Below are 54,790 nucleotides of genomic sequence, written 5' to 3'. Positions count from 1 at the left end.
ACCCCGGTGTCAGCCGCCCAGCCCGGCGTCCTCGCGGAAGAGTTCCTGGTCGAGCCAGACCGCGGCACGGGCGCCGTCGGCGGCACCGGTGATCACGAAGGTGAGGGCGTCCGGCAGGGCCTCCAGCCGGGCGGTGTCGCCGGCCGCGTACACACCGGGCACGGACGTGCGCTGGAACTCGTCCACCCGCACGCAACCGTCCGGCAGCATCCGGCACCCCAACCGCTCGGCCAGCGGGGAGTGCTGGCGGGTGGGCGCCCGATGGTAGACGCCCTGCCGCTCGAGCACCCGCCCGTCGGCGAGGACCAGGCGGACGGCGCCCTCCTCGCCCTCGACGCGGGCCACGGCTGCCTCCTCCACGGCGATCCCGGCGTCGGAGAGCCTGCCCGCGGCCTGCTCGGGCACCGGATGCCCGTTGGTGCACACGATCACGTCGGGACTGAAACGGTCGGCGAGGTACAGGGCCTGCATGACCTGCGGCAGTTCGTGCCCCAGGACGGCCAGGCTCATCCCGCCGGTCTCCCAGCCGTGGCAGAACGGGCAGTGGTACACCCCCCGGCCGAACAACGCGGACAGCCCCTCCACCTGCTCGTCGAGCACGTCGACCTGCCCCGTGGCGAGGACCAGTTTCCGGGTCCGCTCCACGGTGCCGTCGGCCAGCGTCAGGGCGAACCCCTGCGGCTCGGGCGCGGCGGCGGTGACGGTGGCCTCCCGTACGGCCACGTTCGGGTAGGCGGTGAGCTGCTCCCGGCCTATGCGGCGCAGCTCGGCGGGCGGGAAGCCGTCACGGCTGAGGAACATGTGCATCCGCGCCGCGGGCGCGTTACGGGGGCGGCCCGAGTCCAGCAGGAGGACCCGCCTGCGCTGACGCCCGGACACCAGCGCCGCGTTGAGGCCGGCGGGCCCTCCGCCCACCACGATCACGTCGAACATCGTCGTCACTTCCTTCTCGGCCCAGCAAATAATGACTACGATAATAATTATCATTTTCATCAACCGGATCAGTGAGAAATGGTGGGAGTACCGGTGCAACACCTGGCAGCCATCGGCGTCATAGGCGGGTACGGAGCAGTCGGCAGCGCGGTCGTACGACGGCTCCACCGGGCGGGTGTCCACCCGCTGCTGGTGGCCGGCCGCGATCGGGGCCGGGCGGAAGCGCTGATCGCCGGCCTCCCGGAGGGCGGCCCGGACGTGAGCGCCCTGGCCGTCGACCTGACCGACCCCCGTTCACTGGATCGCTTCGCGGCGAACTGCCGACTCGTCGTCAACTGCGCGGGTCCCTCGTACCGTGTCCTCGACACGGTGGCGCGGGCCGCGCTGCGCAATGGCGCGGACTACGTCGACGCGGCCGGTGACGACCCGGTCCACACCCTGTTGTCGGCCGACGGGGGCGCCGGGCGATGGGCGGCGGCCGGACGCGCGGCCGTGCTGTCCGCCGGCGCGCTGCCGGGTCTGTCGTCGCTGCTGCCCCGCGCACTGGCCGCCCGCGCCGCCGGTGCCGTCGCGCTGGACGCCTACGTCGGGGGTGTCGCGCCGCTCACCCCGGCCGCCGCCGGTGACGTGCTGCTCGGCCGGGGACCGGAGCACGGCACGCCGGCGGCCGCCTGGCAGGAGGGCCGGATGCGGGAGCGCGCGCTGGCCCCTCGCCGAGGGGTGCGGCTCGACGCCTTCCCCGCACCCGTCGACGCCTTCCCCTTCCTGTCCACCGAGGCCGTCCGGCTGGCCCGCGCCACGGGCATCGGCCGGGTGCGCTGGTACACCGTCTTCGGCGGCGGGCGCCTGGCGGAGGAACTGGCCATGGCATGGGCGCTGGACAGCACGGAGACCGCCGACCTGGTCGCGGCGACCGACGAGGACGTGCGGCGCCACGGGGCCTGGTACGGGCAGGAGTTCCACCTCTGGGACGGAGCGGCGGACGGCCCGCCCACCGCGAGGCTCGTCCTGCGGGCCGCGGACTCCTACGAGCTGAGCGGGTTCCTCGCTGCCGCCGCCGCTCTCGGGGCGTTCCACGGGGCGATCGCTCCCGGTGTGCACTTCGCCGCGGACGTGCTCGATCCCCTGCGCGTCACCGAGGACCTGGCGGCCGATGACGCGGCGGAGCTCACGACACTGTGAACGCCCGTCGGCGCGCCCCCCGACCGGTGGGCGGCTCGGCACATCATCCGTGCAGCACCGTCCGGTCAGGAGTCCGTCCGGCGGTCGAGATCGCATCCTCCCTCCGCGCCGCGGTGACCGGTCTGCCGAACCGTCGCGCGCTCGACCCGGTGAACGGGGCTGTTCAGGACGGTCCGACGCGGTGGTCACACCCGCCATGGCGAGATCACCTCAGCCGGGGCCGGCTACGACGGAACGGCCCTCGGGCTGACGCCGCCCGTGGGCGGCCACCTCGCTGACGGCTCACGGCTCACGACCGGTGGCCGACGGGCCATGGCCCAGGGCTTTCGGAGGGTTCCGCTGTCCCGCCGGCTGTGGCCCCTGCCGGCACGGGATGAACCCGGTTCCCGGCAGGCGAAGGTCACGCGCCGGCCGATACCTGCCCCCGCCGGGCACCTGGCGGTCGCGCCCCGCGAGGTGCCATCGACGGTCGGCGTCCGGGCGCCGTACGGTCGGCGATGGTCACACCAGGTCGGCCGGGCGTGCAACCCGGTCACAGGAAAGGGGACGGGGAGCGCCGATGGAGGACAAGGACCCCTGGATCAGGCCGCTGCGCGGTGCCGTGCCACCTCGTGCGCGCGTGCTCTTCTTTCCGCACGCCGGCGGCGCCGCCTCGTTCTACGCGCCGTTCGCGCGGTGGTTCCCCGAGGGGTACGACGTCGCGGCCGTCCAGTACCCGGGGCGGCAGGAGCGCTTGGGCGAGCCGTTCGTGGCGACCGTCGAAGGACTCGCCGACCGGCTGATGCCGTCCTTGCGGCGCTGGGCGGCGGAGCCCGTGCCGCTCGTGCTCGTCGGCCACAGCATGGGGGCGTCCGTCGCCTTCGAGTCGGTACTCCGGCTCGGGCGCGACCGGTTGACCGCACACTGCCGTCTCGTCGTTTCCGGCCGGACCGCCCCGTCGGTGCCGCGCGAGATCCCCGCTTTCGACTCCGACCGGGAGATCCTCGACCACCTTGCCGGTCTCGGCGGCACCGCTCCGGAGATCGTCCGCAGCCCGGAACTCATGGACCTGTTCCTGCCCGTCCTGCGCAATGACTACCGGGCGGTCACCCGGTACCGGCCGGTTCCCGACGCCGTGGTGGACACGCCCGTCCTCTGCCTGACCGGGGACCGGGACCCTCAGGTCTCGCCGGAGCGGGCCGCAGCCTGGAAAAGTCACACCACGGCCGGTTTCCGGCTGGAAATCCTCCCCGGGGAACACTTTTTCCTGGCGGACCATCCGGACACCGTCGTGCGGCTCGTCGCCGAGTGCGCCGACACCGGCGGACGATGACGGGCTGAGCGTTCGCGGCTCGCGGGGGCTCGCGGTACTGCCGCGACCTCGTTGGTGTACGCCCGCGCACAGGTGGTGACCGTGAGCGCCGGTGACTCCTTCCACGCGCCGGGTCGTTCCCTCGTGCCGGGCGGCCGCCGAAAGGCCCGGGGCTGGGCGGCGTTCAGGCACGCCGGTGCCGAATCTGGCCGAAATCCACGGGGCGAGAGTCCATGCGTCCGAGGCGGACGGTGCAGGTGGTGGCGGTCATGGGCAAGTTGTTGAAATGAAGTCAATTCTCCTTGGGGGCAAGGGGTTTGAGCGTGGAGGGACGGGATACGCGCACCTGGCGGTGGTTCACTGACCGGCCATCTCCCCTCCAGTTTCGGGGGGTTGCCATCCTGTGACCCAACGTGAAAACTGTGAGCGCATTCGGCCGGGATGGATCGCGCCGAAGTGCCTTTTCGGCACGCAAAGCACTAAATCGTGGGACAGGAGAGTCCTGCGCGGGGCCGCTGCGCGGGAAGAGTCGCTGGGGGATGTAGTGATGTCTGCTTTGTGCCCGAGGCACGTGTCACCAGGCTGCGGGCGTGCGGGCCTGCCGGCCGCACGGCGGACGTCCGGACCGCTCAAAACCGCCGCCCCGGCGTACGAAACCTGTCCCCGGGTCTGCTGACGCCCCCCGGCGGCCACGGGCATTCCGTGAGAGGGCGGGCGGGCCGCTCCCGAGCGGCTGCCGGCCCGGCCCGGCCACGAGTCGGCCACCTGGCGCGGAGCGAGGGCTGCCGTGCGGTGCCACACCCGCTGACCAGGCCCGTGACGGCCACGGCTTCCCGCCCGGCGAACCCGCACCACCGTTGATGGCCCATGCCGGGCCCGCGCGTCCCCACCCAAGGAGAACCGGTGACAAGCACTCGACCGACCGGGGCCGAATCGCCCCTGGACGCGTTACCCGACCGGCGGCGGTCCTTGCGCGAGGCGGGCCCCGTGGCCTACGACGAGACGCAGGGCCAGCGGCGTGTCGTGGGCCACCAGGAGGTCTTCGCCGTCCTCGCCGACCCGGCGACGCACTCCTCCGGCCTCACGTCGATCGCCCCCACCCGGCAGGACTCCGAAACCTTCCGGCAGGGCGACCTCGTCGGCATGGACCCGCCGGAGCACCGCACACTCCGCACCCTGGTGAGCCAGGCCTTCACCCTCGGAACGGTCCACGGGCCCGCGCCGCGCGTCGAGGCCGTGTGCGCGCGCCTGCCCGACGGTGTCGCCCGCTCCACCGCTCCGGACGTCTTCGACGCGGCCCGCAGCCCGAATCCCCGTCCGACCTTCGGCCACGGCATCCACTTCCGCTTCGGCGCGCCGCCGGCCCGGCTGGAGGCAGGGGTCGTGCCGCATATGCTGATGGAACGTTTCCCCGCCCTCGCGGTCCCCTCCTACGACGACGTCGCGTACCAGAACCCGGCCGTCACCGTCGGCGTACGCCACCTGCCGGTCGCCGTCACCAGGGCGTGACGCGCGTCGACGCGCGCGGGTCCCGCACCGCTCACCCGCGGACCGGCCGCGTTCCCTCCCCGCACCCGCTCTCACCAGGAGTCCCCTTCTCATGCCGTACCCCACCGCCGCTCCGGCCGCCGACCGGCCGCCGTCCCCGCTGCGCCAGGAGTTGCAGAGCCGCCTCGGCTCCCTCGCGCACGCCCACCGCGTGCCCGGCGCCCAACTGGCCGTCCACACCGGCACGCACACCCTCAGCGTGCACACCGGCACGGCCGACGCCCTGACGGGCACCCCGTTCACCGCGGACACGGCCGTACCCCTGGGCTCCGTCACCAAGCTCGCCACGGCCGCCGCCGTGCTGCTCCTCGCCGACGACGGGGACCTCGACCTCGACGATCCCGTCGCCGAACTGCTGCCCGAGTTAAGGCCGTTATCCAAGGTGACCGTGCGCCACCTGCTAGGTCACACCGCCGGCCTGCCCACCGGACCCGACTCCGACAGCGCCGCCGGCACCACCGCCACGCGCTACCTCTCGGCGGTCTGCACCGCGCGGAGCGCCCTGTTCCCGCCGGGAACCGGTTTCTCCTACTCCAACGCCGGTTACGTCGCCGCCGGCCGGCTCGTGTCCGAAGTGACGGGCATGACCTGGCAGGAAGCGCTGCGAGCGCTCCTCCTCGAACCCCTGGGCATCGTCCCCGCCTTCCTCGGCGACGCCACCCCCGAGCGGCCGGTCGCCACCGGCCACGCCCTCAACACGGCCACGGGCCTGGTGCGCCCGGCCCACCAGAACCTCGCCCCGGTGGAGGCTCCGGCCGGAGCCCTGCTGGCGAGCGCCGAGGACCTGGTGGCCCTGGGAAGGGCCGTCATCGGCCGGTCCACCGTCCTGCCCGCGTCCGCCGCCGCCCGGATGCGCCGTCCCGAACCGGCCGCCGACCCCGGTGCCCTGGCGGACTCCTGGGGCCTGGGCCTCGCCCTCTTCCAGCAGGACGGCCACGTGTGGTGCGGCCACGACGGGAACGCCCAGGGCACCTCCTGCCATCTGCGGGCCGAGCCGGACAGCGGCGTCGTCGTCGCCTTCACCGGCAACGCCGGCGGCGCCACCGCCCTGTGGCGGGACCTCGCCGCCGACCTCGCCCGGCTCACCGGCATACGGGTGCCGGCCGCCCCGTCCACCGCCCGCCGCGGCCTTGCCGTACCGCTGCCGGAATGCGCCGGCACCTACCGCAACGGCGGCACCGAGTACGCGGTCAAGCTCGACGGGGACGGCACACCGACCCTGTCCGTCGACGGTGACTACCCCCTCCCGCTGGTGTGCTATCCGGACCTGTCCTGCGATCTGGTCGACCCGGCCACCGGCCGGCACGAGCCCGGCGGCCGCTTCCACCGCGACCCCGCCACCGGGACCATCGACCGCCTGCAGATATCCGGACGCACCGCGCGCCGCACCGGCGCCGTCTGACCGCGCCCGCGTCACGCACCCGCCCCGTACGCATGGACCCCCGCGCCGCTCAGGTGTGCCCGCAGGCTGCCCGAGACCGGCGCGCCGGGTCCGCGCGCCGCCCCGCGCCCGAAGGACTTCGCCCCGATGACGGACCTGCACGCCCAGCACCCCGCCACGCCCGACTCCGCACCTGGCGGCACGACCCCGCCGACCGGCGCGGACCATGCCACCCGGCACGTCCCGCTCGGTGAGCTGTTCGCCCGGTGGGTGACGCGAGACCCGCACGCCCCCGCGGTGACCGACGGCCGGCACACCTGGTCGTACGGGGAACTCGCGCGGCGGGCCGGCCGACTCGCCGCCCACCTCGCCGGCAGCGGCGCCGGACCGGAGCGGACGGTGGCGCTGGTCCTGCCGCGCTCGATGGAACTGATCGCCGCCGAACTGGCCGTGGCCCTGGCCGGTGCCGCCTTCCTCCCCGTGGACCCCGCCTATCCGGCCGAACGGCGTGCGCTGATGCTCGCCGACGCCGCGCCGGCCGTCGTCCTGGACGACCCGGACCGGGTCCGCGCGCTGATGGACGCCGGGGACCGGGAGGTGAATCCGCCCGAGAGCCGCGTGCTCCCCGACCACGCGGCATACGTCATCTTCACGTCCGGCTCCACCGGCACCCCCAAGGGCGTCACCGTCACCCACCGCGGCATCGGTGCCTTCGCCGCCGCCGCCGCCGAGCGGTACGCCGTCGGCCCGGGCGACCGCGTACTGCAGTTCTCCTCACCCAGCTTCGACGCCTCCGTACTGGAGCTGTGCGTCTCCGTCCTGTCCGGCGCCCTGCTGGTCGTACCGCCGGGCGGGCCCTGGCTGGGCGACGAACTGGCCGCCGTCCTGGACGAGCACCGCATCACCCACGCACTCATACCGCCCGCCGCCCTCGCCACCCTGCCCGACCCGGCGGACACCGGCGGCGCGCCGCACCTGCGCACCCTGATCGTCGGAGCAGAGGCGTGCCCGGCCGCGCTCGTCGACCGGTGGGCACCCGGCCGCCGCATGATCAACTCCTACGGGCCGACCGAGGCCACCGTCGTCGCCACCTGGACCGGACCGCTGACCGCCGGCACCGGAACACCGGCCATCGGCAGCCCGCTGCCCGGCACCGGGACCCACCTCCTGGACGCGTCGATGCGCCCGGTGCCGCCCGGCGCCGAGGGTGAGCTGTACGTGGGCGGCGACGGGCTGGCCCGCGGCTACCTCGGCCGCCCCGGCCTGACCTCGACCCGGTTCGTCGCCCACCCCTCGGGACCGTCCGGCGCCCGCCTCTACCGCACCGGCGACCGGGCGCGCCGCAGGGCGGACGGCGAGCTGGAGTTCCTCGGCCGGGTCGACCGGCAGGTCAAGGTGCGCGGCTTCCGCATCGAGCCCGGCGAGATCGAGGCCGCCCTGACCCGTGACCCCGGCGTCCGTGAGGCCGTCGTCGTGGTCCGCGACGAGGAACCCGCCCGCGGCCGGCTCGTCGGCTACGTCACGCCCGCCGACCCGGCCCGCATACCCGAGCCGGCCCGGCTGCGAGCCGCCCTCGCGGCCACCCTGCCGGCCCACATGGTGCCCTCCGCCGTCGTCGTCCTGGACACGCTGCCGCTCACCCCGCAGCACAAGATCGACCTGCGGGCCCTGCCCGCCCCCGGCGGCACGCGGACCGAGGAGCACGTCGAGCCGCGCACCGACGACGAGCGGGCCCTGGCCGAGATCTGGGCCGACGTCCTCGGCGTCGACGCCGTCGGAGTCACCGACGACTTCCTCGACCTGGGCGGCGATTCGATCCTCGCCGCCCGCACCCTGACGCGGATCCGGGAAGCCCTCGGCGTCCGGCTCTCCCTGCGCGACGTGTTCACCGCGCGGACCGTCGCCGCGCTCGCCCCGCTGGCCGCCGAGCCGTCCGCCGCCGCGCCGCCGGACCCGATCCCCTCCGCCCCGCGCGAAGAGCCCGTCCTGCTCTCCAGCGCCCAGCGACGCCTGTGGTTCCTCGACGACCTCACCGACGGCGGAACCGAGTACAACACCGGCGTGGCGCTGCGGCTGCGCGGCCCGCTCGACACGCCGGCCCTGCGACGCGCCCTGGACCGGCTCGCCGCCCGCCACGACTCCCTGCGCACCACCTTCGCCACCGTCGACGGCCAGGGCGTCCAGCTGATCGCCCCCGAGGCGGTACTGCCCCTGCGCACCGCCGACGTCGCCCACCTGTCCGCCGACCGGCGGGGCGACGCCGTCGAGCGCCTGCTGACCGAGGAACTGCGCCGCCCCCACGACCTGACGACCGGGCCCCTGACCCGGGCGCTGCTCGTCCGCCGCGCACCCGAGGACCACGTCCTGCTGCTGGCCCAGCACCACATCGTCACCGACGGCTGGTCGGTCGGCGTCCTGACCCGGGACCTGGCGGCGCTCTACCGCGCGGAGGCCCGGGGCGAACCGGCCGGCCTTCCCCGGCCGGGCGTGCAGTACCCGGACTTCGCGCTGTGGGAGCGCGAGCGGCGCACCGGCGACGCGGACGCCGACGACCTCGCCTACTGGAAGCGCCACCTGGCCGGCCTGCAGCAACTCGAACTGCCCACCGACCGGCCCCGGCCGGCGGTGCGCACCACCGCGGGCGCGGCACACCGCCACGACCTCCCGAAGCACCTGGTGGACCGGCTGCGGCAGCTGGCCCAGGGCCGCGGCACGACCGTCTTCACGCTGTTCGCCGGGGCGGCGGCCGTGCTGTTCTCCCGCTACTCCGGGCAGCGGGACGTGGCGTTCGGGACCGTCACCAACGGGCGGGGCCGCCGCGAACTGGAGGACGTGACGGGCTTCTTCGCCAACACCGTCGTGCTGCGCGGCGAGGTCGACGGAGCCGTCACGGTCGACCGGTTCGTGGAGTCCGTGCGCGCGGGAGTGCTGGACGCCTTCGCGCACGACGGCGTGCCGTTCGACCGGGTGGTCGAGGAACTGGCCCCGCAGAGAGACCCCAGCCGCACTCCGCTGGTGCAGGTGCTGGTGGTGCAGCAGGCGGCGCCCGCCCGGCCGCCGCTGGCGGCCGGGGTGCGGATCGAGGAGCATCCGCTGCCCCGCCCGGCGGCCCGCTTCGACCTCGTGCTGGAGTTCGCGCCGCGCGCCGACGGCGGCTGCGAGCTGACGGTCGAGTACAACACCGACCTGTTCGAGGCGGCGACCGTGGCCCGGATGAGCCGGCAGCTGCACCGTCTGCTGGAAGGCATGGCGGACGGCCCGCACCGGACGCTGGCCGAACTGCCGCTGCTGTCGGACGACGAGCGGCGCACGCTCCTCGACTCCTGGAACCCGCCCGCGCAGGCCGGCGAGCACGCCGACGGCGCCACGCTCCCGGCGCTGTTCGAGGCGCAGGCGGCCCGAACCCCCGACCGGACCGCCGTGACCTGTGGCGGGGCCCGGCTGGACTACGCCGGGCTGAACCGGCGTGCCAACCGGCTCGCCCGGCTGCTGACGGCACACGGAGCGGGCCCGGAGTCCCTGGTGGCGCTGTGCCTGCCGCGCTCCGCCGACCTGCTGCCGGTGCTGTGGGCCGTCCTGAAGTCGGGCGCCGGATACCTGCCCGTCGACCCCGGCTACCCGGCCGAGCGGATCCGCTTCATGCTCGCCGACGCGGCCCCCGCCCTCGTCGTCGCCACCCGTGAGACCGCCCACACGCTCCCCGACGACTGCGAAGCGCTGTTCCTGGAGGACGCCGAGCCGTCCGACGCCGGTGCCCCGGACCTGGCCGACACCGACCTGGCCGACACCGACCTGGCCGACGCCGACCGGACCCAACCGCTCGACCCGTCCCACCCCGCCTACGTCATCTACACCTCCGGATCCACCGGCCGTCCCAAGGGCGTGATCGTCACCCACCGCAGCGTGGCCGCGCTGGCCGCCTGGGCCAAGGAGACGTTCGGCCCGCGCGGGCTGGCGCACGTCGTCGCGTCCACCTCCCTCAACTTCGACGTGTCCGTCTTCGAACTGCTGTGCCCCCTGCTGGCCGGCGGCGGCGTCGAGGTGGTCGCCGACCTCCCGGCCCTCGCCGACGGCGACGGCCCGCGCCGGGCCGGACTCCTCAGCGGCGTCCCGTCCGTGCTCTCCCGCGTGCTCGGCGGCGACAGCGCCGTCGAGGCGGACACCGTCGTCCTGGCGGGCGAGGCCCTGCCCGCCCGGACCGTGCGGGACATCAGGGACGCCATGCCCTCGGCCGAGGTGGCGAACCTCTACGGCCCGACCGAGGCCACCGTCTACGCCACCGCCTGGTTCGCCGGCGGCGCCGTCCCCGACCAGGCCCCGCCCATCGGCCGTCCCGTCGCCCGCACCCGCGCCTACGTGCTGGACCACCTGCTGCGCCCCCAGCCTCCGGGTGTCACGGGTGAGTTGTACCTCGGTGGCGGTGGGCTGGCCCGCGGCTACCTGCGACGCCCCGGTCTGACCGCCGCGCGCTTCGTCGCCGACCCCTTCGGCGTCCCCGGCGGCCGCATGTACCGCACGGGCGACCTGGCGCGCTGGAGCGCCGACGGCCGGCTCGAGTACCTCGGCCGCATCGACCAGCAGGTCAAGGTGCGCGGCTTCCGCATCGAACTGGGCGAGGTCGAGGAGGCCCTGCGCCGCTGCACGGGCGTCGCCGAGGCCGCCGCGACCGTCCGCGACGGCGACGGCGACGGCCACCGCCGCCTGGCCGGATACGTCGTCCCCGCCCCCGGCGCCCGCGTGGAACCGGAGGCGGTACGCCGCGAACTCGGGCGCACCCTGCCCGACTACATGGTCCCCTCGGCCGTCGTGGTGCTGCCCGCCCTGCCGCTCAACCCCAACGGCAAACTGGACCGCGGCCGGCTCCCCGACCCGGCGCCGGCCGCACCCGCCACACGCCACGTCACCCCCCGCACCCCCACCGAACGGACCCTCGCCGCCATCTGGGCCGACGTCCTGCACGTGGAGCGGGTCGGAGCGGACGACAACTTCTTCGCGCTGGGCGGCGACTCCATCCTCAGCATCCAGGTCGTCGCCCGGGCCCGGCAGGCGGGCCTCACCGTCACCTCGCGGGACGTCTACCGGCACCAGACGGTCGCCGCCCTGGCCCGCTGCGCCGACGAGGCGGCAAGCCGGCGGCCCGCCGCAGCGACCGCACCCGTCGAGGCCACGGGCACCGCGCCGCTGACACCCATCCAGCGCTGGCTCTTCGACAGCGCGGGCGAGCGCGCCGGGCACTTCGCCCAGACACTCTCGGTGGAACTGCACGCCGGCGTCGACGCGACCGCACTCGAGGACGCCCTCAACGACGTGATCGCCCACCACGACGCCCTGCGCTCCCGCTTCCTCACCGACGACGCGGACGTACGGTGGCTGATCGACGGACCGGCCGCCCGCTGCCGCCTCGCGCGCCACACCGGCCCGGACACCGACACCCCGCACCTCGGCCCCCACGACCCGCGCCACGGCCCGATGCTGCGTGCCGTACTGCACGAGCGGGGCCCCGGACGGCCGCACGTGCTGCACCTGGCCGTCCACCACCTCGTCGTCGACGGAGTCTCCTGGCACCTGCTGCTCGAGGACCTCGACCGGGCCTACCGCGCCCGCCGCGCCGGCCGGGACGGAGCGGCGGCGCTGCCCCGGAAGTCGTCCCCGCTGCGGCAGTGGGCCGAGCGCCTCGCCGCGCACGCCGACGCCGGAGGTTTCGACGACGAGAGGGCCTACTGGGCGCGGGCGGCCGAGGGAGCCCGGGCCGCCCTGCCGTCGGACCGGACGGGCACCAACACCTACGCCTCGCAACGCTCGGTGACGGTACGCCTCGGCCCCCAGGACACCGAAGTGCTTCTGCGGACCCTGCCCGAGACCTACCGGACCCGGGCCAACGACGTCCTGCTCGCCGCCCTCGGCCGGGTGCTGTGCGGCTGGACCGGGCACGACCGGGTGCTGGTGGACGTCGAGGGCCACGGCCGCGAGGAACTGTTCGCCGACATCGACACCAGCCGCACCGTCGGCTGGTTCACCACCCGCCACCCCGTCGCCCTCGCCGTCCCGCCCGAGGCGCCCTGGGACACCGTGCTCAAGCAGGTCAAGGAGCAGCTGCGCGCGGTGCCCCGGCACGGCCTCGGCCACGGCCTCCTGACCCTGCCGGGCCGCGACGGCGCACCGCTCCCGGCGGCCACCGCGCAGATCAGCTTCAACTACCTGGGCCGCTTCGGGCTCTCCGAGACCTCCGAGGGGCTGTACGGCGGACCGTTCCGTCCGCTGGAGCTGGACGCCGACCCCTCGGCACCGCGCCCGCACGCCCTGGAGGTCGTGGGGCGGCTGGACGGTGACAGCCTGGAGTTCACCTGGTTCCACTCGGACGAGCTGCACCGGCGGGAGACCGTCGCGGACCTCGCCGGACGGTTCGCCGACGCGCTGGCCGGCCTCGCCCGCCACGCGGCCCGGCCCGGCGCCGCCGGACGCACCCCCTCGGACTTCCCGCTGGCCCGGCTCGACCAGACGCACGTCGACCGCATCGTGGGGGAGGACCCCGCCGGCGTGGAGGACGTCCACCCTCTCACGCCCACCCAGGCCGGCATGCTCTTCCACCGGCTCTCGCAGGACGACCGCGGCGTGTACTTCCAGCAGCTGACGTTCGTCCTGGACGGCGTGCCGGACCCGGCCGTGCTGGCGGACGCCTGGCAGCGGGTCACGGACCGTACGCCGGTGCTGCGCGCCCGCGTGGTGTGGCAGGACGTGCCCGAACCGCTTCTCGTGGTGCAGCGCGGGGCAGCCGTGCCGGTGGAGCAGCTGGACTGGCGCGGCCTGTCCGACGCCGAGCGGGACGAGCGGCTGCGCGCACTGCTCGACGGCGACCGCGCCCGCGGGGTCGACCTGACACACGCGCCGCTCCAGCGCCTGATGCTGGCCCGGGTCGGTGACCGCGCGGTCCGCGTCGTGTGGTCCTTCGACCACCTGATCCTGGACGGCTGGAGCCTGTTCCAGGTCCTCTCCGACGTCTTCGCGTGCCACGCCGGCCTGTCGGGCGCCGCGGACGTCCCGCTGCCCGACCGCCGCCCCTTCCGCGACTACGTCGCCTGGCTGCTCGGCCGCGCCGACCGGGCCGAGGCCGAAGGGCACTGGCGGACCCGCCTGAACGGCCTGGACGAGGCCACCGCGCTGCCCTTCGACCGCGAACCGCGCGAGAGCCACCGCGCGGAGTCGACGCGGGCGGTACGCGTCACGGTGCCCGAGACCACCACCCGGGCACTGGAAGGCCTGGCCAGGACGGCGGGCCTGACCATGAACACCCTCGTGCAGGGCGCCTGGGCGCTGCTGCTGAGCCGCCAGGCGGCCGGCGACGAGGTGGTCTTCGGCACCACCGTCTCCGGACGGCCGCCCGAGCTGCCCGGGGCCGACGCCATGACCGGCCTGTTCATCGCGACCCTGCCCACCCGCGTGACCGTGCCGCGGGACGAGACGCTGCTCACCTGGCTGAGCCGGCTCCAGCAGGAGCAGAGCGAGGACCGCCGCCACGACCACGTGCCGCTGCACCGGATGAAGGCGTTCACCGAACTGCCCGAACGCGCCCCCCTGTTCGACAGCATCGTGGTGTTCGAGAACTACCCGGTCGACGACGGTCCCGCCGCCGCGCACGGGCTGCGGCTCAGCGGCCTGGACGGCATCGAGACCACCAACTACCCGCTCGGCCTGGTCGCCTACCCCGGTACGGAACTCGCCCTGCGCCTCGGCTACGACCCGGACCTCTTCGACGCCGCCACCGTCGAACGGATGGCCGAGTACCTCACCGTCCTGCTGGAGGGCTTCGCCACCGCACCGCAGAGCGCGCCCGCCCGCCTGCCCCTGCTGACGGCCGCCCGGCGCGAGCAGGTGCTCCACGCGTGGAACGACACCGCCACCCACGTCCCCGCGGCGACCACCGCGGACCTGTTCGCCGCGCAGGTGCGACGCACCCCCGACGCCGTCGCGCTGCTGGCAGGCGACGAGCGGCTCACCTACCGCGAACTCGACGGCCGGGCCGCGGCACTGGCCGGCCGGCTGGCCGCGCTCGGGGTCCGCCCGGAGGTCCCCGTCGGCGTCCTGATGGACCGCTCCGTCGGCCTCGTCGTCACCCAGGTCGCCCTCGCCCGCCTCGGCGGCGTGTACGTACCGCTCGACGGCAGGGCGCCGAAGGAGCGGCTGCGCACGATGCTCGGGGAAGCCGGTACCGACCTGCTGCTCACGGACGGGGCCTGGGAGGAGACGGCCGCGGCCCTCCTTCCGGAAGGCCGCCTGCTGCGGCCGGACGACGACACCGCCGCGGCCCCGCAGCCCACGGCCGTGCCGCGCGTGCACCCGGACAACGTCCAGTACCTCATGTTCACGTCCGGCTCCACCGGCAACCCCAAGGGCGTGGCGGCGCGGCAGCGGGACGTCGCGGCGCTCGCCCTCGACCGCGCCTTCGCCGGCCACGACCGCGTCCTCGTGCACTCCCCGCACGCCTTCGACGCCTCCACCTACGAGCTGTGGGTGCCGCTGCTGCGCGGCGGCACGGCCGTGCTCGCCCCGCCGGGGGACCTCGAAGCCGCCGCCGTGCGTCACGCGATCACCGGACAGGGGGTGACCTGCCTGTTCCTGACCATAGGTCTGTTCCGTCTCCTCGCCCAGGAGGACCCCGCCTGCCTGCGCGGCGCGCGGGAGGTGTGGACCGGCGGCGAGGCCGTTCCCGGCTCCGCCGTACGGCGCGTGCTGGACGCCTGCCCGGACCTCACCGTCGTCGACGTGTACGGCCCGACCGAGACCACCACCTTCGCCACCCGGCGGGTCTTCCGCGCCGGTGACGCGCTGCCCGCGACCCTGCCCATCGGCCGCCCCCTGGACGACACCCGCGTGTACGTCCTGGACGGCGCGCTCCAGCCGCAACCGCCCGGCATCCCGGGAGAGCTGTATCTCGCGGGCGCCGGACTAGCCCGTGGCTACACCGGGCGCCCCGGCGCGACGGCGGCCCGCTACCCGGCCGACCCGTTCGGCCCGCCCGGCGGACGCATGTACCGCACCGGCGACATCGTGCGCTGGAGCGCCGACGGCGACCTGCACTTCGTGGGACGCGCCGACGACCAGATCAAGATCCGCGGCTTCCGCGTCGAACCCGCCGAGATCGAGGCCCGGCTCACCGCGCACCCGGCGGTCGCCGAGGCGGTGGTGTCGGTGTCGCGGCACGCGGGACGCACACGCCTGGTCGCCCACCTGGTACCCGCCCCCGACGCGGCCGTGCCGCCGGCGGCCGAGCTGCGCGAGAGCCTGTCCGGCGAACTGCCCGACTACATGGTCCCGGCCGCGTTCGTCACCGTGACGGAGCTGCCCCTGACCGCGAACGGCAAGGTCGACCGGCGACGTCTGCCCGAACCCGACCTGTCGGTGGCGGCCGACACCGCCCACCGCGCGCCGCGCACCGGGGCCGAGCGGGTGCTCGCCGGCATCTGGGCCGAACTCCTCGGCGTGGAACGGGTCGGCGTCGACGACAACTTCTTCATGCTGGGCGGCGACTCGATCGTCAGCATCCAGGTCGTCTCCCGCGCCCGCACCGCGGGGCTCGCGCTGACCCCGAGGGACCTGTTCCGGCACCCCACGCTCGCCGCCCTGGCCACCGCCGCGACCGGCGCCGCCGCGACCGTCGCGGGCACCGGTGAGGTGACCGGCGAGGTCGGGCTCACCCCGATCCAGCACTGGTTCCTCGACACCGAGCCGCCGCGCCCGGAGTACTTCAACCAGTCCGTGGTCGTCGAGACGGCCGAGGACGTCGACGCCGACGCGCTGAGCGCCGCCCTGGCCGCGCTGTGGGCCCACCACGACGCCCTGCGCGCCCGCTTCACCCGCGCGGCGGACGGAACCTGGCACCAGGAGTACGCCGCCCCGGACACCGGGACCCCCCGGCTGCTGCGGGCGCACGACCTGAACGGTCTGGACGCGCAGGCCGCCGCGGAGGCCGAGGCCCGCTTCTCGCAGGAGGCGCACACCGGATTCCGGCTGGACACCGGCCCGCTGATCGCCGCCCGCCTGTTCACCGGCGAGGACCGGGCCGCACGCCTGCTGCTGACCGCCCATCACCTGATCGTCGACGGCGTCTCCTGGCGCGTCCTCCTGGAGGACCTGGAGACCGCCTACCGGCAGGCCCGGGACGGCGAGCGGATACGGCTGCCGCAGCGCACGACGTCCGTACGGGAATGGGTGCGACGGCTCACCGGGCGCGCCGGCGAGGGAGACTTCGCCACGCGGCGCGCCCACTGGGAGACCGTGTCGCGGCACTGTGCCGACCCGCTGCCGGTGGACCTCGACGGCGGCAACACCGTCGCCGACCTGCGCGCGGTGACCGTACGCCTCGACCGCCACCGGACCGACGACCTCCTGCGCAGGGTTCCCGGCGTCTACCGCACCCGCATCGACGACGTCCTGCTGACCGCCCTCGGCCGCGTGCTGGCCGACTGGACCGGCCGCGGCACCGTCGCCGTGGGACTGGAGGGACACGGCCGTGAGGACCAGCTCTTCGACGACCTCGACCTGTCCCGCACGGTCGGCTGGTTCACCAGCCTCTTCCCGGTCGCCCTCGAACTGCCCGAGAGGGGCTGGGGCGCCGCGCTGAAGTCCGTGAAGGAACAGTTGCGGGCCGTACCCGACCGGGGCGTCGACTACGGTGTCCTGCGCCATCTGGCGGGCGACGAGCCGCTCGCGGCCGCGCCGCTGCCCGGCATCAGCTTCAACTACCTGGGCCGGTTCGACTGGTCGGCCGACGGCGGCGCGCTGGTCCGGGCCGTTCCCGGCGGCCTGGGCGGCGCCGAGGACCCCGGGGCGCCGCGTCCGCACCTGCTGGACGTGGTGGCCCGCGTCGAGGACGACGAGCTAGAGATCACCTGGCACTACAGCGGCGGACGGCACCGCGAGGAGACGGTCGCCTCGCTCGCCGGGGGCATGCTGCGGTCGCTGGAGGAGATCGTCGCGCACTGCGCCGCCCCGGACGCCGGCGGCCGCACGCCCTCGGACTTCCCGCTGGCCCGCCTCGACCAGACCGCCGTCGACCGGGTCGTGGGGGACGGGGGCACGGTCGAGGACGTGTACCCGCTGACGCCGATGCAGGCGGGCATGCTGTTCCACAGCCTCATGGACCCCCGGAGCAGCACCTACCTGAACCAGGTGCAGGTGGTGCTGCACGGTGTCCGCGACCCGCGGGCGCTCGCCGAGGCGTGGCAGCGCACGGCGGACGCGAACCCGATCCTGCGCACCCGCCTGGTGTGGCAGGAGACCGCCGAACCCCTCCAGGTGGTGGAGCGGCGGGCCGCCGTGCCCGTCACCCACCACGACTGGTGCGGACGGCCCGCCGAAGAGTGCGCGCGGGACATGGAGTCGCTGCTCGACACGGACCGGCGGGCCGGGACCGACCTCGGCGCGGCCCCGCTCATGCGGCTCGCGCTGATCCGCCTGGCACCGGACCGGGTGCGCATGGTGTGGACGTTCCACCACGTCCTGCTCGACGGCTGGAGCGCGGCCCAGGTGTTCGACGAGGTGTGCGAACGGTACGCGGCGCTGACCGCCGGACACCGCCCGCAGGTGCCCGACCGGGCGCCCTTCGCCGGCTACCTGCGGTGGCTGGCCGCCCAGGACACCGGCCGTGCGGAGCGCCACTGGCGCGAGACCCTCGCCGGGTTCACCGTCCCCACCGCACTGCCGCGCGACCGGCGCCCCGCCGAGGCCCACCGCACGTCCTCGTCGGGAACGGTCCGGGTGGCCCTCGGCAAGGAGGTGTCGGCGCGGCTGAAGGAGACCGCGCAGCGGGCCGGGCTGACCGTCAACACGGTGCTCCAGGGCGCCTGGGGGCTGCTGCTGCACCACTACGGCGGCGGTGACGACGTCGTCTTCGGCACGACCGTCTCCGGCCGCCCGGCCGAACTGCCCGGCGTGACCTCCATGGTGGGCCTGTTCATCAACACCCTGCCCACCCGGCTGCGGATCGACGGCCGCCGCCCCCTGCTGGAGTGGCTGCGCGAGGTGCAGGCCGCCCAGTCGGAGGCCCGGCGCCACGACTTCGTCTCCCTCGCCCAGTTGCAGACCTGGAGCGAGGTGCCCGGCGGCACCAACCTGTTCGACAGCATCGTCGTCTTCGAGAACTACCCGTTCGACGAAGGCGCCCTGGCCCGGCACGGGATCGCGGTCGAGCAGGAACGCGACCTGGAGCCGACCAACTACCCGCTCAGCGTGGTCGTCGCCCCCGGCGACGACGTGACGGTGTCCCTGGACTACGACCCGGCGGCCTTCGACGCCGACACCGTCGAAGGCCTCGGCGCGAGCCTGCGCACGCTGCTGACGCGGATCGCCGCCGACGCCGACCGCCGCCTGGCCGACCTGCCGCCGCTCGAACCGGCCGACGGACGCCGGCTGCTGGACCGGCTCGCGGGACCGGTGGCGAGGCTGCCGCACCGCACCCTCCCGGACGCCTTCGCGGCACAGGCCGCCCGCACCCCCGACGCCCCGGCCGTGACCGCCGGCGCCGAGCACCTCACGTACCGGCAGCTCGACGAGCGCGCCGACCGGCTGGCCCGCCTCCTGATCGAGGCAGGGGCCGGGCCGGAGCGGTTCGTCGCGCTGGCCCTGCCCCGCACCGCCGACCTGATCGTGGCGCTCCTCGCGGTCCTCAAGAGCGGTGCCGCCTACCTTCCGGTCGACCCCGGCCATCCGGCCGAACGCATCGCGTTCCTCTTCGACGACGTGCGGCCCGACGCGGTGATCACCTGTGCGCAGACCTCCGCGCGGCTGCCGGACGGCCCGTACACGCGGATCGTCCTGGACGACCCGGCCTGCGCCGGGCGGCTGGCCGCCGCGTCCACCGCAGGCGTCGGTGACGGCGAGCGGCGCGGCGGGCTGCTGCCGGAGCACCCCGCCTACGTCATCCACACCTCCGGCTCCACCGGCCGGCCCAAGGGCGTCGTCGTCCCCCACGCCTCGGTGGTGGCGCTGACCGACTGGGCCGCCGCCGAGTTCACCGGCCGCGGGCTCGCCCACGTGGTGGCCTCCACGTCGCTCACCTTCGACGTGTCGGTGTTCGAGATTCTCACGCCCCTGCTGTCCGGCGGCCACGTGGAGGTCGTCCGCGACCTGCTGGCCCTGGCCGAGCGGCCCGGGCCGTGGCGTGCGGGACTGCTCAGCGCCGTCCCCTCCGCCCTGGGCCGCCTGCTGGCCGAGGACACCGTGCACGTCACGGCCGACACCGTCGTCCTGGCCGGCGAGGCGCTGCCCGCCCGCGTCGTCCGCCAGGTGCGGGAGGCGATCCCCGGCTGCCGGGTCATGAACATCTACGGCCCCACCGAGGCCACCGTCTACGCCACCGCCTTCACCTGCGACCCGGTGGACCCCGACCGGGTCCCGCCCATCGGCCGGCCCGTCGGCGGCGCCCGCGCCTACGTCCTCGACGCCCGCATGCGCCCCGTGCCCGTCGGGGCGCCCGGCGAGCTGTACCTCGCCGGGACCGGCGTGGCCCGCGGCTACCTGAACCGGCCCGGCCTGACCGCGTCCCGTTTCCTCGCCGACCCGTTCGGCCCGCCCGGCAGCCGCATGTACCGCACCGGCGACCTGGTCCGCTGGACGGCCGACGGCGACCTGCTGTACCTCGGCCGGACCGACGACCAGGTGAAGGTGCGCGGCTTCCGCATCGAACTCGGCGAGGTGGAGGCCGCGCTGGCCCGGCACCCGCAGGTGGCCGCGGCCGCCGCCCGGGTCGTGGAACACGACGGCCACAAGCGCCTCGTGGGCTACGCCGTCCCCCGCGGCGACGCCCCGGCACCGGCCGACCTGCGCACCTTCCTCGCCCGGACGCTGCCCGACCACCTGGTCCCGGCGGTCGTGGTGCCACTGGAGCGGCTGCCGCTGGGCGCCACCGGCAAGCTGGACCGGCGGGCCCTGCCCGAACCGGTGTGGTCCGCCACCACCACGGAGGGCACCCGGCCGCCGCGCACCGCCACCGAGCGGACGCTCGCCGCGATCTGGTCCGAGGTGCTGGGCGTGCCCGGCGTGGGCGCGACGGACAACTACTTCACGCTCGGCGGCGACTCCATCCTCGGCATCCAGATCGTCTCCGCCGCCCGCCGTGCCGGCCTCGCACTGACGCCCCGGCACCTGTTCCAGCACCAGACGGTCGCCGAACTGGCCGCGGCCGTGGAGGAGTTCCCGGCCGCGCCGACGGCCGCCGCCGAACAGGGCCCGGTCGTGGGCGACGTCCCGCTGACCCCCGTACAGCACTGGCTGTTCGACACCCTCACCGGCGACCCGGCCCGCTTCACCCAGGCGGTCTCCTTCGAGCTGGCGCCCGACACCGACGAGACGCTGCTGCGCGCCGCCCTCGCGGCGGTGCTGGAGCAGCACGACGCGCTGCGCATGCGCTACGAGGCGGCCGGCGACGGAGGGTGGCGCCAGCACGGCACCCCGCCCGGTGCGACGCCGCACCTCGAGGTGCACGACACGCCCGTGGCGCCGGACGCCGCGGCCGCCGGCCTGTGCGCCGGATTCGACCTGGCGCGGGGGCCGCTGTTCAAGGCCGCCCTGTGCCGCGCGGACGACCACCGGCCGCCCGTCCTGCTGCTGGCCGCCCACCACCTGGTCGTCGACGCGGTGTCCTGGCGCGTGATCCTGGAGGACCTCGACGCCGCCCACCGGGCGCTGCGCGCCGGTGCGACGCCCGGCCTGGGGGCGAAGACGACCTCCTTCCGCGCCTGGGCCGAGCGCCTGTCCGCGCACACCGCCGACGGCGGCTTCGACGACGAGATCGACCACTGGAGCGCCCTGCGCCCCACCCCCCTGCCGACCGACCTCACCGGCGGCAACACCGCCGCCGACGAGGAGACCGTGACGGTGAGCCTGGACGGCGAGGACACCCGCCGGCTCCTCCAGGACGTGCCGGACGCCTACCGCACCCGCGTCAACGACGTCCTGCTGTGCGCCCTCGGCCGGGTCCTGGCCCGCTGGACGGGACAGGACCGGGTGGTGGTCGCGCTGGAGGGCCACGGCCGTGAGGACCTCTTCGACGGCGTCGACCTCGCCCGTACCGTCGGCTGGTTCACCACCATGTTCCCCGTGGGCCTCGACGTGCCCCGCGACGCCGGCCCCGGGGCCGCGCTGAAGACGGTCAAGGAGAACCTCCGCGCCGTGCCGCACGGGGGAGTGGGCTACGGCGCGCTGCGCCACCTGCACCCCACGGCCGGAGGCGAGCTGCCCGGGCTGCCCCAGGTGGGCTTCAACTACCTGGGGCAGCAGGACTGGAACGCGGCCGAGGGCGGTCTGCTGCGCGCGCCCCACGGCGGGCTGAGCGGCGGCATGGACCGCTCGGCGGACCGGCCGCACCTCATCGACGTCCTCGGCCGGGTCACCGGCAAGCGGCTGGAGTTCACCTGGGCGTACTCCCGGCGGGTGCACCGGCACGACACCGTCGCACGCCTGGCGGAGGAGACGGCGGAGGAACTGCGGCGGATCGTCCGGCACTGCGCCGAACCGGGCGCGGGCGGCCGCACCCCGTCGGACTTCCCGCTGGCCGCGCTGGACCAGGCGGCCGTCGACCGGCTCGCCGGCGACGGGCGCGACGTGACGGACGTCTACCCCCTCACCCCCACGCAGACCGGCATGGTCGTGCACGGCATGGACGAGCCCGGTGAGGGCCTGTACGTCGAGCAGATCACCTTCGTCGCGGACGGCGTGCGCGAGCCCCGGCTGCTGGCGGCCGCCTGGCAGCACGTCGTGGACCGCACGCCCGTGCTGCGGACCGCCGTGGCCCTGGGCGGGGCCCCGGCCCCCCTCCAGACCGTGCACCGCCACGTCGCCCTGCCCGTCACCTCACTCGACTGGAGCGGCCTGGACCCGGCGCGGCGCGAGACCGCACTGCGCCGGCTGCTCGACGAGGACCGTGCCCGCGGCATCGCCCTGGACCGTCCCCCGCTGCTGCGCGTCACCCTGATCCGGCTCGGCCCCGACGAGGTGCGCGTGGTGTGGACCTTCCACCACGTCCTGCTGGACGGCTGGAGCGTCTTCCACGTGCTGGGCGACGTGATGGCCGCGCACGCCGCGCTCGCCGCCGGCACCGAGCCGCGGCTGCCCCGGCGGCGGCCCTTCGCGGACTACGCCGCCTGGCTGGCCGGCCGGGACGCGGCCGCCGCCGAGGAACACTGGAAGGCCGCCCTCGCCGGCTACGCCGCGCCCACCCCGCTGCCGTACGACCGCAGGCCCGCCCCGGGCGCCGCCGCCCGGTCGGGAACCTGGCTGTCCCAGCGGCTCGGCGCCGACGGCACGGCCGGGCTGACGGACTTCGCCCGCCGCCACCGCCTCACCCTCAACACGCTGGTGCAGGGTGCCTGGGCGCTGCTGCTGGCGCGCCTCAGCGGCGAGCGGGAGGTGTGCTTCGGCACCACCGTCTCCGGCCGGCCCGCCGACCTGCCGGGCGCGGACACGATCACCGGCCTGTTCATCACCACCCTGCCCGCGCGGGTCACCGTGGACGAGTCCACGCCGTGCGCCGCGTGGCTGCGGGAGCTCCAGGCCGCCCGCGCGGACGACCGGCGCTTCGACCACGTGCCGCTGACGGACCTGCACCGGTGGAGCGAACTGCCCCCGGGAACGCCGCTCTTCGACAGCCTGCTGGTCTTCGAGAACTATCCCGTGGGCGACGCCACCGCCGGCGCGCACGGCGTGCACATCCGGGATCTCGACGCCCGTGAGGCGACCAACTACCCGCTCACCGTGGTGATCTCGCCCGGCGACGAGCTGAGCGTGGAACTCGGCTACGACCCCCGGTACTTCGAGGAGACCACGGCCCACGCCCTGGCCGCCCGGCTGATGCACGGCCTGTCCGCCCTCGCCGCATCCGGTGACCGGGCGCCGTTGCACGCCCTCGACGTGCTGCCGCCCGGTGAACGGCACCGGCTCCTGCACGGCCCCGCGCGCCCGCAGTTGCCGCCGGTGTCCCCGGCGACGCTGCCCGCGCTGATCGAGGCCGCGGTCGACCGGTGGACCGACCGGACGGCCCTAGACACGGGGCGGTCGCCGCTGACCTTCGGCGAGGCGGAGGCCCGCGCCAACCGGCTGGCGCACCGGCTCGTCGCGCGCGGGGCGGGGCCCGGCGACATCGTCGCGCTGGTCCTGCCGCGCTCGGCGGACATGGTCATCGCCCAGCTCGCCGTGGCCAAGGCGGGCGCCGCCTTCCTCCCGGTGGACCCCGGCTACCCGGCCGAGCGCGTCGCGCTGATGCTGCGCGACGCGGACCCCGCCGTCACGCTCACCGCCGAGGAGGTCGCCGACCTGCTCGCCGCGCCGCCCGGCAGCACGCCCGGCCACCGGCCCACCGACACCGACCGCGTCCGCCCCCTCCACCTCGACGACCCGGCGTACGTCATCTACACCTCCGGCTCCACCGGCACCCCCAAGGGCGTCGTCGTCACCCACCGCGGACTGGCCGGCTTCGCCGCCGCCGAGGCCGCGCACTACCGGGTCCGCCCCGGGGACCGCGTCCTGGCCTTCGCCACGCCCAGCTTCGACGCCTCCGTGCTGGAGCTGTGCATGTCCCTGCCGGGCGGCGCCGCCCTCGTCGTACCGCCGCCCGGCCCGCTGCTCGGCGCCGAACTGGCCGGCGTCCTGCGCACCGCGCGCATCACCCACACCCTGCTGCCGCCCGCCGCGCTCGCCACCCTCCCGCCGGACACCCCCGGCACCCTGCCGGAGCTGCGGACCCTGGTGGTCGGCGCGGACGCCTGCCGGGCCGAACTGGTCGCCCGGTGGGCACCGCACCACCGCATGGTCAACTCCTACGGCCCCACCGAGGCGACCGTCGTCGCCACCTGGTCCGGCCCGCTGGAACCGGACGGCAGCGCGCCGCCCATCGGCCGCGCGCTGCCGGCCACCGGCGCCTACGTCCTCGACGCGCGCCTGCGCCCCGTACCCGACGGCGTGCCCGGCGAACTGTGGCTCGCCGGACCGGCCCTGGCCCGCGGCTACCTGGGCCGCCCCGGCCTGACCGCGTCGCGCTTCCTCGCCGACCCGTTCGGACCGCCCGGCACCCGCATGTACCGCACCGGCGACCTGGTCCGGCGCGACGCCCGCGGCGAACTGTGCTACCTGGGCCGCACCGACCACCAGCTCAAGCTGCGCGGCCACCGCATCGAGGCCGGCGAGGTGGAGGCGACCCTGGTGCGCCACCCCGCGGTGCTGGACGCCGTGGTGAGCGTGCGGGAGGACGAACCGGGACTGCCGCGCCTGGTGGCCCACCTGCTTCTCGCGCCCGGCGCCGAACGGCCCACCGGCGCGGAACTGCGGGCCTTCGCCGCCCGCACCCTGCCCGGCCCCATGGTGCCCTCGGCGTTCGTGACCCTGGACCGGTTCCCGCTCACGGAGAACGGCAAGACCGACCGGGCCGCGCTGCCCGCCCCCGCCCCGGACACGCAGGAGCGGACCGCCGGACACGTACCGCCCCGCACACCCACGGAGGAGGCGGTCGCCGCCCTGTGGGAGGAGGCCCTGGGGACCACCGCGGGCGCCGAGGACGACTTCTTCGCCCTGGGCGGCGACTCCCTGCGCGCCCTGCGGATCGCCTCCCGCGCCAACGACACCTTCGGCGTGACCCTCACGCCCCGCGACGTCCTGGTCACCCGCACCGTCGCCGCCCTGGCGGAGCTGGTGGAGGAACAGGTGCTGAGCGAACTCGAAGACGCCGTACGCGGCGACAGCGACCACGACGAACGGTGAGGACCGAAACCCCATGACGTCTTCGAAGCGAAACCGAGCCGAGGCCCTCCCGCAGGACCTCCAGGAGGAACTCCGCCGCAGACTGGCCGGCCGGGCGGCCTCCGCCGCCCGCCGGGCCGTCCCGCGCGCGGACCGCACCCGGCCGCTGCCGCTGTCCTTCGCCCAGCAGCGGCTGTGGTTCCTGGACCGGCTGCGGCCCGGCGACCCCCGCTACAACAGCGCGGTCGCGCTCCGGCTCACCGGAGCTCTGGACCACACCGCCCTGACCGCCGCGCTGGAGCTGGTGGTGGGCCGGCACGAGGCGCTGCGCACCACGTTCGACGAGACCGACGGCATACCCGTGCAGACCGTGCGGCCGGCCGGCCCGCTCCCGCTGCCGGTCCGGGACCTCACGGCCCCCGGGGACGGGGAGGCTCTGGAAGCGGCCCTGGTGACCGAGTACGAGCGCCCCTTCGACCTGCGCACCGGGCCGCTGCTGCGCGCCCTGCTGCTGCGCGAGTCGGACGACGCGCACGTGCTGCTGCTGACGGCCCATCACATCGTGACCGACGGCTGGTCGACGGGCGTGCTCCTGGAGGAGCTGTGCACCGCCTACGACGCCCTCGTACAGGGTGCGGAGCCCGCGCTGCCGCCGGTGGCGACGCAGTACCCGGACTTCGCCGTCTGGCAGCGCGAGCAGCTCTCCGGCCCCCGGCTGGAGCGCGAACTGGCGCACTGGAAGGAACGGCTGGCGGGCGCGGCGGCCCCCGAACTGCCGCTGGACCGGCCGCGCCGCGGCGAGGAGTCCGGCGCGGGCGCGGTGCACGCCTTCACCGTCCCCGCCACCACCACGGCCCGGCTGAGGCAGCTCGCGGCCGAACGGCACACCACCCTGTTCGCCGCCCTGGTCGCCGCCTGCCAGGCCCTGCTGGCCCGCTGGTCGGGACAGGACGACAGCACCGTCGGCTCACTGACCCCGGGGCGTGGCCGCACCGACCTCGAACGGGCCGTCGGCTTCTTCGTCAACACCGTGGTGCTGCGCACCCGCGTCGAGACCGCCGGGTCCTTCCGCGACCTGCTCACCGCCGCGGCCGACACCGTCAACGACGCCTTCGCGCACGGCGACACGCCGTTCGAGCGGCTCGTGGAGGCCGTCGGCGCGACCCGGGAGGCGGGCCGCAACCCGCTGTTCGACGTGATGGTCCTGCTGCACCCCGCGCCGCCCGCCGCCCCCGACCCGCACGGCCTGGCCACCGCCCCGGTCGCCGTGCCCCGCCGGGCCGCCACCTTCGACCTGAGCGTGGAGTTCCTGCCGGACGGAGACGGTCTCACCGGCCTGCTGGAGTACCGCACCGACCTGTTCGACGCGGACACGGCCGCCCGCATGGCCGGCCAGCTGCTGCGCCTGCTGGACGCCGCCGCCGCGGAACCGGACCGGCCGCTGGGCACCCTGCCCCTGCTCTCGCCGCGGCAGTCGGAGCAGGTGACCCGGGACTGGAACGCGACCGCCCTGCCCGTCCCCGAGGGCACCCTGCCCGAGCTGTTCGCGCGGCAGGCCGCCCGCACCCCGCACGCCACCGCCCTGGTCGCCGGGGACGAACGCCTGGACTACGCCACGCTCGACGCCCGCGCCGACCGGCTGGCCCGGCGGCTCGTGGCACGCGGCGCCGGACCCGAGCGGCTGGTCGCCCTGCGACTGCCGCGCACCGCCGACATGATCGTGGCCGTCCTCGCCGTGTGGAAGGCGGGCGCCGGCTATCTGCCCCTGGACCCCGCGCTGCCCGAGGACCGCCTACGGTTCCTGCTCGACGACGCCCGGCCGGCCCTCGTACTGGACGAGGCCACGCTGCGGGACCTGCCCGGCGCCGACCCCGCCGACGCGGCCCCGCTCGCGCCGCCGGACCCGGACACCACCGCCTACGTCATCCACACCTCCGGCTCCACCGGCCGCCCCAAAGGCGTCGCCGTGGCGCACCGGTCCGCGGCGAACCTGCTGGCCGGCCACCGCGAGGGCTTCGTCGCCGAGGCGGGCGGCGGGCCGCTGCGGGTGGCGCTGACGGCGTCGTTCTCCTTCGACACCTCACTGGAGGGCGTGCTGCTGATGGCCGACGGCCATCCGCTGCACCTGGTCGACGAGACGACCCGGCTGGACGCCGCCGCGCTGGTCGAGTACGTCGTCGAGCACCGCATCGACTTCCTCGACCTGACCCCCACCTACCTGCGCCAACTGCTGCCCGCCGGGCTGCTCACCGACCCGCGCCACCGCCCCCGGGTGCTGATGCTCGGTGGCGAGGCCGTCGGGCCCGGCCTGTGGCGGGAGCTGGCCGGGCGGCGGGACGTGGCCGCGTACAACTTCTACGGGCCCACCGAGTGCACGGTCGACGCCCTGGCCTGCCGCATCGAGGGCGACGGCCGCCCGACCGTCGGCCGGCCGCTGGCCAACGTGCGCGCCTACGTCCTCGACGACCGGCTGCGGCCCGTGCCGCCCGGAGTCGGCGGCGAGCTGTACCTGGCCGGCGTGCAACTGGCACGCGGCTACGCGGGCCGGCCGGGGCTCACCGCCGCACGGTTCCTGCCCGACCCGTTCGGCCCGCCCGGTGCCCGCATGTACCGCACCGGCGACCTGGCCCGCTGGACCGCCGACGGGCGCCTGGACTACCTGGGACGCGCCGACGACCAGGTCAAGGTGCGCGGCCACCGCATCGAACCCGGCGAGGTCGAGGCGGCCCTGACCGACCTGTCGGACGTCGCCGCCGCCGCGGTCGTCGCGGTCACCGACCCGCACGGCCACACCCGGCTGGCCGCCTACCTCGTCCCCGCGGACCGCGACGCGCGGCCGACCGCGGGCGACGTGCGAGCGGCCTGCCGGCGCGTGCTGCCGGACCACATGGTGCCGTCCTCCTTCACCGTGCTCGACGCCCTGCCGATGACCGTCAGCGGCAAGGTCGACCGGCGTGCCCTGCCCGCCCCCGACCTCGACGGCGGCGAGCGCCACAAGGAGTTCGTCGCCCCGCGCACCCCGCAGGAGGAGACCCTCGCCCGTATCTGGGCCGAGGTGCTGGGCGCGCACCGGGTCGGCGTGACGGACAACTTCTTCGAGCTGGGCGGCGACTCCATCCTCAGCATCCAGGCCGTCTCCCGCGCCCGCGCGGCGGGCCTCCACCTGACCTCACGGGACGTCTTCCGCCACCAGACCGTCGCCGACCTCGCCGCCGCCTCCCCGCGCACCGCCGACGTGCCCGCGCCCCGGCGGCCGCGCGAGGAGGGCCCGGCACCGCTGACGCCGATCCAGGAGTGGTTCTTCGCCACGCACGGCCCGCTGCGGCACTTCGGCATGTCGATGCTGCTGGACCTGCCGCACGACCTGGACGAACCGGCCCTGGAGCGCGCCCTGGAGGCGCTGGTCGCCCACCACCCCGCGCTGCGCACCCGCTTCGCCCGCTCGGGGGACACCTGGCGCCAGCACCCCGGCGACGGCCCGGTCACCGGCCTGCTCACCCGCCACGACCTCTCCCGCGCCGCCGACGCGACGGCCGCCCGCGAGGAGGCCGCCGGGGCCGCCCGCGCCGCCCTCGACCCGGAAACCGGCACCCTGCTGCGAGCGGCCCTGCTGTCCCGCACCGGCGAGCGCCCCCGGCTCTTCCTCACCGCCCACCACCTGGCGGTGGACAGCGTCTCCTGGCGCATCCTCCTCGCCGACCTCGCACAGGCCTACCGGCAGACGGTCCAGGGAGACCCGGTCCAACTGGAGCCCGTCTCCACTCCGTTCGCCGACTGGGCCGCGCACCTGTCCCGCCGCATACGCGCCGGCGACCTCGACGCCGACCTGCCGCACTGGACGGCCGAGGCCGCCGAACCCCGCACCCCGCTGCCCGTGGACCGCCCCGGCACCCCGCTCGCCGGCTCGGTCCGCACCCTGCGCACCCGCGTGGACCGCGCCACCACCGGGGCCCTCCTGCGCCAGGTGCCCGCGGTCTACCGCACGCGGGTCAACGACGTGCTGCTCAGCGCGCTGAGCCGGGTCCTCGCCGACTGGACGGGCACCGAGCGGGTGACCGTCGCCCTGGAGGGCCACGGCCGCGAGGACGACACGCTGGACCTGTCCCGCACGGTGGGCTGGTTCACCACCCAGTACCCCGTCACACTCACCCCCGCCGGACCGTCCGACGCGCCCGACTGGGGCACGACCCTCAAGACGGTGAAGGAGCGCCTGCGGGCCGTTCCCCGGCACGGCCTCGGCTACGAGGCCCTGGCCCGCCTCGGCTCGCCCGACCCGGCCGCCCGCGCCCTGCGGGACCTGCCGCTGCCGCAGGTCTGCTTCAACTACCACGGCCAGTGGGAGGCCGCTGACGGACGGGACTTCGCCCCGGCGGGCGAGGCGCCCGGCCGTGACATCGCCGCCGACGAACCGCCGGCCCACCTGCTGGACGTCTCCGCCGTGGTCGCCGGCGGCGAACTGGAGATCACCTGGCACTACAGCGACCAGGTGCACGACGAGGACACCGTCCGCACCCTTGCCGACGGGATGACCCGCGCGCTCGCCGCGATCGCCGGGCACTGCGCCCGCCCCGACGCGGGCGGCCGCACCCCGTCCGACTTCCCGCTGGCCCGCCTCGACCAGGACCGCCTGGACCGGCTGGTCGGCGACGGGCGGGACGTGGAGGACGTCCTGCCGCTGACCCCGCTCCAGGAGGGCATGCTCTTCCACCGGCTGGTCGGCGGCCCCGACGACGTCTACGTCGACCAGGCGGCGCTCCTGCTGGAGGGCGTCGCCGACCCGCACGCCCTCGCCGCGGCCTGGCAGCGCGTCACCGACCGCACCCCCGCCCTGCGCACCTGCGTGGTCTGGGAGGACGTACCGGTACCCCTCCAGGTCGTGCGCCGGGACGTGCGGGTGCCGGTGACCCACCTCGACTGGCGCGACCTGGACGAGCCGGAGCGCGCCGAACGCCTCGACCGGCTGCGGGCCGACGACCTGGCCCGCGGCGTCGACCTCGCCGCCGCGCCGCTGATGCGGCTGACCCTGGTCCGGCTGCCCGACGCGCGGCTGCACCTGCTGTGGACCTCCCACCACCTGATCCTGGACGGCTGGAGCCTGGCCCAGGTGCTGACCGAGGTGTTCGAGGAGTACGCGGCGCTCACCGCCGGCGCCGAGTACCGGCCGCCGGTACGGCGTCCCTTCGGCGACTACGTGCGCCGGCTCGCCGAGCAGGACCCGGGCGCCGCCCGCGCACACTGGCAGGACGTCCTCGCCGGCTTCGCCACCCCCACCCCGCTGCCCGCCGACCGTCCCCTGCGCGAGGCCCACCGGGCCCGCTCCGCGGACGTGCACGTGGCCGGCCTGGACGACGGGGCGTCGGCCCGGCTGGCGCGCACCGCACGCGGCGCCGGACTCACCCTCAACACGGTCGTGCAGGGCGCCTGGGCGCTGCTGCTGGCCCGGTACGCCGCCGAGGACGACGTGGTGTTCGGCACCACCGTCTCCGGCCGGCCCGACGACCTGCCCGGCGTCGAGTCGATGGTGGGCATGTTCATCAACACCGTGCCCACCCGGGTACGCGTCGACGCCGGGCGCACGGCCGGCGCGTGGCTGCGGGAACTGCAGGACGCCCAGGCCGAGTCGAGGCGGTTCGCGGCCGTGTCGCTGGCCGAGCTGACCCAGCTGAGCGACGTGCCGTCCGGCAGCCCGCTCTTCCACAGCATGGTCGCCTTCGAGAACTACCCCTTCGACGAGGCCCGCACGGCCGGCTCCGGTGTGCGCCTGGCCGAGGTGACCTCCCGCGACGCCACCAACTACCCGCTCGTCCTGCGCGCCTACCACGGCGAACGCCTCGGCTTCGACCTCGCCTACGACCCCGCCCTGTTCGACGCGGCGACCGTCCGCTCACTCGCGGACCGGCTGTGCCTGCTGCTCGCGGAGCTGGCCGACGGCCCCGACCGGCCGCTGCGAGCCCTGGCCCGGCCGACGGCAGAGGAACGGCGGCGCATGCTCACCGACTGGAACGGCACCGAACGGGGCCGCCCCGGTCAGACCCTGGTGGACCTGTTCGAGGCACAGGCCGCCCGCACGCCCGGCGCCGTCGCCGTCACCTGCGGAACCGAGCGTCTGGACTACGCGACGCTCGACGCCCGCGCGGGCCGGCTCGCCCACCGGCTCGCCGGACTCGGCGCCGCGCCCGAGCGGTTCGTCGCCCTCGCCCTGCCCCGCTCCTGCGACCAGGTCGTCGCGATCCTCGCCGTGCTGAAGACCGGCGCGGCCTACCTGCCGATCGACCCGGCCTCGCCCGCCGAACGCATCGGCCACCTCCTCGCCGACGCCGCCCCGGTGACGCTGGTGACCACGGCCGGCACGGCGGCCCGGGTCGACGGCACCGACGTGCCCCTGCTGCTCCTCGACGATCCGCGGGTCGAGGCCGACCTGGCCGGGCGCCCGGCCACCGGCCCCGCCCCGGCCCGCCGGCCGCTGCCGGAGAGCCCCGCCTACGCCATCTACACCTCCGGCTCCACCGGACGCCCCAAGGGCGTGGTGATCCCGCACGCCAACGTGGTGCGGCTGTTCACCCGCACCAGCCACTGGTTCGGCTTCGGCGCGGACGACGTGTGGACGATGTTCCACTCCTACGCGTTCGACTTCTCGGTGTGGGAGCTGTGGGGCCCGCTGCTGCACGGCGGCCGGCTCGTCGTCGTGCCCGACGAGACGGCCCGCTCCCCGGAGGACTTCCTGCGCCTGCTGGCGGACGAGCGGGTCACCGTCCTCAACCAGACGCCGTCCGCGTTCTACCCGCTGATCCGCGCGGACGCCGAACACCCGGAGACCGGCGCCCGCCTCGCGCTGCGCACGGTGGTCTTCGGCGGCGAGGCCCTGGACGCCGGCCGGCTCGCCGACTGGTGGGCGCGCCACCCGGCCTCCGCCCCGCGGCTGGTCAACATGTACGGCATCACCGAGACCACCGTGCACGTCACCCACGCCCCGCTCGACCCCGCCACCGCCACCGCCGGCTCCGCCGGCCCCATCGGCACGGCCATACCGGACCTGCGGGCGTACGTGCTCGACGCGGACCTGGCGCCCGTGCCGCCCGGCGCGACCGGCGAACTGTACGTGGCGGGCGAGGGCCTGGCCCGCGGCTACCTGGGCCGCCCCGGCCTCACCGCCACCCGCTTCCTCGCCGACCCGTTCGGGCCGGCCGGCCGCCGCATGTACCGCACGGGCGACCGGGCGAGGTGGCGGGCCGACGGCACCCTGGAGTACCTGGGCCGCGCGGACGCCCAGGTGAAGATCCGCGGCTACCGCATCGAACCCGGCGAGATCGAGGCGGCCCTGCACACCCACCCCGGCGTCGCCGAGGCAGCGGTCGGCGTGTTCGAGGACGCCTCCGGCACCCGCCGGCTGGTGGCGCACGTCGTCGGCTCCGGCGGCGCGGCCCCCGCGGCGGCCGAACTGCGCGCCCACCTGGAGCGCCTGCTGCCCGCCCACATGGTGCCCGCCGCCCACGTACCGATGGACGCCCTGCCGCTCACCGTCAACGGCAAGCTCGACCGGCGCGCACTTCCCGTGCCGGGACCGGACGGCTACGCCGCGGGCACCGACCGGACACCGCCGCGCACGCCCGCCGAACGGCTGGTCGCCGCCGCCTGGGCGGACGTGCTGGGAGTCGAGGAGGTGCACGCCGGGGACGACTTCTTCGCGCTCGGCGGCGACTCCATCCTCGCCGTCCGCGTCACCGCCCGGCTGCGTGCCGCGTTCGGCCCCGACGTCTCCCCGAGGCTGTTGTTCACCCGTCCCACGGTGGCCGCCCTGGCCGCCGAGCTCGGCGAACCGGCCGACGGCGCGCCCGCCCCGCAGACCGACGCGATACCGGCGACCGACCCGCAGAGCCCGGCGCCGCTGTCGTACGCCCAGCAGCGCCTGTGGTTCCTCGACCGGTTCGAGCCCGGCAGCACCGAGTACACGACGCTGTCCGTGCTCCGCCTGCGCGGACCGCTCGACGAGAGCGCCCTGCGCACCGCCCTTGAGGGCCTGGTCGCCCGGCACGAGGCGCTGCGCACCACGTTCGTCGAACAGGACGGGCAGGCCCGGCAACGGGTGCACCCGCCGCACCGGGTCGACCTGCCCGTGGACGACCTCACCACGGCCCCGGACGCGCGGGCGGCGCTGGACGCGCTGCTGGAGCGCGAGGCCGCCACGCCCTTCGACCTGACGGCCGGACCGCTGCTGCGCGCCCGGCTGGCCCGCCCGGCCGACGGCGAGCACGTCCTCGTACTCGCCGTCCACCACATCGTCACCGACGGCTGGTCGCTCGGCGTCCTCGGCCGGGACCTGGGCGAGCTGTACGCGGCGGCACACGAGGGCCGCAGCCCCGCACTGCCCGCACTGCCCGTCCGGTACGCCGACCACGCCGCCTGGCAGCGCGCCCGCACCGACCACGTCGAGCACCAACTCGCCCACTGGCGCGAGACACTGGACGGAGTACCCCCGCTGGAGCTGCCGACCGACCGGCCGCGTCCCGCCGTACGGACCCGGGACGGCGCGCTGGTGACCTTCACCCTGCCCGCCGAGCTGACCGACCGGCTGCGCGAACGGGGCCGGGAGGCCGACGCCACCCTGTACATGACGCTGCTGACCGCCTGCACGGCCCTGCTGTCCCGCTGGGCCGACCAGGACGACTTCGCCGTCGGCACCGTCACCGCGGGCCGTGAGCGCCCCGAACTGCACGACGTGGTGGGCATGTTCGTGAACACGCTGGTGCTGCGCAACCGGGTGCGCCCCGGCACGACGTTCCGCGCGCTGCTGGAGCAGGTGCGCACCACCGTCCTGGAGGCGTTCGCCCACCAGGACGTGCCCTTCGAGCGGCTGGTGGACGCCCTCCAGCCCGAGCGGGACACCAGCCGCACCCCCCTGTTCCAGGTCATGGTCGCCCTGCACAACCTGGGCGCCGAGGCCCCCGCGCTCCCGGACCTGGACGTCGAGCCGGTCACCCCGCCGGTCCGGCACGCCACGTTCGACCTGGCCTTCGACTTCGTGGAGGGCGACGGCGGCGTCACCGGCCACCTGGAGTACGACACCGCCCTGTTCGACGAGGACACCGTCCGGCGCCTGGCCGTCCGGCTGCGGCTGCTGCTCCAGGCCGCGGCGCAGGACCCCGACCGGGACGTGCGGGCGCTGGAGCTGATGACCGCGGCCGAGCGGCGCCGGGTGCTCCACGACTGGCAGGGGCCGCGGTTCGCGGTCCCCGGGACCACCTTCCCCGCCCTGTTCGAGGCGCAGGCCGCCCGCACCCCGCACCTCACCGCCCTGGTGGCACGGGACGCCACACTCGACTTCGCCACCCTCAACGAGCGCGCCAACCGGCTCGCCCACCACCTCGTCGACCGGGGCGTCGCCCCCGAGCGGGTGGTCGCCGTACGGCTGCCGCGCACCTCCGACCTGCTGGTGGCGGTGCTCGCCGTCGCCAAGGCGGGCGGCACCCTCCTCTGCCTCGACCCCGACCTGCCCGCCGAACGCGTCACCCACCTCCTCGAGGACGCCGCCCCGCACACCGTGCTCACCGAGGACACCCTGCGGGACACGCCGTGGGAACGGCTGCCCGCCCACGACCCCACCGACCACGACCGCCCGGCCCCGCTGCGCCCGGACCACGCCGCCTACATCGTCTACACCTCCGGCTCCACCGGCCGCCCCAAGGGCGTCGTCGTCGAACACCGCCACCTGGTCAACCTCTGCCACGACCACCGCGAAGGGCTCGTCGCACCGCACACCGCCGACGGGCGGCGGCTGCGCGCCGCGCTGAGCGCCTCGTTCTCCTTCGACACCTCCTGGGAAGGGCCGCTGCTGCTCGCCCTCGGGCAGGAGGTCCACCTCGTCGACGAGGACGTGCGCCTGGACCCGGACGCGTTCTGCGCCCAGGTCGCCGAACGCGGCCTGGACCTGGTGAACGTCACCCCGTCCTTCCTGCGCGAACTCACCGCCGCCGGACTCCTCGCACCCGGCCGCCACCACCCGCGCGTCCTGCTGGTCGGCGGCGAGGCGACGGACCCCGACACCTGGCGGCAGCTGTGCGCCGCCGCCGGCCTCGGCGTCACCGCGTACAACATGTACGGACCCACCGAGTGCACCGTCGACGCCACCTACGGCCGCTGCGCCGACCACCCGGCCCGACCGGTCATCGGGCGCCCCGGCCGCAACCTGCGCGCCTACGTCCTCGACGGCGCCCTGCACCCGGTGCCGCCCGGCGTGCCCGGCGAGCTGTACCTCGCCGGCGCGCAGGTGGCCCGCGGCTATCTCGGCCGCCCCGGCCTGACCGCGTCGCGTTTCCTCGCCGACCCGTTCGGCGCGCCGGGAGAGCGGATGTACCGCACCGGCGACCGCGCCCGCCGGGACGGCCGAGGGCTGCTGGAGTTCCTGGGCCGCGCCGACGAGCAGATCAAGATCCGCGGGTTCCGCATCGAACCCGGAGAGGTCGAGACCGCGCTGCTCGCCCACCCGGACGTGTCCGAGGCCGTGGTGACGGCACGCGAACACGCGGGCCGGCCCATGCTCGTGGCCCACCTGGTGCCCGCCGGGGACACCGTCCCGACCGCCGACGAACTGCGCCTCGCGCTCCGGCGCACCCTGCCGGACCACATGGTGCCGGCGGCGTTCGTCCCGCTGGCGCGGATCCCGCGCACCAGCAGCGGCAAGACCGACCGGCGCGCCCTGCCCGCCCCGCCCGCGCACCCCGACCCCGCCACGACGTACGTGGCACCGCGCCCCGGCACCGAGGAGACGCTGGCCGCGATCTGGGCGGACGTCCTGCGGATCGAACGGGTGGGCGCACGGGACAACTTCTTCGCACTCGGCGGCGACTCCATCCTCAGCATCCAGATCGTCTCCCGGGCCCGCCGGGCCGGACTGGCGCTGACCACCAAGGACGTCTTCCGCCACCAGACCGTCGCCGAACTCGCCCTGCGCGTCACCGGGGCGGCTCCCGTCGCGGCGGACGCGGCCGCGCCCGCCGAGGCACCGCTCACCCCGATCCAGCGCTGGTACCTCGACGGCCGCCGCCCCGGCGACCCGCTGCGCTTCACCATGTCGCAGCGGATCGAACTCGCCCCCGGCACCGACACATCCGCCCTGCGCACGGCCGTGGACGCCCTCGTGGGCCACCACCCGGCCCTGCGCACCCGCTTCCGCCGCACCGACGACGGCCCGCGTCAGGAGGTCCTGCCGGACGTCCCGGACGGCATCCTCACCCACCACGACGTGACCGGCCCGGACGGCCCCGCGCTGGAGGCCGAGGTGCGGCGCGCCGCGGACGCGGCCCGGGCGTCCCTCGACCCCGCCGAGGGCCGGGTGGTGCGCGTCCTGCTCCTCGACCGCGGCCCGGACCTGCCCGCGCAACTCCTCCTCACCGTCCACCACCTGGTCGTCGACGGCGTCTCCTGGCGGATCCTGCTGGCCGACCTGGAGACCGCGTACCGCCGCGCCGCGGACGGACGCCCCGTCGCACTGCCCCCGGCCACCACCGCGTACGGCCACTGGGCGGCCCGGCTGGAGACACACACCCGTTCCGGCGCCCTGGACGGCGACCTCCCCCACTGGGAGCGCACCGCGGCGGCCCGGGCCGACCTGCCCGCGGGCCGGCCCGGCCCCCACACCCACGGCAGCGCCGCCACGGTCACCGTGGAGCTCGAGCCGGAGACGACCGAGGCCCTGCTGCGCCGGGTCCCCGAGGTCTACCGCACCCAGGTCAACGACGTCCTGCTCAGCGCCCTCGGCCGCACCCTGGCCCGCTGGTGCGGGCGCGAGACCGTGCTGGTCGGCGTGGAGGGCCACGGCCGCGAGGACCTCTTCGACGACGTGGACCTCTCCCGGACGGTCGGCTGGTTCACCGCCGAGTTCCCCCTCGCGCTGAGCGTCGCCCCCGACGCCGGCTGGCACGACACCCTGCGCTCGGTCAAGGAGCAGCTGCGCGCGGTGCCGCTGCACGGTCTGAGCCACGGCGCGCTGCGCCACCTGCTGCCCGACAGCCCGCTGGCCGCCGCCCCGGCGCCGCAGATCGGCTTCAACTACCACGGCCGGTGGGACGCGAGCGGCGGCGGGAGCGGCCTCTACGGAGCCGCCCTGCCCCCGGCCGGCTCCGACACCGACCCCGACGCACCCCGCCCCTACCTGCTGGACGTCACCGGCGTGGTCCAAGGCGGCCGGCTCGAACTCGGCTGGACCTATCCGCCGGCCGTCTACGACGAGTCCACCGTCCGTGAGCTCGCCGACGGGATGTGCGCGGCGCTGCGCGACATCGCGGACCACTGCGCCCGTCCGGACGCGGGCGGCCGCACCCCGTCGGACTTCCCGCTCGCCGGGCTCGGCCAGACGGAGCTGGACCGCCTCGTGGGCGACGGCCGGCACGTGGCGGACGTCCTGCCGCTGACGCCCCTGCAGGCCGGCATGCTCTTCCACGGCCTGGTGGACACGGCGGGCGCCTACTTCGACCGGACGGCCGTACGGCTGTCCGGGGTGGCCGACCCGCGGGCCTTCGCCGCGGCCTGGCAGCAGGTCACCGACCGCACCGAGGCCCTGCGCACCAGCGTCCACTGGCAGGGCCTGCCGCACCCGGTCCAGGTCGTCCACCACCGCGTGGAACTGCCCGTCACCCACCTGGACTGGCGGCACCTGACGCCCGAGCAGCGCGAGAGGGAGACCGAGACCCTGCAGGCCGCCGACCGCGCGGCGGGCATGGACCTCACCACCGCACCTCTCACCCGCATCACCCTGGCCGCGCTGCCCGGCGACGAGATCCTGCTGCTGTGGTCCTCCCACCACCTGATCCTGGACGGCTGGAGCACCGGGCAACTGCTCACCGAGGTGTGCGAGCGCTACGCCGCGCTCACCGGCGGCCGCGAAGCCCCCGCACCGGTCAGGCGCCCGTTCTCCGACTTCCTGCGCTGGCTGCACGAGCAGGACGAGCACGCGGCCGAGGCGTACTGGGCCGGCACCCTCGCCGGCTTCCCGGCCCGCACTCCGCTGCCGTACGACCGCACACCGGCCGAGGCACACCGCGCCCGCGCCGCCGCCACGGTGCACCGGCAGCTGGACGAGCACGTGTCGGCACGGCTGCGGGAGACGGCGGCACGGGCCGGGCTGACGGTGAACACCGTGGTCGAGGGAGCCTGGGCGCTGCTGCTGGCCCGCCACGGCGGACGCGACGACGTCGTGTTCGGCACGACCGTCTCCGGGCGCCCGGCCGAACTGCCGGGCGTGGAGGCGATGACCGGCATGTTCATCAACACCGTGCCCACCCGGATCCGCGTCACGGGCGGGGGAGCGGCGTCCTGGCTGCGGGGCGTGCAGGAGCGGCAGAGCGACGCCCGGCGCTTCGACTTCCTCGCGCTGCCCCGCATCCGGGCGCTGAGCGAGGTCCCGGCGGGCGAGGCGCTGTTCGACAGCATGGTGGTGTTCGAGAACTACCCCGTCGACGAGTCCGCCACGGCCCGGACGGGCGTGCGCGTCGAGGAGGTGCGGGCCGACGACGCGCCGACCTTCCCACTGTGCCTGCGCGCCCACCTCGGCGACCGGCTCGGCATCGACCTCGCCTACGACGCCGGCCTGTTCGACGCGGACACGGCCGAACGCCTCGCGGCCAGGCTCGCGGTCGTCCTGGCCGCCCTCGCCGACGGCATCGAGGCCGACACGGACGTGACCGGCCTGCGGCTGCTGACCGAGGACGACCGCGCCCTGCTGGGGCGGTGGAACGCCGCCGCCCGGCAGGCTGCGCCGCGCAGCCCCGTCGAGCTGTTCGCCGAGCAGGCCCGACGCACCCCCGACGCACCCGCCCTGCGCGACGGCGACACGGAGCTGACGTACCGCCGCCTCGACGACTGGTCCGACGCCGTGGCGTCCCGGCTCCTCGCCGACGGCCTGCGGGCCGAGGACCGGGTGGCGCTGCTGATGGACCGCTGCGCCGAACTCGTCGTCGCCCAGCTCGCCGTCCTCAAGGCGGGCGGCGCCTACGTGCCGGTGGACGCCCGCGCCCCCGAGGAGCGGCGCCGCACGCTGAGCGAGCGGGCGGGCGCGACGGCCGCGCTGACCGCCGCGGACGTCGCCGCCGCACGCACCCCCGTGCCGGGCGCGCCCGCCGCCGTACCCGCGGACGCCGACCGGCCGGCGTACGTGATGTTCACCTCCGGGTCGACCGGCGAGCCCAAGGCGGTCGCGGTACGCCACCGTGACGTGGCCGCCCTCGCCACCGACAGCCGCTTCGCCGGCGGGGTGTGCGACCGGGTGCTGCTGCACTCCCCGGTGGCCTTCGACGCCGCCACCTTCGAGGTGTGGGCGCCCCTGCTGGGCGGCGGCTGCGTGGTCGTGGCACCGCCCCGGCCCGTGGACGCGGCACTGCTGCGGCACCTGGTCCGCGACGGCGGCCTGAGCACGCTGTGGCTGACCGCCGGCCTCTTCCGGCTGCTGGCGCAGGACGCGCCGGACTGCTTCGCCGGCCTGCGCCAGGTGTGGACCGGCGGCGACGTGGTGCCCGCCGCGGCCGTGCGCCGCGTGCTGTCCGCCTGCCCCGGCCTGACCGTCGTGGACGGCTACGGCCCCACCGAGGCGACGACGTTCGCGACGTCCTTCGCGCTCACCGACGCGGCGGCCGTCCCCGACGCCGTGCCCATCGGCCACCCGCTCGACGACATGCGGGTCCACGTCCTCGACGCCCGGCTGCGGCCCGTACCGCCGGGCTGCGCCGGCGAGCTGTACCTCGCCGGCGAGGGCGTGGCACGCGGCTACCTGGGCCGTCCCGGCGACACCGCCGCCCGCTTCCTCGCCGACCCCGCCGGCCCGCCCGGCACCCGCATGTACCGCACCGGCGACCTGGCCCGCCGCCGCCTTGACGGCACGGTCGAGTTCCTGGGCCGCGCCGACGACCAGGTGAAGATCCGCGGCTTCCGCGTCGAACCCGGCGAGGTGGAGGCGGCCCTCGCGGCGCATCCCGGCGTCGCGGACGTGGCGGTGCTGGCCCGCGAGGACCGGCCCGGCGGCCGACGCCTGGTGGCCTATGTGGTCGGCCCCGAAGACCTCACGGCCGTGCGGGAGTTCGCCCGGCGCTCCCTGCCCGACTACCTCGTGCCCTCGGCGTTCGTCGCGCTGCCCGCGCTGCCGCTCAGCGGCAACGGCAAGGTCGACCGGGCCGCCCTTCCGGCGCCGGAGGCCGCCGACGGCGACCGGCAGGGCGCGCCGACCGCGCCGCGCACCGACGCCGAGCGGCGCACCGCCGACGTCTTCGCGGAGGTCCTCGCCGTGCAACGGCCCGGTGTGGAGGACGACTTCTTCCAGCTGGGCGGCGACTCCATCCTCAGCATCCGGCTGGCCGCCCGCCTGTCCGAGGCGTTCGGCACCGACCTGTCACCGCGCGCGGTGTTCACCCACCCCACCCCCGCCGCCCTCGCCGCCCTGCTCACCGCGGAGCCGTCCGGCGACGCCGCGCCCACCGCGATCGCCCCGGTTTCCCGCGACACGCCCGCCCCGATGTCGTACGCCCAGCAACGCCTGTGGTTCCTCGAGGAGTTCACGCCGGGCAGCGGCGAGTACGTCACCGCGCTCGCCCTGCGCCTGCGCGGCCGGCTCGACGTGCCCGCCCTCACCGCGGCCCTGCGCGCCCTGGCCGAGCGGCACGAGGCGCTGCGCACCACCTTCGACACGGTGGACGGCCACGGCGTGCAGACCGTCCACCCGGCGCCGGACGTGCCGCTGCCCCTGCACGACCTGTCACGAACGGCACAGGCCGACCGGACGGCCCGGCTGGAGGAACTGCTGGAGGCCGAGCGCGCCCGCACGTTCGACCTGCGGCGCGGCCCGCTGCTGCACGCGGGGCTGATCAGGCTCTCGGACGACGAGCACGTCCTGACGCTGACCCTGCACCACATCGTCACCGACGGCTGGTCCACCGGAGTGCTCACCGGCGACCTCGCCCATTTCTACCGCGCCGAACTGGGTGCGGAAACCGGGAAGTTGCCCCCGCTGTCGGTGAGTTACGCCGACTACGCCCACTGGCAGCGCGGCAGCGGCACGGCCGAACACCTCGCGTACTGGAAGGAGCACCTGACCGGTCTGGAGACGCTGGACCTGCCCACCGACCGTCCGCGTCCGGCGGTGCGCACCCACGAGGGCGCCACCGTACGCCTCGCCCTGCCGCGCGGCACGGCCCGCCGCCTCGTCCAGGTGGGCCGGGACCGGCAGGCCACCCTGTTCACCACGCTGGTGGCCGCCGCGCAGACCTACCTGGCCCGTCTGACCGGCGGCCGGGACGTCACCGTCGGCACGGTCACCTCCGGCCGCGACCGCGCCGAGACCCAGAACCTCGTCGGGTTCTTCGTCAACACCCTCGTCCTGCGCTCCCGCGTCGAACCCGACCGCCCCTTCCCCGAGTTCCTCACCGAGGTGCGCGCGACCGTGCTGGACGCCCTCGCCCACCAGGAGGCGCCGTTCGAGCGGGTGGTGGACGAGGTGCAGCCGGTCCGCGACACCAGCCGCACCCCCCTGTTCCAGGTCATGGTGGTGCTGCAGAACGCCCCGGCCGCCCACCTCGACCTGCCCGGCATCGAGGTCACCGACGTCGACACGGAACTGCGGCACGCGGCGTTCGACCTCACCCTGGAGTTCGCCGAGACCGGGACCGGAGAACTGCACGGCCTGCTCACCTACAACACCGACCTGTTCGACGCGGCCACCGCCGAACGGATGGCCGACCAGCTCGGCACGCTCCTGACCGCCGTCGCCGACGACCCCGACCGGCCCCTGGGCACCCTGCCCCTCGCCACCGACGAGACGCTCAAGGCCGTCCTCGACCAGGGACGAGGCACCGCCCGCCCGGTACCGGCGGCGACGCTGCCGGAGCTGTTCGAACAGCAGGCCGCCCGCACCCCCGACGCCGTGGCCCTGGCCGACACCGACGGCCGCGAGCTGACGTACGCCCAGGTCGAACGCGCCGCCAACCGGCTGGCGCACCGGCTCATCGCCCGGGGCGTGGGACCCGAGCGGATCGTGGCACTGGCCCTGCCCCGCAGCGCGGAGACGGTGGTGGCCCAGCTCGCCGTGGCCAAGGCCGGCGGCGCCTTCCTGCCCGTCGACCCGGACTACCCCGAGCAGCGACGGGAGTTCATGCTGCGCGACGCGGACGCCTGGCTCCTCCTGGACGACCCCGCCGCCGTACGGGACGCGGACGGCCCGGACACCGCGCCCACGGACGCCGACCGCACGGCCGCGCTGACCGTCGCCCACCCGGCGTACGTGATCTACACGTCCGGTTCCACCGGCACGCCCAAGGGCGTGACGGTGACGCACAGCGGCCTGGCCGCCTTCGCCGCGGCCGCCGCCGACCGCTACGACGCGGGCCCCGGCGACCGGGTCCTGCAGTTCGCCTCGCCCAGCTTCGACGCCTCCGTGCTCGAACTGTGCGTGTCCCTGCTCGGCGGAGCCACCCTCGTCACCGGGGAGGAGGGCCCCCTCGTCGGTGAGCGGCTCGCCGAGGTCCTCGCCCAGCGGCGCATCAGCCACACGCTGATCCCGCCCGCCGCCCTGGCCACGGTCGACCCCCGGGCCGCCGCCGCCCTGCCGCACCTGCGCACCCTCATCGTCGGCGCCGAGGCGTGCCCGGCCCACCTCGTCGAACGGTGGGCACCCGGCCGACGCATGATCAACTCGTACGGTCCGACCGAGGCCACCGTCGTCGCCACCTGGACCGGCCCCCTCACCCCGGGCACGGGCGCCCCGCCGATCGGCCGCCCGGCCGGCGCCACCCGCGTCCACGTCCTCGACGCCGCCCTGCGTCCGGTCCCGCCCGGCGTCACCGGCGAACTGTACGTGGCCGGACCCGGACTGGCCCGCGGCTATCTGAACCGGCCCGGCCCGACCGCCTCGCGTTTCGTCGCCGACCCGTTCGGCGCGCCGGGGGAGCGGATGTACCGCACCGGCGACCTGGCCCGCTGGGACGCGTCCGGCGAACTCCGCTTCGCCGGACGCGCCGACGACCAGGTCAAGCTGCGCGGTTTCCGCATCGAGCCCGGAGAGATCGAGAGCGCGCTGCGCCGCAGCCCGCGGGTGCGCGACGCGGTGGTCACCGTACGCGGCGGCGGGACCGGACCGGACGGCCGGTCCGGCGGACGGCTCGTGGCCCACGTCGTACCCGCCGAGGGCACCGCGGAGGAACTGCCGGTGCCGGAGCTGCGCGACCACCTCGCCGGGCTGCTCCCGCCGCACATGGTCCCGTCGGCGTTCGTGCCGCTGGAGCGCCTGCCGCTCACCCCGAACGGCAAGACCGACCGCGCCGCCCTGCCCGAACCCGGCCCCACGCACACCGCCGCCGGGCCGCGCACGGCACCGCGCACCGACACCGAACGCCGCATCGCCCGCATCTGGGCCGACGTCCTCGGCGTGGCGGACGTCGGCGCGCACGACAACTTCTTCCACCTCGGCGGCGACTCCATCCTCAGCATGCAGGTCGTGTCACGGCTGCGGCGGGACGGACTGCACCTGGCCACCCGCGACCTGTTCACCCACCAGACGGTCGCCGAACTGGCCGGCGTCGTCACCGGCGCGCCCCAGCACTCCGGGGAGGGCCCGGTGAGCGGAGACGCACCGCTCACCCCCATCCAGGAGTGGTTCCTCACCAGTCCGCGCGCCAGCCACAGCCACTTCAACCAGTCGCTGCTGCTGGAACTCGCCACCCCCCTGGACGCCGCCGCCCTGGAAACAGCCCTGAACGCCCTGCTCGACCACCACGACGCCCTGCGCATGCGCTTCACCGAGGACGAAGGCGGACGGCGTCAGTTCAACCCGCCGCCGTCCGACACCGACCGCGACCGGCTCCTGCACCGCCACGACCTGAGCGGGCTGACCCCCGCCGAGGCCGACGCGGCGATGGCGAAGGCCGCCGACGACCTGCACACCGGCTTCGACCTGGCGCGCGGCCCGCTGCTGCGGGCGGCCCTGTTCACCGGGGACGCCGGCCGGCCCGCCTTCCTCCTCCTGGTCGCCCACCACCTCGTCGTGGACGCCGTGTCCTGGCGCATCCTGCGCGACGACCTGGAGGCCGCCCACCGGCAGGCCGTCCGGGGCGAGCCCGTCGCGCTGGGAGAACGCACCACCTCCTTCCGCGACTGGGCCCGAGGCCTCGCCGCACACGTCGAGGCGGGCGCCCTCGACGACGAACTGCCCTACTGGGAGCGGGCGGTCGACGCCGAGCCGCTGCCGGCCGGGACACCGGGCGGGCCGGAGACGGGCCTCGTCGACACGCTCACCGTCGAACTGGACGAGGCGGACACCGAGGCACTGCTGCGCGCCGCGCCGACCGCCTACCGCACCCGCGTCAACGACGTGCTGCTCGCCGCCCTCGCCCTGGCCCTGGCCCGCTGGACCGGCCGCGAGGAGGTCCGCCTGGACCTGGAGGGACACGGCCGCGAGGACGTCCTCGACGACGTGGACCTCTCCCGCACGGTCGGCTGGTTCACCACCGTCCACCCCGTCGCCCTCCAGGTGCCCGAACCCGCGGACCCCGGCCCCACCCGGGACTGGCGGACCCTGGTGAAGTCGGTGCGCCGCCAGCTGCGCGCCGTGCCCGGCAACGGCCTGGGCTTCGGCGCGCTGCGCACCTTCGGGCCGCCCGAGGTGCGTCAGCGGCTCGGACGGGCCGCGCACGGACAGGTCGTCTTCAACTACCTCGGCCAGTGGGACGCCCGCCCGGAGAGCCCCGGCGAGGGCCTGGTGCGCGCCGAGCACGGGTCGTTCGGCCGGCACCACGACCCGCGCGACAGCGGCTCCCACCCGCTGGAGGTCGTCGGCGCGGTGCAGGGCGGCCGGCTGTCCTTCACCTGGCACCACCGGCCCGCCCTCCACGCCACGGACACCGTGCGACGTGTCGCGGACGACTTCGCCGAGGCCCTGCGCCACATCGCCCACCACGCCCGGAACAGCCGGTGAGGCCCCGCCCCGCGATCCGCGCCCCACCGCCGGACACCCCACCACCGGCCCAATTGCCTGCCACCCCTCCGACCGAGAGAGCGAGACCGACAGACATGGACGAGAACACCCGCTACCAGGTGCTGCGCAACGACGAGGAGCAGTACTCGCTGTGGCCCGTCGACGTCGAGGTGCCCGCCGGCTGGCAGCCCGTCGGCAAGGAGGGCACGGAGGCGGAGTGCTCCGCCTACGTCGACGAGGTCTGGACCGACATGCGCCCGCGCAGCCTGCGGGAGCGCATGGAGAACACCGGAGCCTGACGCGTCCCGCGCAGCCACGAAGGACGGGCCGGGGTGCGTCCCGCAACCGCACCCCGGCCTCCGCCCTGTCCGCCCGCCCATCCCGAGGAGCCGTCATGACACCGGTCCTGCACACCGAACGACTCACGTTCCGGCCCTACCGCCCCGAGGACGAGGACGTCTTCGTGGCCCTGCTGCGCGACGAGGAGGTCTGCCGCTGGATGGGCCAGGAACGCGTGCCGGAGGCCGACCTCCGCACGCTGTTCCGCGTCATCCTCACCGACGTCTACCCGCAGCACAGGTTCGACGTGTGGGGACTGTGGCGCGAGGAGGTCTACGTCGGCCACGCGGAGGTGAAGAAGACCGGCAACGTCGACGGCCACGAACTGATCACCGCCCTCGCCCCCGAGTACTGGGGCCGGGGCCTGGGCACCGAAGTGGTCGGCGGCCTGCTCCGCCACGCCGCCGACAACCTGGGCCTGAAGGAGGCCTACGGCATGGTCGGCGCCGACAACACCGCCAGCCTGGCCATGGCCCGCCGACTGGGCTTCAGGCACGTGCGCGACGTGGTCGGCGACGACGGCACCGTGACCAGGATGGTGGTGATCTCGACGACGGACCCGGACTGACGCCGGAAACCGGTCCGGAACACCACGGTGCCGTCCCCGCCTCCCCTCCCCCGATCCGGTTCCACGCACGCTCCTGAGGGGTGGGCTCGGCCGGCCGAGCCCACCCCGGTGCCCACCTCCACGACTTCCGGGACGGTCGTCCGTTCCACCGCGGTGCTGCTTCGCCCTCGTTGTCTCCGGTGCCACGGCGGCCGAGGTCATTCCCGACGTGCGTGAACCGTTTTCCCCGTCATCCCTCCCCCCGGGCCGTCGAACAGCTCCCGCCGGATGGCGCGACGCTGCGCGGCGGTGGTCGCACCCCAGATACCGGCGTCCTCCCCCTGCTCGACGGCCCACCGGCGGCAGGCGAGCAGGACGCGGCAGCGACGGCAGACCGCACGGGCGCGAGCAACCTGGGACTCGCTCTCCCGCTCGGTCAGGGGGAAGAACAGCTCGGGATCCTCGCCCACGCACGCGGCCTCGCGGATCCATCCGCGTGCGGCGGGGAACAGATCGGAGCCGAAAAGAGAAGGCCGACAGTCGTCCGGCACGGCACACCTCCGCCAGGCGCCGGCTGAGCCGGCAGATGGCTGCGACACGGGTGTGCCGCAGAATCGGCAGAGGTTGCGCGTCCCACTGTACGCCCGGTACGGCCGGTATGTTCGGGAATCGGGTCGCACCGGCGACGCCTCGGCGCGGCCACGCACGGGACAGGCGTGAGCGGGCGCCGCGTGCCACGTGTCGCATCAGGCAGCGGATTCCGGGGCACCCGGCCACGACGCCGTCGGTGCAACGGAAGGAGACAGCAGATGACGGGAGCCCCGCCCGGGAAAGACGTCCGGTCCCGCTACGCCTCGCGCCGGTCGCTCCTGCTTCTGCTCCTGCTTCTCGCGATCTGCTACGCGGTCGCCGCTCTGGGCGGTGTCGCGGCCACGGACGCGGGCAGCACGTACCGCTCACTCGAGCGCCCCGCGTGGGCCCCGCCCTCCTGGCTGTTCGGTCCGGTCTGGACGGTGCTGTACGCGACCATCGCCGTCTCCGCCTGGCTCGTACTGCGCCGCCGGCCACTGGCGGAGGTCAAGGCGGAGGTCGTTTTCTGGGGCGCGCAGCTCGCCTTCAACCTGGCCTGGACACCGTTGTTCTTCACAGCCGGCCGGTACGGCCTCGCGTTCCTCGACATCTGCCTGCTCCTGGCCGCTCTCGGCACCACGATGCTGCTTTTCCGGCGCACGAGCCCGGCCGCCTCACTCCTCCTCGTCCCCTACGCGCTGTGGACGCTGTACGCGGCGGCCCTCAGCCTCGCCATCTGGCAGCTCGACGCCTGACACGACCAAAGCCGGCGGGCGCGGCGCACCGTCCCGACGACCGGGTACCGGAACGGTTCAGCCGGGGGACGCCGGTAGTGCGCCGTACCGCCCGACGCCTTTCCGGATCAGTACAGGCCCATGAGAGTCCCGTGACCGAGGCTCTGGCGGTCCGACACCTCACGTGCGGCGTCCGCCGTCACGTCATGAGGTATCGAAACGGGGCCGGGAGGGCGTAGGGACGAAAGGCGTAACGGTCCCGCCCCAGCCGTCCTCGCCGTACCCGTTCCTGTGCACGTAACTGCCCGGGTCGTCGGTCCCGGATCGCCCTCCTCGCGGTCACGCGGACCCGGCGTGTCATCCCTTCGCTCCACGACGGTCAACAGGGTGCGCTTTGCCCGGCGACCCGCCCGGGAACGGTCGGACGCGCGCCATCGTGCAGCACGCCGGTGTCGCGTTCGCGGGTTTCGCGTGTTCGGCGAGCCGCTGGACGGCACCGCAGCGACGGCCGTCGCTGCGGCGATGAGGGCCGGGACCGGAAGGGAGGCGGTCGCCGCCCGCCCGGCAGGCGGTCCTCCCGCATTTTCCGGTGGTGGTCCGCGACGGGCGGGCACACGTCTGCCGCCCGTGGATCACTTCGAGCCGGAACAGGACGTGCTCCGGCCTTCCCGTCACCGCCGTCGGCCGGAATGCACCGGTGCCGACCTCGCCGCCCCGCGACCACGGCACCGGACGATCGGCGGGATCGCCACCCCATGGGGGTTCCGGAACCCCGCCGACTTCAGCCGTATCGTCCGGCGCACCCACGGAGTGCCCCTCGGCGTTCCGGCGCACGGCCGAGGCGGCGCCCCGGTCAGCTCCACGCACCGGCGGCGAAGGGTCCGTGGGCCATGTCTCAAGCCTTCCGCAACCGAGCCGTGCTCTGCCGTACCACCAGGTGCGTCGCCAGTTCGATGCGCTGTGCCGCCGTGCCGGGGGCGCCCGGGCGGAGGAGCATGCGGGCGGCCTCCTCGGCCATGTGCCGCAGGGGCTGGTGGACTGTGGTGAGGGGCGGGCTCGACCACTGGGCCAGTGGTACGTCGTCGTAGCCCACCACCGACAGGTCCTCCGGTACGCGCAGGCCCCTGACCCTGGCCGCCTCCAGGACGCCGAGTGCCTGGAGGTCACTGCCCGCGAAGATCGCCGTCGGCCGGTCGGTGCCGTTCAGCAGGTCCATGGCGTGCTCGAAGCCGCTCTGTACGTGGAAGTCGCCGAAGCGCATCAGACGCGGGTCGGTCTCCAGGCCCGCCATCGCCATGGCGGAGCGGTAGCCGTCGAGGCGGGCGAGCGAGCAGAGCATGTCCTCGGGGCCGGTGATGATCGCGGCCCGCTCGTGACCGAGGTCGGTGAGATGGCGGGTGGCGGCGAGGCCACCGGCCCAGTTCGCGGAGCCGACAGAGGGGACGTCGGGGGCTGGGTCGCCCGCCGGGTCGATGACGACGAGGGGGATGGCCGCCGCTCTGAGCTGGCGTTTGATGTCCTCCGGGAGAGTGGAGAAGACCAGCACGACGCCGAGCGGCCTGCGTTGCAGCACGCCCGGGAGCCACTCCGGAGCGGGGGTGTGCCGGGTGCCGCTCTCGGTGAGCGCCACCGTCGCGCGGTTCTCCTTGGCGACGCTCTCCACACCCCGGATGAGCTCCATCGCCCAGACGCTCTCCAACTCGTGGAAGACGATTTCGATGAGCGGGGAGCGGGACGCCGACTGGGCGCGACGGCGGTAACCGTGGACATCCAGCAGCCGTTCCACCTTGGCTCGGGTCGTGCGAGAGACGTCCGATCGGCCATTGAGGACCTTCGAAACTGTCGGCATCGAAACGCCGGCCTCTTTCGCCACCGCGGCCAGGGTGATTCTGCCGCTCGTCTCGCCGTCATCGTGCATAGCCGCAGGATACGGCACCGCGTGTCAGTAACGGTTTGGGTGAGTGCCGACTCGACCGTTGACCGAAACTTCCGTCTGACCTACTGTCCCACGGCATGGACTTTCGGCGATGAGGCCGAAACTTTCGAAAGGCGAACGATGAAGACACGTGCGCGCTTGCCCAGACTGGTCGCCGGTGGTGCGACGCTCACCCTGGCACTGACCCTTTCGGCCTGCGGCGGCGGGGACGGCGGGGCGTCGGCGGACGACGGCAAGATCCATGTCCTGGTCTACGGGGACGCCACCAACAAGGTCGAGAAGAAGCTCGTCGACACGTTCAACAAAACGTCCGACGTCAAGGTCGTCCTCGACACCATCCCCGGTGCGGACTACCAGAAGAAGCTTCAGACGATCATCAGCACCCCGCAGGCACCGGACGTCTTCTTCAACTGGGGCGGCGGCAGCATCAAGCCGTTCGTCAAGGCCGACCTGCTGATGCCGCTCGACGACTTCATCAAGAAGAACCCGGACCTGGAGAACAAGTTCCTTCCGTCCGTCTTCAACAACGCCGCCGTCGACGGCAAGCCGTACGGCATCCCGATGCGCGGCACCCAGCCGGTCCTGCTCTTCCACAACAAGAAGGTCCTCGACAAGGCGGGCGTCACGCCGCCGAAGACCTGGGACGAACTGCTCGACGCGGTAGGGAAGCTCAAGGACGAGGGCGTGACGCCGATCGCGCTCGGCGGCGGCGACATCTGGCCGACGCAGATGTGGTTCCAGTACCTCTTCGACCGCGTGGCCGGACCCGGACTGTTCGAGAAGGCCGTAGGCGGCGACAAGAGCGCCTGGGAGAGCGCGGACAGCAAGAAGGCCCTGAGCATGATCAGGGAGCTCGTCGACGCCGGCGCCTTCGGCAAGAACTACGACTCCGTCAAGTACACCAACGGCGGCTCGGTCCAGCTGGTGTCCTCCGGCAAGGCCGGCTTCGAGCTGATGGGCTCCTGGTACTACTCCCAGCAGCTCACGGACCACGAGGCATTCGCCGAGAAGGACCTCGGCTACACCGCCTTCCCGACCGTCGAGGGCGGCAAGGGCGACTCGGCCAACGTCGCCGGCAACACGAACAACTACTACTCGGTGATGAAGAAGACGAAGCACCCCGAGGCCGTCGCCGAGTTCCTGAAGCTCATGTACTCCGACGACTTCGTCAAGGCGCAGCTGGACATCGGCAACCTGCCGACCACGACCAACACCGACAAGTTCATCGACACCTCGTCCACCCCCGAGTACTCGCGCTTCCAGTACGACCTCGTCGCCGACGCCCCGTCGTTCCAGCTGTCCTGGGACCAGGCGTACCCGCAGAAGGCGAGCTCGTCCATGCACAAGGCCATCCAGCAGTTCTTCAACGGACAGCTCGACGCGGACGGCTTCATCCAGGCCATGCAGGCCCTCCCGACCGAGTGACGAACGGCTCATGACGACAAAGATCACGAGCGCTCCGCCCGCCGCCGGACCCCGCAAGGGGCCCCGGCGGCGGCCGCCCGCCTCGTCCGCAACGAAGGTGGGTCGTCCCGGCTTCGCCTGGGCGCTGCCCGCCGCAGTGTTCTTCGCCCTCTTCGCGATCACCCCGCTGATCATGGTGGCGGTGCTGTCCTTCATGAGCTGGGACGGGATCGGCTCGCCCGAATTCGTCGGCATGGACAACTGGTCGCGCCTGATGGACGACCCGGTGATGCTCCAGAGCATCTGGCTGACCCTGCTCCTGACCGTGCTCGGCGTGGTCATCCAGACGCCGCTGAGCATCCTGCTCGGCGTCTGGGCCGCCGGCCACCAGCGCAACCGGGCCGTGCTGTCCGTCATCTACTTCATTCCGCTGCTGCTGTCCGCCACTGCCGTCTCCGTGCTGTGGCGGGCGCTGCTCGACCCGAACTTCGGCATCCCGGCCGAGGCCGCCTGGCTGTTCGGCGACGGCAACCTGTTCGGTGAACAGGCCACCGCCATCGGGGTGCTGGCGTTCGTCAGTACCTGGCAGTTCACCCCGTTCCACACGCTGATCTACCAGGGCGCCGCCCGGGCCGTCCCGCAGGTGCTCTACCAGGCGGCCGAAATCGACGGGGCGGGCCGCTACCGGCAGTTCTTCCACATCACACTGCCGCAGCTGCGCAACTCGATGATCACCTCGATGATCCTGATGATCGTCGGCGGTCTGACCACCTTCGAGACGGTCCTCATCCTGACCCAGGGCGGCCCCGGCACCGACACCACCATCAGCGCCTACTACATGTACGACAAGGCGTTCAAGGGCTTCGACTTCGGCGCCGGCTCCGCCATCGCCCTGGCCCTGGTCGTCGCGGCCACCGTCATCTCGCTGATCGTCGTCCGGGTCTCCGGCTACGACAAGATGCGCAGCACCATGGAGGGTGTGTCATGAGGCGCCGTCCCCACTACCTGGCCGGCGCCGGCTCGCTCTTCTGGCTCTTCCTGGTCGGCCTGCCGCTGTACGTGATGCTCGCCGCGACCCTGCGCACCCGACAGGACTACGCCGAGAACGGCCCGGTCTCGATCCCGGACAGCTTCACCCTGGACAACTACACCGGAGCCTTCGACTCGGGCTTCGGCCAGTACTTCTTCAACACGCTCGTCGTCACCGGCTGTGTGATCGGGATCGTGCTGCTGCTGGTCCCGCCGCTCGCCTACGCGATCGTACGCAGCCGGGGCCGGACCACGTCGGCGATCTTCCGGCTGTTCCTGCTCGGTCTCGCCATCCCCGCCCAGGCCGTCATCGTGCCGATGTTCTACCTGATCAGCGAGGCCGGGCTGTACGACAACCTGCTGGGCGTCATCCTGCCCACGGCCGCGTTCTGCCTGCCGATGTCGGCGCTGATCCTCAGCGGCGCGATGCGTGACATCTCCTCGGAACTGTACGAGGCCATGGCCATGGACGGCGCCTCCCCGCGGCGCATGTTCTTCCAGCTCGTACTGCCGTTGTCTAGGGGCGGACTGTCCACGATCGTGGTCTTCTCCGCGCTCCAGGCATGGAACGGCTTCCTGTTCCCGCTCGTCCTGACCCAGTCCGACTCCAGCAAGGTCGTCACCCTGGGTCTGTACAACTTCCAGACCGAACACGGCATCGACATCCCCGGTCTGCTGGGAGCCGTGGTGCTGTCCATGGTGCCCATCCTGCTCGTCTACCTGTTCGCCCGTCGTGCCCTGGTCCAGGGTCTGATGGGTGTCGGAGGAAAGTGACTGCCGACGTGGCCGTAGAGACCACCCCCGAAATCCCCCTCTGGAACGACCCCGACCGCCCCGTCGCCGCCAGGGTCGACGCGCTGATCGGCGCGATGACCCTGGACGAGAAGATCGCCCAGCTGTACGGCGTGTGGGTCGGCGCGTCCGCCAACGGCGGCGAAGTGGCCCCGCACCAGCACGACATGGAGGAGGCCGTCGACCTCGACGCGCTTCTTCCCGCCGGGCTGGGCCAGCTGACCCGCCCCTTCGGCACCGCGCCCGTCGACCCGGCGCTCGGCGCGCTCTCCCTGCTGCGCACCCAGTCCCGTATCACCTCGGCGGGCCGCTTCGGCATTCCCGCCGTCGCGCACGAGGAATGCCTGGCGGGCTTCGCCGCCTGGGGCGCCACCGCCTACCCCGTCCCGCTGTCCTGGGGCGCCACCTTCGACCCGCACGTGGTGCGCCGGATGGCCACCGCCATCGGCCGCGACATGCGGTCCGTCGGTGTCCACCAGGGTCTCGCGCCCGTCCTCGACGTGGTGCGCGACGCCCGCTGGGGCCGGGTGGAGGAGACCATCGGCGAGGACCCCTACCTCGTCGGCACCATCGGCACCGCGTACGTCCAGGGCCTGGAGTCCGCCGGGATCGTCGCCACCCTCAAGCACTTCGTCGGCTACTCGGCCTCCCGCGCCGGACGCAACCTCGCCCCCGCGCCCATGGGCCCCCGCGAACGGGCCGACGTCCTGCTGCCGCCGTTCGAGATGGCGATCCGCGAGGGCGGCGCCCGCTCCGTGATGCACTCCTACACGGACACCGACGGCGTCCCCGCCGCGGCCGACGAGAGCCTGCTGACCGGACTGCTCCGCGACACCTGGGGCTTCGACGGCACCGTCGTCGCCGACTACTTCGGCATCGCCTTCCTCAAGACCCTGCACGGCGTCGCGGGCGACTGGGCGCAGGCCGCGGGCGCCGCGCTGAAGGCCGGCGTCGACGTCGAACTGCCCACCGTCAAGACGTTCGGCGCACCGCTCGCCGAGGCCGTCGCCGACGGCCGGGTACCGGAGTCGGTCATCGACCGCGCCCTGCGCCGCGTCCTCGGCCAGAAGGCGATGCTCGGCCTGCTCGATCCGGACTGGAGCCCGGTGCCGCCCGCGCTCGACGGCGCGGACCTGGACGATCCGGACGCCCTGCGCGGCAGGATCGACCTGGACCGGCCCGAGAACCGGGAACTGGCCCGCGAGATCGCCGAGAAGGCGGTCGTCCTGCTCGCCAACGACGGCACCCTGCCGCTCGCCCGGCCCCGCCGCATCGCCCTGGTCGGCCCCAACGCGGCCGAGGCCACCGCCGTACTGGGCTGCTACTCCTTCCCCCAGCACGTGGGCGTGCAGCACCCGGACGTCCCGGTCGGGATCGACCTGCCCACCCTGCGGGACACCCTGGCCGCGGAGTTTCCCGACGCGGACATCACCGTCGCCCGCGGCACCGGCGTCGACGACGGAGACCTCTCCGGAATCGGCGAGGCGGTCGACGCGGCACGGGACGCGGACGTCGTCATCGCCGTACTCGGCGACCGCGCGGGGCTGTTCGGCCGCGGCACCAGCGGAGAGGGCTGCGACGCGGAGTCCCTCGCCCTGCCCGGCGTCCAGCAGCACCTGCTGGACGCGCTGCTCGACTCCGGCAGGCCGGTGGTGACCGTCCTGCTCGCCGGGCGGCCGTACGCGCTCGGCCGCGCCGTCGCCGAGTCCGCGGCGATCGTGCAGTCCTTCTTCCCCGGAGTCGCGGGCACCCGGGCGATCGCCGGGGTGCTGAGCGGCCGTACCAGCCCTTCCGGACGGCTCCCGGTCAGCGTGCCGCGCGGCCCGGGGTCCCAGCCGACCACCTACCTCGGCGCACGGCTCGCCCAGGTCAGCGAGGTGTCCAACATCGACCCGACGCCGGCGTTCGGCTTCGGACACGGCCTGACGTACACGGCGTTCGCCTGGAACGACCTCGCCGTGGACGCCGAACAGGTTTCGACGGACGGCGAGTTCACCCTCTCCCTCACCGTCCGCAACACCGGTGAGCGGTCCGGCACCGAAGTCGTCCAGCTCTATCTCCACGACCCGGTCGCCTCCGTCGTCCAGCCGGTGCAGCGGCTCGTCGGCTACACCCGGGTGGAGCTGGAGCCGGGAGAGGCCCGTCGCGTCCGCGTCACGGTTCCGGCCGATGTGGCCTCCTTCACCGGCCGCGACGGCCACCGGATCGTCGAACCCGGCGACCTGCAACTCCGCCTGGCCGCCTCGAGCACCGACGCACGCCTGACGGCGACGGTCACCCTGACCGGCCCGGAACGCCGGGTGGACCACACCCGCCGCTTCCACGCGGCCTTCACCCAGGAGCCGGCTGCCCAGGCCTGAGCCGGATGGCACGAGACGGCCCCTGACCGCGGGGGGCACGGCCGGGGCCGGCGCGGGGGGGGCCCGTCACACGCAC

Annotated in this window: 16 protein-coding genes; 13 read left to right on the top strand and 3 right to left on the bottom strand. The window is 74.8% G+C overall.

Features of this window, described 5'->3' with window-relative positions:
* Window positions 1-9: 9 nt before the first annotated feature.
* Window positions 10-933, bottom strand: a complete 924-nt coding sequence (locus ACFWVE_RS21125) for an NAD(P)/FAD-dependent oxidoreductase (protein ID WP_384016123.1) — start codon at window positions 931-933, stop codon at window positions 10-12.
* A gap of 93 nt (window positions 934-1,026) precedes the next feature.
* On the opposite strand from ACFWVE_RS21125, the gene ACFWVE_RS21120 reads away from it, so the two are divergent.
* From ACFWVE_RS21120 to ACFWVE_RS21085, 8 genes are all read left to right on the top strand, one after another.
* A complete protein-coding gene (locus tag ACFWVE_RS21120) occupies window positions 1,027-2,115 on the top strand; it encodes a saccharopine dehydrogenase NADP-binding domain-containing protein (protein WP_384016121.1) in 1,089 nt (362 codons plus the stop codon).
* A gap of 559 nt (window positions 2,116-2,674) precedes the next feature.
* Window positions 2,675-3,427, top strand: a complete 753-nt coding sequence (locus ACFWVE_RS21115) for a thioesterase II family protein (protein WP_384016119.1) — start codon at window positions 2,675-2,677, stop codon at window positions 3,425-3,427.
* Between the two features lie 882 nt (window positions 3,428-4,309).
* Entirely contained in the window at window positions 4,310-4,915 is a 606-nt protein-coding gene (locus tag ACFWVE_RS21110) for a hypothetical protein (protein ID WP_384016117.1), read from the top strand.
* A 91-nt stretch (window positions 4,916-5,006) separates the two neighbouring features.
* Window positions 5,007-6,356, top strand: coding sequence for a serine hydrolase domain-containing protein (locus ACFWVE_RS21105; protein ID WP_384016115.1), 1,350 nt, complete (start codon window positions 5,007-5,009; stop codon window positions 6,354-6,356).
* A 126-nt stretch (window positions 6,357-6,482) separates the two neighbouring features.
* Complete coding sequence (locus tag ACFWVE_RS21100) at window positions 6,483-25,079, top strand: non-ribosomal peptide synthase/polyketide synthase (RefSeq protein ID WP_384016113.1); 18,597 nt, start codon at window positions 6,483-6,485, stop codon at window positions 25,077-25,079.
* A gap of 13 nt (window positions 25,080-25,092) precedes the next feature.
* Complete coding sequence (locus ACFWVE_RS21095) at window positions 25,093-45,003, top strand: non-ribosomal peptide synthase/polyketide synthase (protein ID WP_384016111.1); 19,911 nt, start codon at window positions 25,093-25,095, stop codon at window positions 45,001-45,003.
* Between the two features lie 95 nt (window positions 45,004-45,098).
* Window positions 45,099-45,302, top strand: coding sequence for an MbtH family protein (locus tag ACFWVE_RS21090; RefSeq protein WP_384016109.1), 204 nt, complete (start codon window positions 45,099-45,101; stop codon window positions 45,300-45,302).
* A 95-nt stretch (window positions 45,303-45,397) separates the two neighbouring features.
* A complete protein-coding gene (locus ACFWVE_RS21085) occupies window positions 45,398-45,910 on the top strand; it encodes a GNAT family N-acetyltransferase (RefSeq protein ID WP_384016107.1) in 513 nt (170 codons plus the stop codon).
* Between the two features lie 197 nt (window positions 45,911-46,107).
* On the opposite strand, the gene ACFWVE_RS21080 is transcribed toward ACFWVE_RS21085, so the two are convergent.
* Complete coding sequence (locus ACFWVE_RS21080; protein ID WP_384016104.1) at window positions 46,108-46,440, bottom strand: WhiB family transcriptional regulator; 333 nt, start codon at window positions 46,438-46,440, stop codon at window positions 46,108-46,110.
* 258 nt (window positions 46,441-46,698) lie between these two features.
* On the opposite strand from ACFWVE_RS21080, the gene ACFWVE_RS21075 reads away from it, so the two are divergent.
* The gene (locus tag ACFWVE_RS21075) at window positions 46,699-47,214 is read left to right on the top strand and encodes a TspO/MBR family protein (RefSeq protein ID WP_384016102.1); all 516 of its coding nucleotides are present in this window, start codon (window positions 46,699-46,701) and stop codon (window positions 47,212-47,214) included.
* An 874-nt stretch (window positions 47,215-48,088) separates the two neighbouring features.
* On the opposite strand, the gene ACFWVE_RS21070 is transcribed toward ACFWVE_RS21075, so the two are convergent.
* Window positions 48,089-49,111 (bottom strand): LacI family DNA-binding transcriptional regulator, encoded by a 1,023-nt coding sequence (locus ACFWVE_RS21070; protein ID WP_384016100.1) that lies wholly within the window; start codon window positions 49,109-49,111, stop codon window positions 48,089-48,091.
* A 138-nt stretch (window positions 49,112-49,249) separates the two neighbouring features.
* Between ACFWVE_RS21070 and ACFWVE_RS21065 the strand changes: the two genes are divergently transcribed.
* Genes ACFWVE_RS21065 through ACFWVE_RS21050 form a run of 4 tightly spaced genes read left to right on the top strand, consistent with a single transcriptional unit; the run spans window position 49,250 to window position 54,714 of the window.
* Entirely contained in the window at window positions 49,250-50,554 is a 1,305-nt protein-coding gene (locus tag ACFWVE_RS21065) for an ABC transporter substrate-binding protein (RefSeq protein WP_384016098.1), read from the top strand.
* Window positions 50,555-50,564: 10 nt separating this feature from the next.
* On the top strand, window positions 50,565-51,521 hold the full coding sequence (locus ACFWVE_RS21060; protein WP_384016096.1) for a carbohydrate ABC transporter permease: 957 nt from the start codon (window positions 50,565-50,567) through the stop codon (window positions 51,519-51,521).
* Window positions 51,518-52,336: a carbohydrate ABC transporter permease gene (locus tag ACFWVE_RS21055; RefSeq protein WP_384016094.1), complete on the top strand. Its 819-nt coding sequence runs from the start codon at window positions 51,518-51,520 to the stop codon at window positions 52,334-52,336. Before ACFWVE_RS21060 ends, ACFWVE_RS21055 begins: the two co-directional genes overlap by 4 nt.
* On the top strand, window positions 52,333-54,714 hold the full coding sequence (locus tag ACFWVE_RS21050) for a glycoside hydrolase family 3 N-terminal domain-containing protein (protein ID WP_384016092.1): 2,382 nt from the start codon (window positions 52,333-52,335) through the stop codon (window positions 54,712-54,714). Before ACFWVE_RS21055 ends, ACFWVE_RS21050 begins: the two co-directional genes overlap by 4 nt.
* Window positions 54,715-54,790: the final 76 nt, after the last annotated feature.

The sequence above is a fragment of the Streptomyces sp. NPDC058632 genome, from assembly GCF_042717095.1.
GTDB lineage: Bacteria > Actinomycetota > Actinomycetes > Streptomycetales > Streptomycetaceae > Streptomyces.
Note: the sequence above shows the minus strand (reverse complement) of the source record. Positions and strands in the feature narration are given on the sequence as shown.

Excerpts from the sequence above, each read along its gene's own strand:
- ACFWVE_RS21055 (WP_384016094.1), top strand. The coding sequence starts at position 51,518 with ATGAGGCGCCGTCCCCACTACCTGGCCGGCGCCGGCTCGCTCTTCTGG.
- ACFWVE_RS21090 (WP_384016109.1), top strand. The coding sequence starts at position 45,099 with ATGGACGAGAACACCCGCTACCAGGTGCTGCGCAACGACGAGGAGCAG.
- ACFWVE_RS21115 (WP_384016119.1), top strand. The coding sequence starts at position 2,675 with ATGGAGGACAAGGACCCCTGGATCAGGCCGCTGCGCGGTGCCGTGCCA.
- ACFWVE_RS21095 (WP_384016111.1), top strand. The coding sequence starts at position 25,093 with ATGACGTCTTCGAAGCGAAACCGAGCCGAGGCCCTCCCGCAGGACCTC.
- ACFWVE_RS21070 (WP_384016100.1), bottom strand. The coding sequence starts at position 49,111 with ATGCACGATGACGGCGAGACGAGCGGCAGAATCACCCTGGCCGCGGTG.
- ACFWVE_RS21100 (WP_384016113.1), top strand. The coding sequence starts at position 6,483 with ATGACGGACCTGCACGCCCAGCACCCCGCCACGCCCGACTCCGCACCT.
- ACFWVE_RS21075 (WP_384016102.1), top strand. The coding sequence starts at position 46,699 with ATGACGGGAGCCCCGCCCGGGAAAGACGTCCGGTCCCGCTACGCCTCG.
- ACFWVE_RS21125 (WP_384016123.1), bottom strand. The coding sequence starts at position 933 with ATGTTCGACGTGATCGTGGTGGGCGGAGGGCCCGCCGGCCTCAACGCG.
- ACFWVE_RS21060 (WP_384016096.1), top strand. The coding sequence starts at position 50,565 with ATGACGACAAAGATCACGAGCGCTCCGCCCGCCGCCGGACCCCGCAAG.
- ACFWVE_RS21085 (WP_384016107.1), top strand. The coding sequence starts at position 45,398 with ATGACACCGGTCCTGCACACCGAACGACTCACGTTCCGGCCCTACCGC.
- ACFWVE_RS21065 (WP_384016098.1), top strand. The coding sequence starts at position 49,250 with ATGAAGACACGTGCGCGCTTGCCCAGACTGGTCGCCGGTGGTGCGACG.
- ACFWVE_RS21105 (WP_384016115.1), top strand. The coding sequence starts at position 5,007 with ATGCCGTACCCCACCGCCGCTCCGGCCGCCGACCGGCCGCCGTCCCCG.